The 56,200-nt window shown below is 74.5% G+C and carries 50 protein-coding genes (2 of these 50 only partly in view); 29 read left to right on the top strand and 21 right to left on the bottom strand.

Annotated elements, in window-relative coordinates; all coding sequences use genetic code 11:
* Together ACZ7KX_RS13920 and ACZ7KX_RS13915 are read left to right on the top strand one after the other, a co-directional pair.
* Positions 1-604 carry the 3' portion of a hypothetical protein gene (locus ACZ7KX_RS13920; RefSeq protein ID WP_470326635.1) on the top strand. It extends 11 nt beyond the left edge of the window, so the window shows 604 of its 615 coding nt (coding positions 12-615); its start codon lies beyond the left edge, outside the window; it ends in the stop codon at positions 602-604.
* A gap of 106 nt (positions 605-710) precedes the next feature.
* Entirely contained in the window at positions 711-1,217 is a 507-nt protein-coding gene (locus ACZ7KX_RS13915) for a hypothetical protein (protein ID WP_470326634.1), read from the top strand.
* A gap of 35 nt (positions 1,218-1,252) precedes the next feature.
* On the opposite strand, the gene ACZ7KX_RS13910 is transcribed toward ACZ7KX_RS13915, so the two are convergent.
* The 3 genes from ACZ7KX_RS13910 to ACZ7KX_RS13900 all read right to left on the bottom strand — a co-directional run bounded on the left by ACZ7KX_RS13910 (position 1,253) and on the right by ACZ7KX_RS13900 (position 7,243).
* Positions 1,253-4,501 (bottom strand): error-prone DNA polymerase, encoded by a 3,249-nt coding sequence (locus ACZ7KX_RS13910; protein WP_470326633.1) that lies wholly within the window; start codon positions 4,499-4,501, stop codon positions 1,253-1,255.
* Positions 4,502-4,686: 185 nt separating this feature from the next.
* A complete protein-coding gene (locus ACZ7KX_RS13905; protein ID WP_470326632.1) occupies positions 4,687-6,414 on the bottom strand; it encodes a DNA polymerase Y family protein in 1,728 nt (575 codons plus the stop codon).
* A 1-nt stretch (position 6,415) separates the two neighbouring features.
* On the bottom strand, positions 6,416-7,243 hold the full coding sequence (locus ACZ7KX_RS13900; RefSeq protein ID WP_470326631.1) for a hypothetical protein: 828 nt from the start codon (positions 7,241-7,243) through the stop codon (positions 6,416-6,418).
* Between the two features lie 237 nt (positions 7,244-7,480).
* Here ACZ7KX_RS13900 and ACZ7KX_RS13895 point away from each other — a divergent pair, with 237 nt between their 5' ends.
* The 9 genes from ACZ7KX_RS13895 (at position 7,481) to ACZ7KX_RS13855 (ending at position 15,398) form a co-directional block, all read left to right on the top strand.
* The gene (locus tag ACZ7KX_RS13895; RefSeq protein WP_470326630.1) at positions 7,481-8,137 is read left to right on the top strand and encodes an ArsR/SmtB family transcription factor; all 657 of its coding nucleotides are present in this window, start codon (positions 7,481-7,483) and stop codon (positions 8,135-8,137) included.
* Entirely contained in the window at positions 8,134-8,871 is a 738-nt protein-coding gene (locus tag ACZ7KX_RS13890; RefSeq protein WP_470326629.1) for an SRPBCC family protein, read from the top strand. The genes ACZ7KX_RS13895 and ACZ7KX_RS13890 overlap by 4 nt, the downstream gene beginning before the upstream one ends.
* Before the next feature lie 107 nt (positions 8,872-8,978).
* A complete protein-coding gene (locus ACZ7KX_RS13885; RefSeq protein WP_470326628.1) occupies positions 8,979-9,551 on the top strand; it encodes a dihydrofolate reductase family protein in 573 nt (190 codons plus the stop codon).
* Between the two features lie 217 nt (positions 9,552-9,768).
* Positions 9,769-10,359, top strand: coding sequence for a DinB family protein (locus ACZ7KX_RS13880; RefSeq protein WP_470326627.1), 591 nt, complete (start codon positions 9,769-9,771; stop codon positions 10,357-10,359).
* A 167-nt stretch (positions 10,360-10,526) separates the two neighbouring features.
* Positions 10,527-11,039 (top strand): Imm21 family immunity protein, encoded by a 513-nt coding sequence (locus tag ACZ7KX_RS13875; protein ID WP_470326696.1) that lies wholly within the window; start codon positions 10,527-10,529, stop codon positions 11,037-11,039.
* A gap of 9 nt (positions 11,040-11,048) precedes the next feature.
* A complete protein-coding gene (locus tag ACZ7KX_RS13870) occupies positions 11,049-11,990 on the top strand; it encodes a hypothetical protein (protein WP_470326626.1) in 942 nt (313 codons plus the stop codon).
* Positions 11,991-12,151: 161 nt separating this feature from the next.
* Positions 12,152-13,273 carry an SUKH-4 family immunity protein gene (locus ACZ7KX_RS13865; protein ID WP_470326625.1) on the top strand — a complete coding sequence of 374 codons (1,122 nt, stop codon included), beginning with the start codon at positions 12,152-12,154 and terminating at the stop codon, positions 13,271-13,273.
* Between the two features lie 83 nt (positions 13,274-13,356).
* Positions 13,357-14,364, top strand: coding sequence for a DUF2332 domain-containing protein (locus ACZ7KX_RS13860; protein WP_470326624.1), 1,008 nt, complete (start codon positions 13,357-13,359; stop codon positions 14,362-14,364).
* Between the two features lie 275 nt (positions 14,365-14,639).
* Positions 14,640-15,398 (top strand): MerR family transcriptional regulator, encoded by a 759-nt coding sequence (locus ACZ7KX_RS13855; RefSeq protein WP_470326623.1) that lies wholly within the window; start codon positions 14,640-14,642, stop codon positions 15,396-15,398.
* A gap of 148 nt (positions 15,399-15,546) precedes the next feature.
* On the opposite strand, the gene ACZ7KX_RS13850 is transcribed toward ACZ7KX_RS13855, so the two are convergent.
* A complete protein-coding gene (locus ACZ7KX_RS13850; protein ID WP_470326622.1) occupies positions 15,547-17,949 on the bottom strand; it encodes an FtsX-like permease family protein in 2,403 nt (800 codons plus the stop codon).
* Entirely contained in the window at positions 17,946-18,671 is a 726-nt protein-coding gene (locus ACZ7KX_RS13845) for an ABC transporter ATP-binding protein (protein WP_470326621.1), read from the bottom strand. Before ACZ7KX_RS13845 ends, ACZ7KX_RS13850 begins: the two co-directional genes overlap by 4 nt.
* 287 nt (positions 18,672-18,958) lie before the next feature.
* Between ACZ7KX_RS13845 and ACZ7KX_RS13840 the strand changes: the two genes are divergently transcribed.
* From ACZ7KX_RS13840 to ACZ7KX_RS13825, 4 genes are all read left to right on the top strand, one after another.
* The gene (locus ACZ7KX_RS13840) at positions 18,959-20,410 is read left to right on the top strand and encodes a sensor histidine kinase (RefSeq protein WP_470326620.1); all 1,452 of its coding nucleotides are present in this window, start codon (positions 18,959-18,961) and stop codon (positions 20,408-20,410) included.
* The gene (locus ACZ7KX_RS13835; protein WP_396551289.1) at positions 20,362-21,009 is read left to right on the top strand and encodes a response regulator transcription factor; all 648 of its coding nucleotides are present in this window, start codon (positions 20,362-20,364) and stop codon (positions 21,007-21,009) included. The genes ACZ7KX_RS13840 and ACZ7KX_RS13835 overlap by 49 nt, the downstream gene beginning before the upstream one ends.
* A gap of 394 nt (positions 21,010-21,403) precedes the next feature.
* Entirely contained in the window at positions 21,404-22,447 is a 1,044-nt protein-coding gene (locus ACZ7KX_RS13830; RefSeq protein WP_470326619.1) for an isopenicillin N synthase family dioxygenase, read from the top strand.
* 432 nt (positions 22,448-22,879) lie between these two features.
* A complete protein-coding gene (locus ACZ7KX_RS13825) occupies positions 22,880-23,653 on the top strand; it encodes a MerR family transcriptional regulator (protein ID WP_470326618.1) in 774 nt (257 codons plus the stop codon).
* Positions 23,654-23,721: 68 nt separating this feature from the next.
* On the opposite strand, the gene ACZ7KX_RS13820 is transcribed toward ACZ7KX_RS13825, so the two are convergent.
* The 4 genes from ACZ7KX_RS13820 to ACZ7KX_RS13805 are packed head-to-tail and all read right to left on the bottom strand — an operon-like array spanning position 23,722 to position 29,545.
* Positions 23,722-25,923 carry a 3-hydroxyacyl-CoA dehydrogenase NAD-binding domain-containing protein gene (locus ACZ7KX_RS13820; protein WP_470326617.1) on the bottom strand — a complete coding sequence of 734 codons (2,202 nt, stop codon included), beginning with the start codon at positions 25,921-25,923 and terminating at the stop codon, positions 23,722-23,724.
* 40 nt (positions 25,924-25,963) lie between these two features.
* Complete coding sequence (locus ACZ7KX_RS13815; RefSeq protein ID WP_470326616.1) at positions 25,964-27,178, bottom strand: acetyl-CoA C-acetyltransferase; 1,215 nt, start codon at positions 27,176-27,178, stop codon at positions 25,964-25,966.
* Positions 27,179-27,215: 37 nt separating this feature from the next.
* Positions 27,216-28,358: an acyl-CoA dehydrogenase family protein gene (locus ACZ7KX_RS13810; RefSeq protein WP_470326615.1), complete on the bottom strand. Its 1,143-nt coding sequence runs from the start codon at positions 28,356-28,358 to the stop codon at positions 27,216-27,218.
* 2 nt (positions 28,359-28,360) lie between these two features.
* Positions 28,361-29,545 carry a CaiB/BaiF CoA transferase family protein gene (locus ACZ7KX_RS13805; RefSeq protein ID WP_470326695.1) on the bottom strand — a complete coding sequence of 395 codons (1,185 nt, stop codon included), beginning with the start codon at positions 29,543-29,545 and terminating at the stop codon, positions 28,361-28,363.
* Positions 29,546-29,738: 193 nt separating this feature from the next.
* On the opposite strand from ACZ7KX_RS13805, the gene ACZ7KX_RS13800 reads away from it, so the two are divergent.
* From ACZ7KX_RS13800 to ACZ7KX_RS13780, 5 genes are all read left to right on the top strand, one after another.
* A complete protein-coding gene (locus tag ACZ7KX_RS13800) occupies positions 29,739-30,293 on the top strand; it encodes a GNAT family N-acetyltransferase (protein WP_470326614.1) in 555 nt (184 codons plus the stop codon).
* Between the two features lie 95 nt (positions 30,294-30,388).
* Positions 30,389-31,369 (top strand): hypothetical protein, encoded by a 981-nt coding sequence (locus ACZ7KX_RS13795; protein WP_470326613.1) that lies wholly within the window; start codon positions 30,389-30,391, stop codon positions 31,367-31,369.
* Positions 31,366-32,634 carry a sensor histidine kinase gene (locus tag ACZ7KX_RS13790; RefSeq protein ID WP_470326612.1) on the top strand — a complete coding sequence of 423 codons (1,269 nt, stop codon included), beginning with the start codon at positions 31,366-31,368 and terminating at the stop codon, positions 32,632-32,634. Before ACZ7KX_RS13795 ends, ACZ7KX_RS13790 begins: the two co-directional genes overlap by 4 nt.
* Positions 32,631-33,389, top strand: coding sequence for a response regulator transcription factor (locus tag ACZ7KX_RS13785; RefSeq protein WP_470326611.1), 759 nt, complete (start codon positions 32,631-32,633; stop codon positions 33,387-33,389). The genes ACZ7KX_RS13790 and ACZ7KX_RS13785 overlap by 4 nt, the downstream gene beginning before the upstream one ends.
* 145 nt (positions 33,390-33,534) lie before the next feature.
* Positions 33,535-34,185 carry a Pr6Pr family membrane protein gene (locus ACZ7KX_RS13780; RefSeq protein ID WP_470326610.1) on the top strand — a complete coding sequence of 217 codons (651 nt, stop codon included), beginning with the start codon at positions 33,535-33,537 and terminating at the stop codon, positions 34,183-34,185.
* A 62-nt stretch (positions 34,186-34,247) separates the two neighbouring features.
* On the opposite strand, the gene ACZ7KX_RS13775 is transcribed toward ACZ7KX_RS13780, so the two are convergent.
* Positions 34,248-34,460 carry a hypothetical protein gene (locus ACZ7KX_RS13775; RefSeq protein WP_470326609.1) on the bottom strand — a complete coding sequence of 71 codons (213 nt, stop codon included), beginning with the start codon at positions 34,458-34,460 and terminating at the stop codon, positions 34,248-34,250.
* 227 nt (positions 34,461-34,687) lie between these two features.
* Positions 34,688-36,295, bottom strand: a complete 1,608-nt coding sequence (locus ACZ7KX_RS13770; protein WP_470326608.1) for an ABC-F family ATP-binding cassette domain-containing protein — start codon at positions 36,293-36,295, stop codon at positions 34,688-34,690.
* Between the two features lie 515 nt (positions 36,296-36,810).
* Between ACZ7KX_RS13770 and ACZ7KX_RS13765 the strand changes: the two genes are divergently transcribed.
* The 4 genes from ACZ7KX_RS13765 (at position 36,811) to ACZ7KX_RS13750 (ending at position 41,432) form a co-directional block, all read left to right on the top strand.
* A complete protein-coding gene (locus tag ACZ7KX_RS13765) occupies positions 36,811-38,031 on the top strand; it encodes a hypothetical protein (RefSeq protein WP_396551269.1) in 1,221 nt (406 codons plus the stop codon).
* A 105-nt stretch (positions 38,032-38,136) separates the two neighbouring features.
* Positions 38,137-39,774 carry an ABC-F family ATP-binding cassette domain-containing protein gene (locus ACZ7KX_RS13760; protein ID WP_470326607.1) on the top strand — a complete coding sequence of 546 codons (1,638 nt, stop codon included), beginning with the start codon at positions 38,137-38,139 and terminating at the stop codon, positions 39,772-39,774.
* An 82-nt stretch (positions 39,775-39,856) separates the two neighbouring features.
* A complete protein-coding gene (locus ACZ7KX_RS13755) occupies positions 39,857-40,549 on the top strand; it encodes a nitroreductase family protein (protein WP_470326606.1) in 693 nt (230 codons plus the stop codon).
* 304 nt (positions 40,550-40,853) lie between these two features.
* Positions 40,854-41,432 (top strand): GNAT family N-acetyltransferase, encoded by a 579-nt coding sequence (locus tag ACZ7KX_RS13750; protein ID WP_470326605.1) that lies wholly within the window; start codon positions 40,854-40,856, stop codon positions 41,430-41,432.
* Between the two features lie 69 nt (positions 41,433-41,501).
* Here ACZ7KX_RS13750 and ACZ7KX_RS13745 read toward each other — a convergent pair whose 3' ends face one another.
* Together ACZ7KX_RS13745 and ACZ7KX_RS13740 are read right to left on the bottom strand one after the other, a co-directional pair.
* On the bottom strand, positions 41,502-42,455 hold the full coding sequence (locus ACZ7KX_RS13745) for an aldo/keto reductase (protein ID WP_470326604.1): 954 nt from the start codon (positions 42,453-42,455) through the stop codon (positions 41,502-41,504).
* A gap of 161 nt (positions 42,456-42,616) precedes the next feature.
* A complete protein-coding gene (locus tag ACZ7KX_RS13740) occupies positions 42,617-43,264 on the bottom strand; it encodes a GDSL-type esterase/lipase family protein (protein ID WP_470326603.1) in 648 nt (215 codons plus the stop codon).
* A 295-nt stretch (positions 43,265-43,559) separates the two neighbouring features.
* On the opposite strand from ACZ7KX_RS13740, the gene ACZ7KX_RS13735 reads away from it, so the two are divergent.
* The 3 genes from ACZ7KX_RS13735 to ACZ7KX_RS13725 all read left to right on the top strand — a co-directional run bounded on the left by ACZ7KX_RS13735 (position 43,560) and on the right by ACZ7KX_RS13725 (position 47,606).
* Positions 43,560-44,156 carry a choice-of-anchor C family protein gene (locus tag ACZ7KX_RS13735; RefSeq protein WP_470326602.1) on the top strand — a complete coding sequence of 199 codons (597 nt, stop codon included), beginning with the start codon at positions 43,560-43,562 and terminating at the stop codon, positions 44,154-44,156.
* A gap of 235 nt (positions 44,157-44,391) precedes the next feature.
* Positions 44,392-45,912: a carbohydrate binding domain-containing protein gene (locus tag ACZ7KX_RS13730; RefSeq protein WP_470326601.1), complete on the top strand. Its 1,521-nt coding sequence runs from the start codon at positions 44,392-44,394 to the stop codon at positions 45,910-45,912.
* A gap of 227 nt (positions 45,913-46,139) precedes the next feature.
* Positions 46,140-47,606 (top strand): SDR family oxidoreductase, encoded by a 1,467-nt coding sequence (locus ACZ7KX_RS13725; RefSeq protein ID WP_470326600.1) that lies wholly within the window; start codon positions 46,140-46,142, stop codon positions 47,604-47,606.
* On the opposite strand, the gene ACZ7KX_RS13720 is transcribed toward ACZ7KX_RS13725, so the two are convergent.
* On the bottom strand, positions 47,578-48,114 hold the full coding sequence (locus ACZ7KX_RS13720; protein WP_470326599.1) for a hypothetical protein: 537 nt from the start codon (positions 48,112-48,114) through the stop codon (positions 47,578-47,580). The genes ACZ7KX_RS13725 and ACZ7KX_RS13720 overlap by 29 nt on opposite strands.
* A gap of 131 nt (positions 48,115-48,245) precedes the next feature.
* Entirely contained in the window at positions 48,246-48,989 is a 744-nt protein-coding gene (locus ACZ7KX_RS13715) for an SDR family oxidoreductase (protein WP_470326598.1), read from the bottom strand.
* 112 nt (positions 48,990-49,101) lie between these two features.
* Between ACZ7KX_RS13715 and ACZ7KX_RS13710 the strand changes: the two genes are divergently transcribed.
* Positions 49,102-49,812 (top strand): TetR/AcrR family transcriptional regulator, encoded by a 711-nt coding sequence (locus ACZ7KX_RS13710; RefSeq protein ID WP_470326597.1) that lies wholly within the window; start codon positions 49,102-49,104, stop codon positions 49,810-49,812.
* Positions 49,813-50,440: 628 nt separating this feature from the next.
* Here ACZ7KX_RS13710 and ACZ7KX_RS13705 read toward each other — a convergent pair.
* The 3 genes from ACZ7KX_RS13705 to def all read right to left on the bottom strand — a co-directional run bounded on the left by ACZ7KX_RS13705 (position 50,441) and on the right by def (position 52,466).
* Positions 50,441-50,998 carry a hypothetical protein gene (locus ACZ7KX_RS13705; RefSeq protein WP_470326596.1) on the bottom strand — a complete coding sequence of 186 codons (558 nt, stop codon included), beginning with the start codon at positions 50,996-50,998 and terminating at the stop codon, positions 50,441-50,443.
* A 74-nt stretch (positions 50,999-51,072) separates the two neighbouring features.
* Entirely contained in the window at positions 51,073-51,822 is a 750-nt protein-coding gene (locus ACZ7KX_RS13700; protein ID WP_470326595.1) for a class I SAM-dependent methyltransferase, read from the bottom strand.
* Entirely contained in the window at positions 51,819-52,466 is a 648-nt protein-coding gene (def, locus tag ACZ7KX_RS13695) for a peptide deformylase (RefSeq protein WP_470326594.1), read from the bottom strand. The genes ACZ7KX_RS13700 and def overlap by 4 nt, the downstream gene beginning before the upstream one ends.
* A gap of 71 nt (positions 52,467-52,537) precedes the next feature.
* Between def and ACZ7KX_RS13690 the strand changes: the two genes are divergently transcribed.
* On the top strand, positions 52,538-53,239 hold the full coding sequence (locus ACZ7KX_RS13690; RefSeq protein ID WP_470326593.1) for a winged helix-turn-helix domain-containing protein: 702 nt from the start codon (positions 52,538-52,540) through the stop codon (positions 53,237-53,239).
* A gap of 6 nt (positions 53,240-53,245) precedes the next feature.
* Here the strand turns inward: ACZ7KX_RS13690 and ACZ7KX_RS13685 are convergent, their stop codons facing one another.
* The 3 genes from ACZ7KX_RS13685 to ACZ7KX_RS13675 all read right to left on the bottom strand — a co-directional run.
* Positions 53,246-53,782, bottom strand: a complete 537-nt coding sequence (locus ACZ7KX_RS13685) for a hypothetical protein (RefSeq protein ID WP_350524375.1) — start codon at positions 53,780-53,782, stop codon at positions 53,246-53,248.
* A 188-nt stretch (positions 53,783-53,970) separates the two neighbouring features.
* Complete coding sequence (gene hemC / locus ACZ7KX_RS13680; RefSeq protein ID WP_470326592.1) at positions 53,971-54,906, bottom strand: hydroxymethylbilane synthase; 936 nt, start codon at positions 54,904-54,906, stop codon at positions 53,971-53,973.
* A 48-nt stretch (positions 54,907-54,954) separates the two neighbouring features.
* On the bottom strand, positions 54,955-56,200 hold the 3' portion of the coding sequence (locus ACZ7KX_RS13675) for a hypothetical protein (protein WP_470326591.1). It continues 26 nt past the right edge of the window; only the last 1,246 of its 1,272 coding nucleotides appear in the window; its start codon lies beyond the right edge, outside the window — the gene reads right to left on this strand; the stop codon is at positions 54,955-54,957.

Here is a 56,200-nt window from a genome sequence, read left to right as displayed (position 1 = left end):
GATCGGCCGACTGCCCGCCATCCCCGAGCTGCGCGACCGCTGCCGCGCCCTCGCCGTGCTCGACGCGATCCTCAGCCCGGACGACTGGGGCGGCCGGTACTACTCCTTCGATTCCCGCTGGTCCGCGGACGACGCGCTCGGTTCGATGCGCGACGGCCAGGGCAACGACTGGTTCGTGCTCTTCTCCCCCGTCGGCGTGTACGGGAGGAGCTTCGACCACGAGGTGCCGACGACGCTGAAGCCGCTCGGCGCCGTCCCCGAGGCGTTCCGCGGCTTCGTCGAGGAACTGGGCAGCGGGGACGAGGAGGAGCCGGTAGCCACCGCCTTCTTCTGGCGGACGCACCAGGACGCGGCCTGGCGGGGGGACGCCGTCGACGCGTGCCGGGCCGGCCCGTTCGGACTGCTGCTGGACCCGTCGGCCGAGGCGTACCGGGACTGGGCCGAGGAGTACTTCGAACCCGAGCAGCCGCTGGACCTCGCCGCGATCGAGCACGTCCTGGCGCTGCGCCCGCTCACCCCGGCCGTGGTCGCGGCGCTCAACCCGGACACCGACCTGGAGGAGCTCGCGAAGGACCTCGTGGAGATCGGCTTCCCCGCAGGCTGACAAAAGGCTGACACATCGCCACATTCCCTGACGAAGGCGGCGGTGGCGACAGAACCACTCATTCTGGCGATAGGCCCGCACGTTCGACGGGTGGTGGAATGCCCGCATGATTCGCACCCCCACCGTTCGCGCCGCCCTCGCGGTCGCCACCGCCCTGCTCGCCCTCGCCGGGCCGGCCGCCGCCGCCCGGGCCACTCCCCCGCAGGCCGCCCCGGCGGATGCCGCCACCGCCGTGGCGCCCACCCCCGTGATCGGAGCGCCGGTGCGGGCCGGCACTCCGGCCGCCGACCGGGTGGCCGCCTTCCTGGAGGCGTACCGCGCCGCCGTGCTCGGGCAGAGCGACCGGACCCCGCGACAGGTCCGCGGCCACTACCTCTCCGCGCACCTGAACCACCGGCTGGACGCCCGGGCCCAGCAGTCCGAAGCCGACCCGGTGTTCCGGGCGCAGGACGCCCCGGCGCGCTGGGCGGCCCAGGAGGTCGGGCAGGATAAGGGCTTCGCCTCCGTCCGGCTGACCGAGTCCTGGGGCGACGGGAGCGGCCGGGACGTCTGGTACGCCGTCCGCCTCACCGATCTGCGGATCCTCGACCTGGGCGACGAGCCCGCCTTCTAGGGCCCGTCCCCAAGCCCCCGGCCGGCCCGCCCTGTTCAGAGTCCGATCCTGAGCGGGGTGAGCCGGGTGGCGATCAGGTTGGTGGCGCCCCGGTCCCGCTCGATGTGGCCGTGGACCAGCAGCCCGGCCCGGTCCAGGGCGGTACGGCGCTGGGACTCCCAGACCGGGCGGTTGCAGATCACGTTGATCAGGCCGGTCTCGTCCTCCAGGCTGAGGAAGAGCACCCCGCCGGCCGTCGGCGGCCGCTGCCGGTGGGTGACCAGGCCGCCGACCACCACCGCCGTCCCCGGCGGCACGTCCGGGAGCTGGGCGGCACGGAGCGCGCCGCCGCGGTCCAGGCGGTCGCGCAGGTGCTGGAGCGGATGGCTGGTGGCGGAGGTGCCGGTGGCCCACAGGTCCGCGATGGTCTCCTCGACCGGGCTCATCCCGGGCAGCTCCGGCGCCTCGGTGCCGGGCGTGGTGCCGGGGATCAGCTCGGCCGAGATCCCGGCGAACGCCCCTGCCGCCCACAGCGCCTGACGTCGCGTCAGCCCGAAACAGTCGAAGGCGCCCGCCGTCGCCAGCGACTCCAGGACGGGCGCGGGCAGGCCGGTGCGACGGGCGAAGTCCTCCAGGTCCGCGTACGGCTGTCCGGCCACGACCGCCTCGGCCTGTGGGGTGCCGATGCCGCGGACGGTCTCCAGGCCGAGCCGGATGGCCGGCTGCGGGCGCCCGGCGGTCAGCGGCGGTTTCGGGGTCGGCCCCCGGTACGGCTCCAGGGTGGGCCGCGCCCCGCTGGCGTTGACGTCCACCCCGCGCACCCGCACGCCGTGCCGCCGGACGTCCGCGACCAGGCTGAGCGGCGAGTAGAAGCCCATCGGCTGGTTGGCCAGCAGGGCGCAGGTGAAGGCCGCCGGGAAGTGGTACTTGAGCCAGGCGCTGGCGTACACCAGGTAGGCGAAGCTGATCGCGTGGCTCTCCGGGAAGCCGTAGCTGGAGAAGGCCTCGATCTTGCCGTAGACGTCCTCGGCGACCTCCGGCGGGATGCCGCGCTCGGCCATCCCGCCCAGCAGCCGCTCACGCAGCCGGGCGACCCGCTCGTGCGAGCGCTTGGCGCCCATCGCCTGCCGCAGCTGATCCGCCTCGGCCGGGCTGAACCCGGCGCAGTCGATGGCGAGTTGCATCATCTGCTCCTGGAACAGCGGCACCCCGAGGGTCTTGCCGAGCGCGTTCTCCATCAGCGGGTGCGGGCAGCCGGCCGGTTCGACCCCGGCGCGGCGGCGCAGGTACGGGTGGACGGAGCCACCCTGGATCGGGCCGGGGCGGATCAGTGCGACCTCGACCACCAGGTCGTAGAAGTGGTCCGGCTTGAGCCGGGGCAGGGTCGCCATCTGCGCCCGGGACTCGACCTGGAACACGCCCACGGTGTCGGCCCGGCGCAGCATCGCGTACACGCCCCCGTCGTCGTCCGGGATGGTGGCCAGGTCGTAGCGCAGGCCGTGGTGTTCCGCGACCAGGTCGCAGGCGTCGTGCAGGGCGGCGAGCATGCCGAGGCCGAGCAGGTCGATCTTCACCAGCCCGGCGCCGGCGGTGGACTCCTTGTCCCACTGCAGGACGGAGCGCCCGGGCATCCGGGCCCACTCGGTCGGGCAGATCTCCCCGATCGGCTCCCGGGTGAGCACCATGCCGCCCGAGTGGATGCCCAAGTGTCTCGGCAGACCGTGGAGTTGGGTGGCGAGGGCGAGCACGTCGGCGGGGATGACGGCGTCCGCGCCGGGGGCGGAGCGGAAGTCGGTCTGCCGGCTGAACGCGTCCACCTGCCCCTGCGGGTAGCCGAGCACCCGGGCGGCGTCGCGGATCGCCAGCCGGGGCCGGTAGGTGATCACATTGGCGACCTGTGCGGCGTGCTCGCGCCCGTAGCGGCCGTAGACGTACTGGATGACCTCCTCGCGGCGGCGGTTCTCGATGTCCAGGTCGATGTCGGGCGGCCCGTCCCGGGCGGTGGAGAGGAAGCGCTCGAACAGCAGCCGGTAGTGGATCGGGTCGACGGCGGTGATCCCGAGGGCGTAGCAGACCGCGGAGTTGGCGGCCGACCCGCGCCCCTGGCACCAGATCTCCCGGCTCCGGCAGAAGTCCACGATGTCGTGCACGATCAGGAAGTAGCCGGCCAGGTCGAGGTCCTCGATCACGTCCAGCTCCTTGGCGAGCTGGCGGCGGGCGGCGGCGTTGCCCGGACCGAAGCGGGCCGGGCCGCCGGCCGCGACCAGGGTGCGCAGGTGGCTGATCTCGGTCTCGCCCTCGGGAACGGGGAAGCCCGGCAGCTCCGGGTCCAGTCTGGCGAAGTCGAAGGCGCAGGCCCGGCCCAGCTCGACGGTGGCCCGCTGCACACCCGGGAAGCGGGCCAGCCGACCGGCCATCTCGCGGCCCGAGCGCAGGTGCGCGGTGCCGGCCGCCCTGGTCCAGCCGACCGCGTCCTGCAGGGTGCGGCGCTCGTGCAGCGCGGCGAGGCTCTGCGCGAGGCGGCCCTGGGCGGGGCCGGCGTGGTGGGCGTTGGTGGAGGCGACGACGGGCAGTCCCGCTTCGGCGGCGAGGGCGGCGAGGGCGTCGTTGCGCCGGTCGTCGCCGGGCAGCCACTGGTCGATCAGCTCGACGTACACGTTCTCGCGGCCGAACGCCTCGGTGAGGGTGCGCAGCCGGTCCCCGGCCCCGCCCCGGTCGGGGCCCTGCCTCCCGGCGAGGGCGGCGGGGACCCGGCCGAGGCGGCAGCCGGTGAGCACCGCCCAGTGGCCGCCGTGCGCCCCGGCCAGCGCCGCGAGGTCGTACGCCGGGCGGCCCTTCGCACCACCGGCCAGCTGGGCGGCGGCGATCGCGGCGGACAGCCGGCGGTAACCGACCGGGTCGCGGGCCAGGACCAGCAGGTGCTCGGTCTCCTCCGGGGAGCGGCGGTCCGCCGCGTGGCGGAGGGTCAGCTCCGCGCCGAACACGGTGGCCACGCCGGTGCCCCGGGCCGCCTCGGCGAGCCGGACGGCGCCGTACAGGCCGTCGTGGTCGGTGATCGCGAGGGTCTCCACGCCCAGCCTGGCCGCCTCGGCGACCAGGTCCTCCGGGTCGCTGGCGCCGTCCAGGAAACTGAAGGCGGAGTGGACGTGCAGCTCGGCCCAGGGTTCGGCGGACTCCTCCGGGGCGGGGGGAGGCCCCTCCGGGGCGGGGCGGCGCAGCGGGACGACCGTACGGTCCGGCGCCGCGCCGGTCAGCCGGCGGTGCAGCTCGCTCCAGGGGAGGTTCGGGTGGCTGGTGAAGCCCATCGGGGGTTGCCTTCGTCGTTCTCGTGCCTGCACTCACCCCCCTCGGTCCCTTGCGGGCCCGGGCTCGTTGCGGGTCTGGTCCCTTGCGGGCCCGGCCCCTCGCGGGTCTGGTCCCTCGCGGGTCTGGTCCCTTGCGGGTCTGGTCCCTCGCGGACCCCTCGCGGGTCCCTCCGGTTCCGGGGCCGCTAGTCGTAGCCGGCCTCCAGGTACCACGCACCCCCCTCCACGGTGAGCAGCAGCGCCCGGCCGTCGCCCACCACGACCTGGAACCGCGCCCGGCGGCGGGCGAGCGACTGGTCCCACCAGTACTCGACCGCCGGCCAGGGCCCGGTCCAGCCGCCCACCGGCTCCTCCCGCCCCCGGACCACGACCAGGGCCGGCCGGGCCGACACCCCCGCCCGGCCGTCCACCGTGACCGGCAGCCCGGCCTCGTCCAGCACCCGCACCGGCGTGGGCTCCCGCAGCACCACGGCCGGCCACACCTCCGGCAGCCGCCCCGGCCAGGGCGCATCGGCCGGGACCGCCGCCTCGTACGGCTCGCCCCACGGCACCTTGACCGCCTGCTCCCCCGGACCGCGCCCGCCGGCCGGCTCGATCCGGCGCAGCCCGGCGTGCCCGAGCACCGCCTGCACCCGGGCGACCGCCCGCTCCACCCGGTCGTCCGCAACCGCCTGGCCCCACAGCGCCAGCTGGCGGCCCTGGTCCGGGGAGAGGCCGTCGGGGGCCAGGCGGAGCAGGGTGAAGCCCTCCTGTCCGTCGGTGAAGGTGCCCATGCCCTGCCAGGCCTGGAGCTGCCAGCGGACCCGCTCGGCCAGCGCCGTCGCCGACAGCCGGCCCTCGTGCCGCCACAGCCGGGAGGCCGACCGGCCGTCCGCACAGGCCACCTCGACGGCCACCCGGCGGCAGGTCAGCCCGGCCCCGGCCAGCCGCTGGTGCAACGCCTCGGCCAGCGTGCGGGCGACGAACACCAGCGGCTCGGCCAGCGGCTCCGGCGGGTCGAAGCGCTGCTCGACGGCGAGGTCCGGCTCCTGGTCGCGCGGCACCAGCGGACGCGGCTGCAGCCCGCGGGCCAGCCGGTGCGCGACCGTCCCGGACGGGCCGAAGCGGTCCGCGACCGCCTCCGGCGGCAGCGCGGCGAACGCCCCGACGGTGGGCAGGCCGAGCCGGCCGAGCAGCTCGGCCAGCGCCTCGTCGCCCAGCGCGCTCACCGGGTACGGGGCGAGGAACTCCGCCGTCCGGCCGGCCGGCACCAGCACCCCGGCGCGGGCGGCCAGCACGGCGGCGAACAGGCCGTCGGCGACGCCGACCTGGGCGTGCGGGGCTTCGGGGGGCTGGGGGGCCCCGGGCGTCTCGGAGGTCTTGGGGGTTTCAGGAGCCTCGGGGGTTTCGGGGGTCTCGGGGGTTTCAGGAGCCCCGGGGGCTTCGGGGGTTCCGGGAGCTTCGGGGTTCACCGCGCCCGGGACGGCGTCCGGGACGGGCGGGCGACCGAGGGCGTCCGCCACCGCCGCACGGACCTTGGCGGCCAGCGCCTCCTCGCCGCCGAAGTAGCGGCCCGGGCCCTTCACCGGGATCGCGCACAGGCCGGGGCGGATCACCTCCACCCGGGGCGTGAACGCCTCCACCGCCGCGACCACCGGCTCGAAGCGGCGGGTCTCCGCCTCCGGGTCGCGGTCGCGCAACTCCAGCTCCGGGCAGAGCCGCTGGGCCAGCTTGAGCCGTTGCCCCTGCCGCACCCCGGCCGCCCGGGCACCCGCCGAGCAGGCGAGGATCCGCCCGCCCTCGGTCACCGCCACCGGGTCGTCGCCGGTGACGGCCACCACCGGCCAGTCCGGGCACCAGACCACCAGCACCCGGGGGGTGCGGTCCTCGGCGGTCCCGGACGGCTCGCTGCCGGACCGCTCGTTCCCGGGCATCTCAGACCACCGCCGCGACGCGTGGTGCCGCCGGCTCCGCCACGGGCTGCGGCTGCGGGTGCTCCCGGACCGGACGCTCCTGGAACGGGCCTTCCTGCAGCGGGCGATCCCGGAGCGGGCGTTCCCGGACCGGACACTCCTGCAGCGGGCGCACCGCGCCGTGCTCGTCCGGCAGCCAGAGCCGGGCGGTCCGGCCGCGCACCGCCGAGCCGCGACCCTCGGCCGCCACCTCGACCTGTCGGCCGGCGAGCTGCCCGTAGCCGTCGCCCAGCCCGAACCAGCGCCCGGAGCGCACCCCCAGCCGCAGTGCCGCGCCCGGCCAGGGTCCGGCCACCAGCAGCACGCAGCCGCTGCGCCGCAGCACCGCCGCCAGCCGGGCGGCCAGCTTCGGCGGCACCGGACCGTCCGGGCGCAGCATGACCAGTTCGACCGCACCGGCCAGCACCGACACCACCTCGGCCCAGTGCGGCCCGGGGTCGTCCGCGACCAGCAGTCGGCGCAGGTCCAGCCCGTACCCCTCGGCGGCGGCGAGCCCGAGGTCCGGCAGCCCGACCGCCGCCGCCCAGCCGCCCTCGGTGTCCCGCACCCCGGCGGCGAGCGCCAGCAGCAGCCCGGTGTCCCCGCCCGCCACCGACACCGCGGTGCCGCGTCGCAGGCCGCCGTCCGGCAGCACCTCCCGCAGCGCGGGCGGCACCGGCAGCAGGCCCCGGGCCTCCGTCCGTCCGTCGCCCGGCTCCCCCGGCACGGCAGCCGGGAGCGCCACCGGCCGGAGCGCGGGGCGTGCGGGCTGCTCGGCGGTGGATTCGAAAACAGATTCGAAAACGGGCACAGCCCCAGGATCGAACATTCGTTCGCAAAGATTCAAGTCCGACCCGGTAGCCCCACCCGTCACTCTCCGTGCCAGGTCGCGGCGGGTGCGGGCGGCGGGCGACCGCCGGAGGGGGCGACGGGCCCGCAGTGGACGGGCGGCGGCGCTCGGCCGACCGGGCGGGACCACTCGGCCGACCGGGCTACCGACAAGCGTTTTTTCCTTGACAAATTTTTTTGTCGGATGAACCCTGGAGGGGTGCTGGATGTCGCCGTCATCGAAGAACCCGCCGCGGCCGAGGCGTCCCTGGACCCGATCCGGGCCCGGATCCTCGCCGCCCTGGCCGAACCCGGCTCGGCTGCCATGCTGGCCGGCCGACTGGGCCTGCCCCGGCAGAAGGTCAACTACCACCTGAAGGAACTGGAGCGGCACGGACTCGTCGAACTCGCCGAGGAGCGGCGCAAGGGCAACGTCACCGAACGGGTCTACTGCGCCACCGCGGCCTCCTACGTGATCTCCCCCAGCGTCCTCGCCGCCGTCAGCCCGGACCCCGACCGCTCCCCCGACCAGCTCTCCGCCCACTGGCTGCTGGCCCTCGGCTCCCGGCTCGTCCAGGAGGTCGGGACCCTGCTGACCGGCGCCGCCCGCGCCCGGCGGCGGGTCGCCACCTTCGGCATCGACGCCCGGGTGCGGTTCGCCTCCGCGGCCGACCGGACGGCCTTCGCCGAGGAACTGGCCCAGGCCGTGGCCGCCCTCGTCAGCCGCTACCACGACGAGTCCGCACCCGGAGGCCGCAGCCACCGGGTGGTCGTCGGACTCCACCAGATCCCCTCGGCAGCACGGCCCACGGCGGAGACGGCCGGGACCGACGCGCAACAGCCCGAGGACGAGCCGAACCAGGAGAACCTGCGATGACCCACCCGTTCGAGATCGAGCTGGAGACCTCCCTGCCCGCGAGCCCCGAACAGGTCTGGGAGGCGATCGCCACCGGACCGGGGATCGACTCCTGGTTCATGGGCCGCAACGAGCTGGACCCGCGCGAGGGCGGCACCGCCGCCATGGAGGTCGGGGGCCACCGCGAGGAGGCGGTGATCACCGCCTACGAACCCGGCAAGCGCCTGGCCACCCGCACGACCACCGCCGAGGACGGCCGCTTCATGGCCTTCGAGTACCTGATCGAGGGCCGGGACGGCGCCGCCACCGTGCTCCGCGTCGTCCACAGCGGCCTGCTCGGCGACGACTGGCAGGACGAGTACGACGCGCTGCGCCGCGGCTGGCCCTTCCACCTCCACACGCTCCGCGAGTACCTCGCCCACTTCCCCGGACGCACCGCCACCCCCGTCTTCGCCGCGGCGCCGTCCACCGGGCGGCCGGAGCCGGAGGTCCGCACGGTTCTCGCCGACGCACTGTCACTGTCCCTGCCGGTCACCGTCGGTGCACGGGCCCACGGCGGACCGGCCGACCTGCCGCCACTGGACGGCGAGGTGGTCTGGGCGGACGACGAGCGCCTGGCGGTCCGCACCGCCGACGGGCTCCACACCTTCCACCACGGCTCGGGACTGGTCCTGATGTTCCACCACCTCTTCGGCCCGGCACCGGCGGGGGCCGAGGCCTCCTGGCAGCAGTGGCTGAACGGCCTCCTCGCCTGACCGCTCGCCCGCTGGACCGCTGGACCGCTGGACCGCTGGACCGCTCGCCCATCAGCACGTCTGCACGCCCCCGATCCGCACCCGTACGAAGAACAGAGGAACCACCGATGCGCACCCTGATCAGCACCGCCTTCATCTCGCTCGACGGCGTCGTCGACTCCCCCGGCGGCGAGCCCGGCTACCGGAACGCCGGATGGACCTTCAAGGACATCGAGTTCGTCCCCGAGGCGTTCGAGATCAAGGGGCGGGAGCAGGAGGAGGCCGGCGCGATGCTGCTGGGCCGGGTCAGCTACCAGGCGTTCAGCCCGGTGTGGCCGGACATGGCGGACTTCGCCCGCTACAAGACCCTGCCCAAGTACGTCGTCTCCACCACCCTCACCGAGGACGACCTGGTGTCGAACTGGGGCGAGACCACCATCCTGCGCTCGCTCGACGAGGTCGCCGCCCTGAAGGAGACCGAGGGCGGCCCGATCATCGTCCACGGCAGCGCCGCCCTGAACCGGGCCCTCTCGGACGCCGGCCTGATCGACCGCTACCACCTGCTCGTCTTCCCCGTACTGCTCGGCGCGGGCAAGCGCCTGTTCAGCGCCACGGACAAGGACGCCCAGAAGCTGAAGCTGGTCGAGTACGCGGCCTACGACAACGGCCTGCAGAAGCAGGTCTTCGACGTGGTCCGCTGACGGCCCCGCAGGGGGATCGACGATCGGATCACGGTCGGACGGGCATGGCCCTGACGATTCGTCAACTCTTCGGCACTGCACGAGGAACGGACTGAACGCCGCCCGCCCGCCGCACCGGGAACCCGGGCCTTCCGGGCGTGCGGCAGCGGGCGGCTGGCGATGGCGGCGGGCGGCCGGAACCGGTGGACAGGCCTCCGGCGGTCGACAGACTGGTCGCATGACTGCGACGGACGACAAGACCGACCTCCGGATCTACCTCCAGGACGCCCGCGACGCGCTGCTCTGGAAACTCGACGGCCTCTCCGAGTACGACCTGCGCCGCCCGCTCACCCCCACCGGGACGAACCTGCTCGGCCTGGTCAAGCACCTCACCGGGGCCGAGGCGATGTACTTCGGCGACACCTTCGGGCGCCCCTTCCCCGAGCCGACCCCGCTGTGGTTCATCGGCGACACCGAGCCGAACGGCGACCTGTGGGCGCGGGCGGAGGAGGGCACCGAGGAGATCGTCGGGCGCTACCGGCGGGTCTGGGCGCACTCGGACGCCACCATCGAGGCCCTGCCGCTGGACGCGACCGGCCGACTGCCGTTCGGCGACCGCCCCGAGCAGACCCTGCACCGGGTGCTCGTCCACATGATCGCCGAGAGCCACCGCCACGTCGGCCACGCCGACCTCGTCCGCGAACTCGTGGACGGCGCCGTCGGCCAGCGCCCCGACGGCGTCAACACCGCCGAGGGCGACGCGGACTGGTGGCGGGCACACCGCGACCGCGTGGAGCAGGCCGCCCGGAAGGCCGGCGGGCTCGCCTGACCCGCGGGTCGTCCGCCCCGGTACGGAGCCCGGATGGACCGGGTGGAGTGGATCGATTCCGGGGGCGGGCCGCTGGTGCTCGCCCCCGAGGCGGCGCCGGGCGCGTGGACCGGCAGTGAGGGTGGGACCACGACCGGGCCTGCGGGGTCGACGGTCACGTCGGGCAGCTGGACGTCGACGGGGCACAGGTGCTGGTCCTCGGCGACGAGCCGCTGTCGACGACCCACCTGCCGGAGCGGGGACTGCTGCCGCGGTGGACGGCGGCGGAGTCGGAGGAGGCGATCCTCGCCGCCCTGCCGCGGGCGCTGCAACTCGCCGAGTGGGAGCCCGAGTTGTCCTGGGAGGTCGGGAACGGGCCGGTGTACCTGTTCGACGCCGGCTGGACGGGCGAGGAGTCCGCCACCGAGGGGCGGCTCCGCCTCGACCTGCCCGCCGGGCGCCGGCGCGTCCGCGCCGCCCACGTGGAACCGGACGAGGAGACCCGCCTCGTGCCGGTCCGGCTGGATCGGTCGGCGGCTGACCGGGGGCGGCGGGCTCCGGCCCGGTCACCGTCCCTCGCCGGCTCCGGCTCCCGCCCCGGCTCCGGCTCCCGCTCCGGCTCCGGCTCCGGCTCCGGCCGGCCCGGGTTCCCGCAGGTGGGCGGGTACTGCTCGCGCTCAGCCGCGCCCCGGCCACCGTAGAGTGCGGGCATGACCGAGACGGAACAGGGCGTGCGGATGGCCGTCCGGTGCTGGGGCTGCGGGGGCACCGCGGTCCGCAGCGTCGGACAGTTCCTGATGCACGGGCGGGACCTCTGGTGGGACGCCGAGCACACCTGCCCGCACTGCAACGCCTACATGTGCGAGCACTCGGGACCGGAGGAACTGCCGGAGGACGTCCGCGCGGCGCTGCTGACCACCCACGGACCGGCCCGGCTCCGGCTCACCGGACCGCTCACCGACCCGGTCGCGGCGCTGCGGGCGCTCCACGGGGGCTCGGCGACCTCGCTGCCGCAGGCACGTGAACTCATCGACCGGCTAAGGCACTTCGAGCTCGCCGGGACAACCGTCGAGATGGCGTACTGGCGGGCCCGGCTGGCCGAGCGGGGCATTGCCGCGGAGGTCGCGAACGGCTTCGGCCGGGCGTACCGGTACGTGGGGCCGCCGGAGCTGCGGGAGGCCGGCGGGCCCGGCGGTCGACCGGTCCGGACGGCCGACGAGTTCACCGCCTGGATGGGCGGCCGGACCGCGCAGGAGTCGGCGGAGCCGTTCACCTTCGTGGTCGACCTGGCCGGCGCGCTGCTGCTCGCCCCGCGCCGCAGCGAGCACGTGGCCTGCGCCGGTGGGGAGTTGGTGCTGAGCGCCGGGGAGATCGGGTTCCGGCGCTCGGAGGGAGGCGGCGGATGGGAGGTCGAGACGGTCAGCAACCACTCCACCGGCTACTGCCCCGACACCACCTCCTGGCCCGCCGTGACCGCCGCCCTCACCCGCATCGGCCTGCCGCACCCGGGCGCCTTCACGTACGGGGCGGTCTTCCGCCGCTGCCCCGGGTGCACCACGGTCAACCTCGTCCGCGAGGAGCACTACGTCTGCGCCTGCTGCGACGCGGACCTGCCCGAGGTGTGGAACGTGGACCCGGCAGCAGGGGCGTAGCCGACCGGCCCCGGGCGGCCCGCCGGAATCCGCGGCGACGACCTGCGGCGACGACCCGCGGCAACGGCCCTAGGCGACAACCCGCGCGGCGATGTCGGGCCGGGCCGCTAGGGTCTGGGGGTCAGGGCCGGGGAGGGGTGGGGTACGTGGGGTGTGAGCAGGTGTCGGGTTCGCCGGGCGGAGTGGTGCACGCCGAGAGCCGGGAGTTCCTGGCCCGGGAGGGGCTGCCGGCCGCGGGGGCGTTCCTGGAGTTCGGCGCGGTGCGGCCGTTCCCGGCGGACGCGGAGCGGCTGTTCGTCCTCGGGGAGACGGACTACTGCACGCCCTTCGCCGCCCTCGGCAACCTCGTCCTGCTGGACGGGGCGACCGGTGAGGTGTTCCTGGACAACGGCGGCCCGCGACGGGACCTGCTGGCCTCCGACCTGACGGCACTGGCCGGCCTGGTGCGGGAGGTGGAGGCCGTCGCCGAGGCGGCCCGGCGGCCGGAGGCGCTGGACGGACGGCGCGGCCCGGCCGTGGTCGCCGAGGTCGTGGCACGGGCCGAGCAGCGGATGCGGGAGGTCGATCCGGGCCTGTTCGTGCACGGCTCCACGCCGCCCGCGCACTGGGGCACCGCGCTGCTGGTGCACGCGCTGGGCTGGGGTGCGCTGCCGGGCGGTCCGGGCGGGCCCGCGTACGAAGTCGGCCCGGAGCTGGTGGCGGAACTCGCGGCACTGACGGACGAGGACGACGGCCCCGGCCGGGTGCACCGCTTCCGGCCCGAGCACCTGCCCGCCGCCCTGGTGCACGAGCCGACCCGGCGGCTGCTGACCGACGTCGGGCTGCCGCTGGGCGGGGCGATGTTCGGGGTGTGCGACGAGCCGCTGGTCACCATGGGCGAGGCGTACCCGGAGTACTTCGACGGCGAGGAGGACCGCCCGTACCAGCGGGACTTCATCGCCCTCGGGGACTGGCCGACGGACCTCACGATCGCCCTGGACGGCACCACCGGCCGCCTGGAGCTGCCCGACTGGTACGACGACGGCCAGCCCGAGGCGTACCTGAACCGCGACCTGTCCGCCCTGCTCTACGCCCTCTGGACGTACGAGCGGCTGCGCGTCGAGTGGGAGCGCTGGGAGTACGGCCGGGGCCACGACACCTGGGCGGTGTTCGACCCGCAGTCGCTGCTGAGCACGGTGGTGGACCGGCTGGTGGAAGCCGTCGACCCGGAGGCCTTCGCCTCGCCCGGCTGCTCCTGGCGGCTGCTCGCCGAGGACGGGCACATGGGCGGAATGCTGGGGTGACACCGCTCCCCGCCCGGTCGACCACTGCGCGGCGGCCGGGCCTAACCTGGACCGATTCTGATCATCCGGAAGGACGGACGAGGATGCACAGCGATACGGGGGACCTCTACCGCGGCTTCGCGGAGCGGGAGGCGCGCGGCAACTCGGCGGTCTACCAGGACCTGGCCGAACGCGTCGCCGAGGACGGGCAGGTGCGCGCGCTGCTGGACGGGCTGCCGGCCGCCAAGCGGCAGCCGAACCTGCTGTTCGGCACCGTCCGCCACCTGGGCGGCCCGGTGACGGAGGGCTGGCCGGCCTTCCGCGCCTGGGTGACGGCCCACTGGGACGAGGCGTCGGCCACCATGCTGGAGCGCCGGACGCAGACCAACGAGTCGGGCCGCTGCGCCACCCTGCTGCCGCTGCTGGCGACGCTGCCGCAGCCGCTCGCGCTGATCGAGGTGGGCGCCTCGGCCGGTCTCTGCCTGTACCCGGACCGGTACCGCTACCGGTACCTGCCGGCCGACGGTGTGGGCGGCGCCCCGGTGGCCGAGTTCGGCGCCGCGGCGAGCCCGGTGACGCTGGACTGCGCGGTGAGCGGGCCGGTGCCGCTCCCCGCGACCCTGCGGGAGCGGCTGCCGGAGGTGGTGTGGCGGGCCGGGATCGACCTCCACCCGCTGGACGTCCGGGCCGAGGAGGACGTGCGCTGGCTGGAGTCGCTGGTCTGGCCGGAGCAGACCCACCGGCTGGACCGGCTGCGCGGCGCCGTGGAGGTCGCCCGCGCCGAGCCTCCGCTGCTGGTGCGCGGTGATCTCAACGCGACGGTGCGGGAGTTGGTGGCGCAGGTACCGGCGGGGGCCACCCCGGTGGTGTTCCACAGCGCCGTGCTCGCGTACCTGTCGCCGGAAGCGCGGGAAGAGTTCGCGGCGACCGTGCGCGAGCTGCCCGGGCACTGGGTCTCCAACGAGGCGGTCTCCGTGCTGCCGGCCGTCGCCCGGCGCCTGCCCCGCCCGGCCCCGCCCGGATCCGGACTGTTCGCGCTCGCCTTGGACGAGCGGCCGGTGGCCTTCACCGGGCCGCACGGGCAGTCGCTGGACTGGTTCGGCGACGCGTAGGCGACACGCAGGCGACACGTAGGCGACGCGGGCGGCAGTGGGCGGGGCGGGTGCCGCGGACGGGCAGTGGGCGGGGCGGGTGCCGCGGACGGGCAGTGGGCGGGGCGGGTGCCGCGGACGGGCAGTGGCCGGCCCGGCTCCGACGGGCAACGGCGAGACCGGACTTGAAGCTGCCGCAGCGGCAACTTCTACCGTCGTGACCACGGCCGGAAGAACCGGCCCGGTACGACGAACGTGGAACCCGGGATCGGACCCGGGAGCGAGGGGAGGCGGCCATGGCCTGGCCGATCGCGGAGGTGGCCCGGATGTCCGGGGTGACCGCCCGGACCCTGCGGCACTACGACGAGATCGGCCTGCTGCCGCCGGCCCGGATCGGCTCCAACGGCCACCGCTACTACGAGGAAAGGCAGTTGCTGCAGCTGCAGCAGATCCTCGTGCTGCGGGCGCTGGGCGTGGGGCTGCCCGAGATCGCCCAGATCCTGGGCGACCAGGTGGACGAGCTGGACGCCCTGCGGGGCCACCACCGGCGGCTGGTCACCGAACGCGACCGGCTGGACGCCTTGGCCGCCACCGTCTCCCGCACGATCGCCGACCTGGAACACCTTCGGAAGGACGGCACGCCCATGACCATCAATCGCCCCGAGAACCTGTTCGAGGGCATCCGGCCCGCCGACGTCGACGCCAGCCTGCGGGACTTCCCCGAGCACGTCGAGGCCACCCGGCGCGCGACGGCCGCGATGAGCCCGGAGGAGATCGAGGCCGGCCAGCGCGAGCGGACCGCACGCATGATCCACCTGGCCGAACTGCTGGCGGCCGGCCACCCGGCCGACGCCGAGCCCGTGCAGAGCACGATCGACGAGGAGTACCGGATGCTCGGCACCCTCCGGCCGGTCCCGGTGGAGGAGTACCTGGCGATCGCCCGTTCCTGCACCGAGAACGACCGGTGGAGCGCCGCGTACGAGGCCATCGCCCCGGGCCTGGCCGCGTACCAGCGGGCCGCCATGGAGGCGTACGCGGCGGCGCGACTGACCTGAGTGCGGCCGACCCCGCCGAGTGAGCCGAACCCGCCAGAGTGGGCCGGCCGCTCCGGGTGAGCGGCCCCGCCGGGTGGGCCGTTCCCGCGGGGCGCCCTTCCACCGGTCGGCCGGTGGAAGGGCGCGCCGCCGGGTTCGTCCCCCGTCGTCACTCCGTCCGCAGGGCCGTGACCGTCCGGGTCCGGGCCGCCCAAGTGGCGGGGAGGGCGGCGCCGAGCAGGGCCAGCGCCACGCCGCCGAGGACCAGCGGCCCCACCACCGAGGGGCCGAACACGCCGAGGTCCGTGTCAGGCACGCCGATCCCGGCGGCGCGGGCCATCGCGGGCATCACCCAGTGGTGCACCGCGACCCCGAGCGGCACCCCTATCAGCCCGGCCACCAGCCCGCTGCCGCAGACCGAGGTGAGCACCATGCCGACGGTCTGCCGCGGTGACATCCCGAGCGCCTTGAGCACCCCGAGGTCGTGCACCCGCTCCCGGGTGTCCAGCAGCACCGTGTTGAGCACCCCGAGCCCCGCGACGACGGAGAGCAGCAGGGTGAGCACCCCCGCCAGGGTGTTCATCGCCAGCACCACGATGTTGACGTGCTGCTCGCCGGGCTCGGCGCTCAGCCCCATCGGCCGGACCGCGCCGTCGAGCGCGTCGGCGTACGCCTTCGGGTCGGTGCCGGGGGTGAGGTCGATGTGGAAGGCGATCGCCTCGGCGGCGACGGCGCCGCCGAGCGGGGCCAGCGTGGCGCGGTCCACGTACACGAAGTCCTCGGTGGCCAGGACCTCGCCGGTGACCCTCGCCGGGGTGGTGCGCCCGTGGTCGGTGAGCGTCACGGTGTCACCGACCTTCGCCTGGTTGGCGCGGAGGAAGGCCGATCCGACCACGACCTCGCCGGGGCCGCTGAACCAGCGGCCGGAGACCAGTTGGTAGCCGGCCCGCGAGACGTCACCGCTGAACGCGACCACCTCGGAGCGGCCGGTGTTCCCGGCCACGGCGGCCTGCGCCGGGACGCTGCTGTACCAGGCCCCGGTCCCCCGGCCGGCGCCGATCGCCCGGGCCACGGCCGCCTCGTCCACCTGCTCGGCGGGCTTCGTACCGCCCTCGATCGGGGCCTGGACCACGACCTTGCCGCCGCGCCCGGCCTCCAGGCCCTCCTGCAGCAGGCCGAGCGAGAGCGTCAGGCCGACGCAGAGGGTGACGCCGGCCGTGCCGAGCACCACCGCGGCCCCCGTGGTCGCCGAGCGGCCCGGCCGGTTGAACGGGCTCGCCAGCCCGAGGCTCAGCGAGCGCGGCACCGGCAGCCGACCGATCCCGCTCCGGACCCGCGCCGACAGACCCGGCACTCCGGCGTCGCCGGGTCCGCCCCGGGCGGCCAGGGCGGCGACCCGTTTCGCGCCCGGCGCCGTCCGGCCGACCGCGAGCGCCTCCACCGTGCGCAGCCGTCCGGCCCGCAGCGCCGGCACCAGTGCGGTGCCCGTCACGGCGGCCAGGGCCGCCAGCGGGACGGCGAGGTCCACCCAGAGCGGGATGCCGAGCAGGCCGCCGCGCAGCGCCTTGCGGGCGATGCCGAGGACCGGTACGGAGAGCACGTTGCCGCCGAGCACGCCGAGCGCCGTGCCGGTCCCGGCCGGGATCAGCGCCTGGCCGACGTAGGCGCGCGCCACTTGGGCCGGGGTGAAGCCCAGGGACTTGAGGATGCCGATCCGCCGGGTGGCGGCGGTGACGGCACCGCTGACCACGACGCCGATGATCAGCACCGACATGGCGAGGCCGAGCACCCCGAAGGCCGTGACGAACGGGACGAAGGTCGAGGCCGTCCGGTCGGCCTCCTGCTGGGCGGGACGGTAGGAGGTCGCCCGGACGAGCGCGCCGGCCGGCACCGCGGCGGCGAGCGCGGCGTGGTCGGCCTCCACCTCGGCGTCGGTGCCGGCGCGGGCGAAGCGGTAGAGGTACTGGACGGCGGCCGTGGTGCCCGGCGCGGTCAGCCCGGCGACCTGCTCGGGGGCGATCCAGCCGTCCGCGCTCCAGGAGACGGAGGAGGCGAGGCCGACCACCTTGAGCGTCGGGTGCCCCGGCAGGTCCGGGAACTGCATGCCGTCGCCGACGGCCAGCGGCGAGCGGCCGTCCGGCAGCACCACCTCGCCGGGGCCCGCGACCCACCGGCCCGTGGTGATCCGCAGGCCGTCCAGCGGGCCGTCCTGCGCCCGGCCGACCAGCGTCATCGGCGGGAGCAGGCTGCCGGGCGGCGGCAGCTCGGTGCCCTCCCCCGAGCGCGGCCGGACGGTGACCGCCGGGTACGGGCCGGCCGAGGCCGTGACACCGGGCGCGTCGGCGGCCGCGGCGAGCCGGTCGGGACTCGCCGCGGTCGGGTCGTAGAGCACATTGAGGTGCGCGCCGTGCTGGTCGGTGAAGGACCGCTGGTAGGGGCCCCGGGCGGCGACCAGCAGACCGACCGCGAGGATGCACGCCGTCACGGACATCATCGTGGTGAGCACCATGACCAGGGTCTGCACCCGCTTGCGGCCCACCCCGGCCCGGACCACCTTGCCGAGGGCGCTCATGCGTCCACCCCGCTCCGCTCCCCGGGGGCCGGTGCGGCCGCGCTGTCCCGGACCAGCCGGCCGTCGAGCAGTTCGATCGTCCGGTCCGCGCAGGAGTCGGCGAGCGCGGTGTCATGGGTGACCAGAACGATCGTCTGCCCCTCCGCGTTGAGCCCGCGCAGCAGGTCGCGGACGTCGGCGGCCGAGGTGGTGTCCAGCGCGCCGGTGGGTTCGTCGGCCAGCAGCACCGGCGGACGGTTCATCAACGCCCTGGCCACCGCGACCCGTTGGCGCTCGCCGCCGGAGAGCCGGCCGGGGAACGCCCTGGCGTGCCGGGCCACCCCCAGCCGCTCCAGCAGCTCGTCGGCCCTGGCCCGGGCCGGCTCCCGCCGCATCCCGGCGAGCTGGGCCGGGAGCAGCACGTTGTCCTCGACGTTCAGGTCGTCCAGCAGGTTGAAGAACTGGAACACCATGCCGATCCGCCGCCGCCGGAACTCGGCCAGCGCGGCCTCGCCGAGCCCGTGGACGGCCACCCCGTCCACCTCCACCGTGCCCTCGCTCGGGCGGTCGAGGCCGGCGATGAGGTTCAGCAGGGTGGACTTGCCGCTGCCCGAGCGGCCGAGCACGGCCAGCGCCTCGCCCGCCCGCACCTCCAGGTCGAGCCCGGCCAGGGCGGGGCGGGCGGCGTCGGATCGGTCGTACGTCCTGCTGACGCCGCGGATCCGGATGATCGGCGCGTTCACTGGCCCTCCACGGTTCTCGGTCCGGCACCGGGCGGACCCGGACCGGCTGACGGGACACGACGCTACGAACCGGCCCGGGGGCCCGGCCAACCGTCTGGACGGCGTCTTGGGGGTGTATCCAGATACACCCCGAACTGGGTGTCCAGGCCTAGAGCGCCGGCCGCCGCGGCCCGGCAGACTGAGCCACCGTAAAGATCGGAACCGGGGTCCGCAGGGCCCGCGGGGGCTCCGGGACCGAGGGCTTCGAAGCCCCGGGCGGAGGCTCCGGGACGGCGAGGGGGCGCTTCATGGGTGTGCAGGCGGTGACGGACGTGGCGGCCCGGGTGGGCCGGGCCTGCGTCGACGGCGTACGCGCCTGGTACGTGGTGACGCTGGCCGTGACGGGCCTGGTCTCGCTGCTGGCCGGGCCGCTGCTGCTGGCCTCCGCGCTGTTCGGCCCTGAGGAGTCCGGGCGGTTCGGGCCGGGCGGCCCGTTCATCCTGGTGGTCCCGTTCGGAGTGGTCGCCCTCTGGGCGCTCTGCTGGGCCACCGGGGGCGGCGGCCGGGCCGTCGGCGCCGCCCTGTTCGCCCCGGGCGCGCTCGCGGTGATGGCGACGCACCTCTACGGCGGCGCCGCGCCCGGCGGCCGGTCCGTCTCGCTCTGGCTGTCGCCCGCGCTGCTGATGCTCGCGCTGTTCGGCGCGCGCTGGATCGCGGGAGAGAGCAGGCGGGTGGTCGGGAAGTGGAGCGGGCGGCCGGTCCCGGTGCCGTACCACCGCCCGCCCGGCCTCACCGGCCCCTGGCAGCGGCTGCGGGCCGGCGGCTGGCTGGCCGACCCGGCGACCTGGCGTGACCTGCTCTGGGCGCTGCTCACCGGCTTCGCGGTGCTGCTCACCGCTGCGGTCGTCGTGCTGACCCCGGTCGCCCTGGAGGTCTTCGGCCGGAACGGGCCGTTCTTCCCGCTCGGCGTGTTCTACGGGATGGGCCTGTACGCCGCGCCGGCCGCCGCCCTGTGGGCCGCCCCGTCGGTCCTGCGGATCCACGAGCAGGCCGCCCGGGCCCTGCTCGGGCCCTCCCGGCGGGCCCAACTCGCCAGCCAGGTCAGCCACCTGGCGCGGACGAGGGCGGACACCATCGACGCCGGGGCCGCCGAACTGCGCCGGATCGAGCGGGACCTGCACGACGGGGCGCAGGCCCGGCTGGTGGCCCTCGGCATGCTGCTGACCGTGGCCGAGCAGTTGAAGGACGACCCGGACGCCCTGGCCCCGCTGCTGGCCGAGGCCCGGACGTCCTCGGTGAAGGCGCTGGGCGAGCTGAGGGACCTGGTCCGCGGCATCCACCCCCCGGTGCTCGCCGACCGCGGACTGGCCGACGCGGTGCAGGCGACGGCGCTGGACCTGCCGCTGCCGGTCACCTTCACCGGCACCCTGACCGGCCGGGCACCGGCACCGGTGGAGTCGGCCGCCTACTTCGCGGTCACCGAGCTCCTGGCCAACGTGGTGAAGCACGCGGGCGCCTCGCGCGTCTGGATCGAGATAGGGCACAGTGACGGGCTGTTGCGGATATCGGTCACCGACGACGGGCGCGGCGGCGCCGACCCGTCCCGGGGCACCGGTCTCAGCGGAACCGAACGCCGACTGGCCGCCTTCGACGGAGTGCTCGCGATCAGCAGCCCGTCCGGCGGGCCCACCATCGTGAACCTGGAGATCCCGTGCGCGTTGTCATCGCCGAAGACCTCTTCCTCCTCCGGGACGGCCTGACCCGGCTGCTGGAGGCCAACGGGATGAAGGTCACCGCGGCGGTCGAGAACGGCGACCAGCTGCTCGCCGCGGTGGCCGCCGACCGGCCCGACATCGCCGTGGTCGACGTCCGGCTGCCGCCCGGCTTCACCGACGAGGGGCTGCGGGCCGCGCTGGCCGCCCGTCAGGCCCACCCCGGCCTGCCCGTCCTGGTGCTGTCGCAGTTCGTGGAGCAGCTGTACGCGCGCGAGCTGCTGGCCGGCAGCACCGGCGGGATCGGCTACCTGCTCAAGGACCGGGTGATGGACGGCGCCCAGTTCATCGACGCCGTCCGACGGGTCTCCCAGGGCGGCACCGCGATGGACCCGGAGGTGATCACCCGGCTGCTCACCCACAACTCCTCGGCCGGCCCGGTCGCCACCCTCTCCCCGCGCGAGCGGCAGGTGCTGGCGCTGATGGCGGAGGGCCGCTCCAACGCCGCCATCGCCCAGCAGCTGGTGATCACCGAGCGGGCGGTCGCCAAGCACACCGCGTCGATCTTCGTCCGGCTCGACCTCCAGCCGTCCGACGACGACAACCGCCGGGTGCTGGCCGTCCTGGCCTACCTCAACAACGCCTGACGGGGGCCGCCGACCACGCCTGAGGGAAGCCGTCCACCGCGTCTGGCGGGACCGCCGGCGACACCGTGGCCTCGACCGAGAAACCGGCACTTGATCGTTCACCAACAAGTGGTGAGCAGCCCTCCGCTGCAGGGGGGTCGCCCGCCGCCGAAGCAGTCATTTAAGCTGGTGAAGTGCTCATCCTTGTTCGCCGTCGCCACGTGGACCTGCTCCGCGTGACCAGCATGTCCTGTCGACGCTCCGGCTGAACCTCGCTCCACCCACCCTCAGGCGGCCCCACCACCCGGCCGCCCCCGCCTCCCGGCTCCCGGAGCACCCGCCGCACCAGGCGTGGCTCCGGCGCCCCCGGTCGACCACCGGACCAGGCCGGGACGAGACCCAGCGGATGTCACACATGACGCAGCAGTACACGCCCGTACCCGAAAACGGCTCCGACTCCGACCTCGCGGACGCCCTCCCGGTGATCGACCTCTCGCTCGCCGACGGCAGCCCGGAGGAACGCCGCCGCCTGCACGACGAACTCCGCGCCGCGGCCACCGGCGTCGGCTTCTTCCAGCTCGTCGGCCACGGCGTCACCCCCGAGGAGACGGCCGCGCTCACCCAGGCCATGCGCGCCTTCTTCGCCCTCCCCGAGGCCGACCGGCTCGCCGTGAGCAACCTCAACTCCCCGCACTACCGGGGCTACACCCGCACCGGCGACGAGCGCACCGGCGGCAGTCAGGACTGGCGCGACCAGCTGGACATCGGCGCCGAGCTACCCCCGCACGTCCCCGGCGCCGGCGAGCCCCCGTACTGGTGGCTGGAGGGCCCCAACCAGTGGCCCGAGGCGCTCCCCGCGCTGCGCACCGCCGCGCTCGGCTGGATCGACCACCTCGGCGGGGTCGCCCGGCGACTGCTGCACGAACTCCTCACCGCGATCGGCGCCCGCCCCGACTTCTACGACGAGGCCTTCGCGGGCCACCCCCACCTGCGCCTCAAGCTGGTCCGCTACCCCGGCACCGCCCCGGACGGCGCCGGCCAGGGCGTCGGCGCCCACAAGGACTACGGCTTCATCACCCTGCTGCTCCAGGACACCGTGGGCGGCCTCCAGGTCGAACGCCAGGACGGCACCTTCCTGGACGTCCCGCCGCTCGCCGGCGCCTTCGTCGTCAACCTCGGCGAGCTGCTGGAGGTGGCCACCGACGGCTACCTGAAGGCCACCAGCCACCGCGTGGTCAGCCCGCCCGGAGCCCGCGAGCGCTTCTCCGTCCCGTTCTTCTACAACCCGCGCCTCGACGCCCACATCGAGCCGCTGGACTTCCCGCTCGCCCACCACGCCCCCGGCGCCACCGAGGACCCGGACAACCCCCTCTTCGCCGACTTCGGCCTCAACGAGTGGAAGGGCTACACCCGGGCCCACCCCGAAGTCACCCGCCGCCACCACGCCGCCCTCGCCTGACCGACCGGGGCCACCGGGGAAGCCCCGGTGGCCCCGGGATCGGCCCCGACGAGCCGAAGGGCCACACCCGGGCGCACGCACCCGCCACCGCCCCGGCGGGCCACCGGGACCCGCACGCAACGCCCCTGCCCCGAGCTGCCCCCGGCAGAGGGGCAGGGGCATCGCCGTGCCCACCCGCCGCCGGACCCTCGCTCCTCCGCCCGGCCCCGACACCGGCGACGAGCACCCCCACCGAACCGACCGCGCTCACCCAGTGGACCCGCGCGGACATCGCCGTGCCCACCCGCCGCTGCCCCCGCCCGACCGGGCCCCGACAGCCGACGACGAGCACCACCCCGGACCCGACCGCGCGCCACCCCGGTGGACCCGCTCCGGCCGCACTGTCACACTGCTGCTGTCACAGCAGGAGTGTGCCAGCGCGGGAGGCAGCAGATGGGGGAGCACGGTGCCGGGGCGGGCGAGGTGCGGCTGACGGTGGACCAGTTGGCGGCGCGGGCCGGGGTGACCGTGCGGACCGTGCGGTTCTACGGGACGAAGGGGCTGCTGCCGCCGCCGGAGCTGGGGCCGCGGCGGGTCGGCCTGTACGGCGCGGCGCACCTGGACCGGCTGGGGCTGATCGAGGAGTTGCAGCGGCAGGGGCTGACACTGGCGGCGATCGAGCGGTACCTGGCGCGACTGCCCGAGGACAGCACGCCGCTGGACCTGGCGATCCACCGGGCGCTGGTGGCGTCCTGGACGCCGGAGGCCGCCGAGGAGCTGGGCCGGGCGGAGCTGGAGCGGCGGGCCGGGCAGGGGTTGTCGCCGGCGCAGGTCGAGCGGCTGGCGGCGATGGGCGTGCTGGAGCGGACCGACGACCCGGAGGTGTTCCGGGTGGATCCGGGCCTGCTGCCGCTGGGCGTGCGGATCCTGGACGTGCCGATCCCGCTGGAGACGCTGCTGGCGGCCCGCGAGGTGGTGCTGGAGCACAGCCGGGCGACGGCGCGGGAGTTGCAGCGGCTGTTCCGGGAGACGGTGTGGAAGCCGTACCGGGAGAGCGAGCCGGAGCCGGCGGAGCTGGTCCGGATGAAGGCGCTGACGGACCACATCCAGCCGATGGTGGCGCAGGCCCTGGTCACGGCGTTCCAGCGCTCGCTCCGGGAGGAGCTCGGCGAGGAACTGAACGAGGAACTGACCCAGGACCCGAGCGAGGAACTCGGCGAGGCCTAGGAGCCCGGGTGGGGCCGCGACGCGCGCGGCCCCACCCGGCCCCACCCGGCCCCGGGCGGGCTCCCTGGTCAGTCGGTGAACGTCCGGCCCTCCGCCGCGATCCGCTCCAGCAGCGCCGGGGGCGCGAACCGCTCGCCGTACGCGGCGGCGAGTTCGCGGGCGCGGGCCGCGAAGCCGGCCGGGCCGCCCTCGTACCCGTTGATGTACTGGAACACGCCGCCGGTCCAGGCCGGGAAGCCGATGCCGAGGATCGAGCCCACGTTGGCGTCGGCGACCGAGGTCAGCACACCCTCCTCCAGGCAGCGCACCGAGTCCAGGGCCTCGCTGAACAGCATCCGTTCCTTGAGGTCCTCGAAGGGCACCTCGGCCGGGTCGGTTCCGGAACCGGAGCCGGAAGCAGCACCGCCGCCGAAGTGCTCCAGCAGCCCGGGCCAGAGCCGCCCGCGCCGGCCGTCCTCGCCGTACTCGTAGAAGCCGGCGCCGCCGCTGCGTCCCGGGCGGCCGAACTCGTCGACCATCCGGTCGACCACCGCGTCCGCCGGGTGCGGGGTCCAGGTGCCGCCGCCGGCCTCGGCCGCGCGCCGGTACTCGTCGCGGATCTTGCGCGGCAGGGTGAGGGTGAGCTCGTCCATCAGGGAGAGCACCTTGGCGGGGTAACCGGCCTGGGCGGCGGCCTGCTCGACGGAGGCGGGGTGGATGCCCTCGCCGACCATGGCGACGCCCTCGTTGATGAACTGGCCGATCACCCGGGACGTGAAGAAGCCGCGCGAGTCGTTGACCACGATCGGGGTCTTGTCGATCTGGCGGACCAGGTCGAAGGCCCGGGCGAGGGCCTCGTCGCCGGTCTGGGGGCCACGGATGATCTCCACCAGCCGCATCTTGTCGACCGGCGAGAAGAAGTGCAGGCCGATGAAGTCGTCGGTGCGCCGCACGCCCTCGGCGAGCAGGCCGATCGGCAGGGTGGAGGTGTTGGAGCAGAGCAGCGCGTCGGGGGCGACGACGCCCTCGATCTCCTGGAACACCTTGTGCTTGAGCTCGGTGTTCTCGAAGACGGCCTCGATCACCGCGTCGCAGCCGGCCAGGTCGGCGGCGTCGCCGGTGGGGGTGATCCGGGCGAGCAGTTCGTCGCGCTTGGCCTCGGTGGAGCGGCCGCGGGCGACGGCCTTGTTCAGCAGGCCTTCGGAGTAGGCCTTCCCACGCTCGGCGGCCTCGGTGCTGACGTCCTTGAGCACGACCTCGATGCCGGCCTTGGCGCAGGCGTGGGCGATGCCCGCGCCCATCATGCCGGCGCCGAGCACGGCGACCTTGCGGACCAGCCGCTTCTCGACGTCCTTGGGTCGCCCGGCACCGGAGTTGACGGCCTGCATGTCGAAGAACAGCGCCTGGATCATGTTCTTGCTGGTCTGGCCGCAGGCGAGTTCGGTGAAGTAGCGGGCCTCGATCACCATCGCGGTGTCGACGTCCACCTGGGCGCTCTCCACCGCGGCGGCCAGGACGTTGCGCGGGGCCGGGTAGGGCGCGCCGTTCAGCTGCTTGCGCAGGTTGGCCGGGAAGGCGGGCAGGTTGGCGGCGAAGGCCGGGGTCGCGGGGGTGCCGCCGGGGATCTTGTACCCCTTGACGTCCCAGGGCTGGACGGCGGTCGGGTTGGCGTCGATCCAGGCGCGCGCCCGGGTGGTCAACTCCTCCCGGGTGTCGACCAGTTCGTGCACCAGTCCGTGCTCCATCGCCTGCGCGGGGCGGTACTGGCGGCCCTGCAGCAGGAACTTCAGCAGAGCGTCGGTGATGCCGAACAGCCGCACGGTGCGGACGACTCCGCCGCCGCCGGGCAGCAGGCCGAGGGTGACCTCGGGCAGGCCGATCCGGGCGGCCGGGGTGTTCAGCGCGATCCGGTGGTGGCAGGCGAGGGCGATCTCCAGGCCGCCGCCGAGCGCGCTGCCGTTGACGGCGGCGACGACCGGCTTGCCGAGGGTCTCCAGCGTGCGCAGCGAGCGCTTGATCCGCATGGACTTCTCGAAGACGGCCTCGGCGTCCTCGGCGCGGGCGGCGGAGAGCATCCGCAGGTCTCCCCCGGCGAAGAAGGTCTTCTTGCCGGAGGTGATCACCACGCCGCGCAGCGCGTCGCCGAGGCCGGCCAGGCGCGCGACGACGGCTTCGAAGTCGGCCGTGAAGGCCTCGTTCATGGTGTTGACGGACTGGGTGGGGTCGTCGAGGACGAGGGTGACCACGCCGTCCTGGTCCTGCTCCCAGCGGATGGTGGTGGTGTCGCTCATGAGTTCAGGGTCTCCGAGGGGATCCGAGGGACGGGGGGGGTCAGATGCGCTCGACGATGGTGGCGATGCCCATGCCGCCGCCCACGCAGAGGGTGACCAGGCCGTAGCGCAGGTCGCGCCGCTCCAGCTCGTCGATCACGGTGCCGAGCAGCATCGCGCCGGTGGCGCCGAGCGGGTGGCCGAGGGCGATCGCGCCGCCGTTGACGTTCACCTGGTCGTGGCGGAAGCCGAGTTCGCGGACGAAGCGGAGCGCGACGGCGGCGAAGGCCTCGTTGATCTCGACCAGGTCGATGTCGGCGGCGGTGAGCCCGGCCTTGGCGAGCGCCTTGTGGGTGGCCGGGGCGGGGCCGGTGAGCATGATGGTCGGCTCGGAGCCGGAGACGGCGGCGGAGACGATCCGGGCGCGCGGGCGCAGCCCGTACCGCTCGCCGACCTCGCGGTTGCCGATGGCGACGAGGGCGGCGCCGTCCACGATGCCGGAGGAGTTGCCCGCGTGGTGGACGTGGTCGATGGCCTCCACCCAGTGGTACTTCTGCAGGGCGACGGCGTCGAAGCCGCCGGCTTCGCCGATCTGGGCGAAGGAGGGCTTGAGGCCGGCCAGGGTCTCGACGGTGGTGCCGGGGCGGATGAACTCGTCGCGCTCCAGCACGACCAGGCCGTTGCGGTCGCGCACCGGGACGACCGAGCGGTCGAACAGGCCGTCCGCCTGGGCCTTGGCGGCGCGGGCCTGGGACTCGGCGGCGAAGGCGTCCACGTCGGTGCGGGAGAGGCCCTCGATGGTGGCGATCAGGTCGGCGCCGATGCCCTGCGGGACGAAGTTGGTCTCGTAGGCGGTCATCGGGTCGGCGAACCAGGCGCCGCCGTCGGAGGCCATCCTGACCCGGGACATCGACTCCACGCCGCCGGCGAGGATGAGGTCCTCCCAGCCCGAACGGACCTTGGCGGCGGCCAGGTTGACGGCTTCCAGGCCGGAGGCGCAGAAGCGGTTCTCCTGGACGCCGGCGACGGTGTCGGGCAGGCCGGCCGCGACGGCGGCGATCCGGGCGATGTCGGAGCCCTGGTCGCCGATCGGGCTGACCACGCCGAGCACGATGTCGTCGATCGCGGCCGGGTCCAACCCGGGGAAACGGCGGCGCAGTTCGTGGATCAGGCCGACGACGAGGTCGATCGGCTTGGTGCCGTGCAGCGAGCCGTTGGCCTTGCCCCGGCCGCGCGGGGTGCGGATCGCGTCGTAGACGTACGCTTCGGTGGTCACGATGGGATTTGCCTTTCGGGGCGGGGGGCTTGGCAGGTCAGCCGAGGACGGAGCGGCCCACGATCTCCTTCATGATCTCGGTGGTGCCGCCGTAGATGGTCTGGATGCGGCCGTCGGTGAACGCCCGGGCGACCGGGAACTCGCTCATGTACCCGTAGCCGCCGTGCAGTTGGAGGCACCGGTCGGCGGTGCGCTTCTGCAGTTCGGTGGCCCACCACTTGGCCATCGAGGCGTCGGCCGGGGTGAGCGCGTAGCGGTTGTGCTCGGTGATGCAGCGGTCGACGAAGGTCCGGGTGACGGCACACTCGGTGGCCAGTTCGGCGATCTCGAACCGGACGTGCTGCAGCTTGGCGAGCGGCCGGCCGAAGGCCTCGCGCTGCTTGACGTAGTCCGTGGTGATCTCGACCAGGTACTCGGCGCCGGCGATCGCCGAGGCCGCGATGGTGAGCCGTTCCTGGGCGAGGTTCTGCATCAGGTGGACGAAGCCGCCGTTGAGCTCGCCGAGCAGGTTCTCCTTCGGCACCCGGACGTCCTCGAAGAACAACTCGGCGGTGTCCTGGGCCTTCTGGCCGATCTTGTCGAGGTTGCGGCCGCGCTCGAAGCCGGGCGTGCCGCGTTCGACGACCAGCAGGCTCAGGCCGCGCGAGCCGCCCTCGGGGGTGGTGCGGGCCACCACGACGACCAGGTCCGCGAGGATCCCGTTGGAGATGAAGGTCTTGGCGCCGTTGAGCAGGAAGTGGTCGCCCCGGTCGACCGCCTGGGTGCGGATGCCCTGCAGGTCGGAGCCGGCGCCGGGCTCGGTCATCGCGATCGCGGTGACCAGCTCGCCGGAGCAGAAGCCGGGCAGCCAGCGGCGCTTCTGCTCCTCGGTGGCGAGCGAGGTCAGGTAGGGGCCGATGATGTCGTTGTGCAGCCCGATCGCCAGCCCGGAGGCGCCGGCCCGGGCGAACTCCTCGGCCAGCACGGCGGCGTAGCGGAAGTCCGGGGTGCCACCGCCGCCGAACTCCTCGGGGACGGCGATGCCGAGCAGGCCCTGCCGGCCGGCCGCGAGCCAGGCGGACCGGTCGACGATGCCCGCCTTCTCCCAGCGGTCGTAGTGCGGCAGCACCTCCTTGGCGAGGAACGCCTTGACGGTGGCCCGGAAGTCGTCGTGCTGCTCGGTGAAGATCTCGCGCTGCAACGCTACTCTCCTTGCTCTGCTACGGAGTCGGGGGCCGACGGGCCGAGTGACGGCACGCCCCAGTCGCGGGCCACCTCGGCGGTGTCCGCGCCGGGTCGGGCCGGCGGGCGGCGCAGCGCGCCGGGGGTGGCGGAGAAGCGGGGGGCGGGGGCCGGCTGGGTGACGCCGCCCGCCTCGACGTACGTCCCGCGGGCCGACAGGTGTGCGTCCGCCGCTGCCTGACGCATCGTCAGCACGGGTTCCACGCAGGCGTCGGAGCCGGCGAAGACGGCCTCCCACTCGGCCCTGGTCCGGGTGGCGAAGCGGGTGGCGATCAGGGCGCGCAGCTCGGGCCAGCGGGCGAGGTCGTGCTGGCCGGGCGCGTCCGGGCCAAGCTCCAGCAGCCGGGCGAACTCGGCGTAGAAGCGCGGCTCCAGCGCGCCGACGGCCAGGTGTCCGCCGTCCGCCGCCCGGTAGACCGCGTAGAACGGGGCGCCGCCGTCGAGCAGGTTGACACCCCGGCGGTCCTGCCAGTGCCCGGCCGCGAGCAGGCCCCACAGCATGCTGCCGAGGTGCGCCGCGCCGTCCACGATCGCCGCGTCCACCACCTGGCCGGCGCCGGTGGCCCGGGCGTGGTGCAGCGCGGCGAGCAGGCCGACGACCAGGTAGAGCGAGCCGCCCGCGTAGTCGCCGAGCAGGTTGGCCGGGATGCCCGGCGCCTCCTCGGCACCGCCCGGCGCGGCCACCATCCCCAGCACCCCGGCGACCGCCGCGTACCCGAGGTCGTGCCCGGCGGTCGCGGCCCGGGGGCCGTGCTGGCCCCAGCCGGTCATCCGCCCGTACACCAGCGCCGGATTGCGCGCGAGGCAGTCCCGGGGCCCGACCCCGAGCCGCTCCGCGACGCCCGGCCGGTAGCCCTCGATCAGCAGGTCGGCCCGCTCCACCAGGTCCAGCACCAGCCCGGGGCCCCCGGGCGACTTCAGGTCGACCAGCACCGAGCGCTTGTTGCGGTTGCTGAGGTCGTGGGCCGGGTCCGTCCCCAGCGGCGACGGTTCCGGCCGGTCCACCCGCACCACGTCCGCGCCGAGGTCCCCCAGCAGCATCGCCGCGAACGGCCCCGGTCCGATCCCGGCGAGCTCCACCACCCGCACGCCCGCCAACGGGCCGCCCGAGCCCGGTGCACCGCTTGAGTCACGCACTGGCCGCAGAACCCTTCGGGGTTTGACAGTAAAGCTGTAACACTCGCGATGATAGGCAAGCGACCCGCCGGTAACAAGACCTCCGCGCCGGTCCGCACCGCCCCGGGGCCCACCCGGAAATTGGCCCGGCGCCCGTAGGTGTAATGGCCTAGTCTGCGTTGCATCGATTACGAAGGACGCGAAGAACCACGGGGGAAGCGCCATGACCGTCACCGATCGGACCTCCACCGACCGGCCCGCCGACGCCCGCACGGTCGTCGCCGTCTCCGAGCGGCTGGTGCTCACCCGCCCGCAGGAGGGCGACGCCGAGGCCATGTTCGCCGTGCACGGGGACCCGGAGACCAACCGGTACAACCCGCACGGGCCGCAGCGGGACCTCGCGCAGGCCCGGGAGGAGTTGGACGGCTTCGTGGCGGACTGGGTGCGGGACGGCGTCGGGTACTGCGCCGTGTCGACGCGGGACGAGCCGGAGGTGATCATCGGCTTCGCCGGGCTGTACCTGCACACGTTGGACGGGGAGCGGGTGTTCAACCTCTACTACCGGTTCCGGCCGTCCGCCTGGGGCAAGGGCTACGCGGCGGAGGCCGCACGGGCGGCGATGGCGCAGGGGCGCCCGCGGTTCCCCGGGATCCCGGTCGTCGCGCTGATCCGGGCCGACAACCTGCCCTCCCGCCGGCTCGCCGAACGGCTCGGACTGGTGGCCGACCCGGACGGCCGGGTCGACGCCGAGGACCGGCTGATCCACCGGATGGACTGAGCCGGATGAACTGAGCCGGACATCCCCCGCCGGGGGGAGCGGGATCACGCCCCGGGCGGAGGACGGGGAGCCGGTCCCGGCGCGATCGTGGGGGCATGAGGATCAACGAGACCGTCGTACGGGCCGGGGCCGCGTGGACGGCGGTGGCGGCGACGGGGCCGTACCTGACGCTCAAGCTGCTCTGGCTGACCGGCCATCCGGTGGGGTCGGACGACCCCGCCGGGATGGACCGGCTCTGGCTGCTGAACCTGCTCACCTTCGGGATGGACGCGATCGCCGTCGCCCTGGCGCTGGCCTTCGTCCGGCCGTGGGGGCGGCGGGCCCCGGCCGGGCTGGTGGCGTTCCCAATGTGGGTGGCGACCGGGCTGCTCGGCACCCTCCTCGTGGCGCTTCCGCTGTCCCTGCTGAGCACCCTGGTGCTGGGCCCGGAGCACGGCACCGCGCCGGACGACGAGGGCCTCGGCAGCTGGGTCTTCGTCGTCGTGTACGGCGGGTTCGCGGTGCAGGGCCTCGCGCTGATCACCGCCTTCGCCCTGTACGCCCGGCGGCGGTGGGCCGGGCTGCTCGCGGACCGGATCGGCGACCTGCCGCGCTCCCCCACGCTGGCCGTGCAACGCACCCTCGCCTGCGTCGCCGCGCTGCTCGCCGCCGGTGTCGCGGCGGCCCGGACGTACTGGTCGCTCGGCGGCACCGCCGGGGTGCCGGCCGCGATGGCGCAGGAGCGGAACCGGGGCGTGGCGGTGATGGACGGGGTGACCGCCGTGATGGCGGTCGCCGCCGCGGCGGCCCTGCTGGTGGTGGTCTTCCGGGTCCGGCCGCGGCGGCGGCTGCTCGGTCCGCTGCTGGTGGCCTGGACGGCGGCCGGCTCGCTGTTCGGCTGGGGCAGCTGGCAGCTGGTGGCCTTCGGGGCGACGACGACCCGGGTGACCGAGCTGCGGATGGCGGTGCCCGGGCTGATGCCGCTGGTGCAGGCCGGCCAGGTGGTGACCGCGGTGCTGATGCTGGCCGTCGGGGCGGTCGCGCTGACCGAACGGGGAGCCCGGGCGGGCGCCCCTGACGTAGAGTCACCCAGGTGATCACGGGGGCGGGCACGCGGTTGCGGCGTGCGGCGGGGGCGGTGGTCGGGCGGCGGGCCCGGCTGCGCTGGGTGCACCTGGTACTGGGCGGCGCGCTGCTGATGCCGTACTGGCTGCTGTCGGTGGTGCTGCTCGGGGCGCTCAACCCCGAACAGGGCAACGCCCGGCAGGCGCTGCTGCAGTTCCTCTCGCTGTTCACCTCGCTGCCGATGGCCGCCGTCACCGCGCTGGTTCCCACGGTCCGGGGGCTGGAGGGCGCGGCCGCCCGGGCGCTGTGCACGGCCGAACGGTCCGAGGAACTGGCCACCGGCCCGGCCCGCACCTGGCCGGCCCGGTGGCGCACCGCGCTCTGGTACGTGCTGCACGTGTTCTTCGGCGGGGTGGTCGCAGGGATGACGCTGGCCGGGGTGCCGTTCGCCGTGGTGCTGATGTTCTCCTTCGGCGGGGCCGAGGACATCGCCCGCTTCTGGGAGGACCGCTTCCCCGGCTGGATGTTCACCGGCCCCACCCTCGGCCTCGCCGTCCTGCTGCTGGTCCTGCTCACCAACGCCGGCTGCGGAGCCCTGCTCGCCCGCTGGGCGCCCGCCCTGCTCGGCCCGACCCCGGAGGAGCGGCTCGCCGCCGTCGAGCGCCGGGCCACCGTGCTCGCCCAACGAAACCGGCTGGCGCGCGAGTTGCACGACTCGGTCGGGCACGCGCTGAGCGCCGTCGGCATCCAGGCCTCGGCGGCCGCCCGGGTGCTGCGGACCAACCCCGACTTCGCCGCCGAGGCGCTGCAGGCGATCGAGGAGACCGCGCGGGCGGCCGTCAGCGAACTCGACACCGTGCTCGGCCTGCTGCGCGAGGAGGACCCCGAGGCCGCCGGACCGGCCGGGCCCACCCTCGCCGGGCTGGACGACCTGCTGCGCCAACTCGCCCGCACCGGGGTGACGGTGGACGCCGACCTGGCCCCCGGCCTGGCCGCCCTGCCGGCCCCGGTCTCCCGCGAGGCCTACCGGATCGTGCAGGAGGGCCTGACCAACGTGCTGCGGCACGCCGGACCGGCCCCGGCCGGGCTGCGGGTCGGGCTGGCCGCCGGCCGGCTGGAGATCGAACTGACCAACCCGCTGGGCCCCGCCCGTCCGAGCCGACCCGGCGGCGGGCGCGGGCTGCGCGGGATCGGGGAGCGCGCGGCCGCCCTGCGGGGCGGCAGCACGGTGGGGCCGAGCACGGACGGCACGACGTGGCGGCTGGCCGTGTGGCTGCCGGTGGGAGGGACCGCATGACGAACGACGGGAACGGCATGGGCAGCGGCACGGACGGCCTGACGGACGGCGGCACGGAAAGCGTGACGGGCGGCGGCGTGGGCGGCAGCACCGACGGCATCCGGGTGGTGATCGCCGACGACGAACGGCTGGTCCGGATGGGTCTGCGGGTGGTGATCGACGCCGAGCCGGACCTCACCGTGGTCGGCGAGGCAGCCGACGGCGCGGAGGTCGTCCCGCTGGTGCGCGAGCTGCGGCCGGACGTCGTGCTGATGGACGTCCGGATGCCCGGCATCAACGGGATCCGGGCCACCGAGCAGCTGGTCGGCGGGATGGCCGAGCCGCCGAGGATCCTGGTGGTCACCACCTTCGAGCACGACGACCACGTGTACGACGCGCTGCGCGCGGGCGCGGCCGGGTTCCTGCTGAAGCGGGCCCGGGCCGAGGAGATGGTGCAGGCGGTACGGCTGGTCGCACGCGGGGACTCGCTGCTCTTCCCGGCGGCCGTCCGTGAACTCGCGGTGCGGCACGGCAACGACCGCCGGCGGGAGGCCGGCGCCGACCGGGGGCCGATCGGGCGGCTGACCGAACGGGAGGGGCAGGTGCTGCGGCTGATGGCCACCGGGCTCAACAACGGCGAGATCGCCGCCCGGCTGGTCGTGAGCCAGGAGACGGTGAAGACGCACGTCGGCAGCGTGCTCGCCAAGCTCGGCGCGCGGGACCGCACCCAGGCGGTCATCGCGGCGTACGAGTCGGGGTTCGTGCTGCCGGGCTGAACACCCGCAGGCGGGCGCGGGAGCCCACCGGAGGTCCGCGGGGATCGCACACGGGTTCCACCCCGCCGGTACCGGCGAGTAGAGTGCGACCTTCCCCTCAGCCGTCCGATACCTCCCGTATCGCCTGAAACGAACTGGTGGCCGCATGACAGTCCGGACCCGACCCGCGCTGTGGTGGCGCATGGGAATCGTGCTCTCGGCAGGCCTCGGCCTGACCCTCGGAACGGCACCGCTGGTGTACTTCACCGTGCAGAGCAACGTGATCGTGCTCGGCTACTTCATCGGCGCGGTGTACTGGATGGACCGGCGCGGCACCGTGGACGCGCCCGCGCCCCGGCTGCGCGGCGCAGCCACGCTGTACATCCTGATCACCGGGCTGGTCTCGCACGTCCTGCTGCAGCACGGCGCCAACCCGCTGCCCGGCCTGGTCGGCGGGCCGGACCGGCTGGCGAACTGGTCGTCCTTCTTCCTGCACTACGTGACGCCGGTGATGGTGATCGTCGACTGGCTGGTCCTGAAGCCGCGCAACGCGGCGGCCTGGAAGGACATACCGCTCTGGCTGGCCTTCCCGCTCGGCTACGCGGCGATCGTGCTCACCCGCAACGCGCTGTTCGACGACTACCCGCTGCCCTACCCGTACTTCTTCTTCGACCCGACCACCAAGGGCTACGGCTACGTCTGGGGGCAGATCGCCCAGCTGACCGTCGAGTTCGTCGTGCTCGCCGCCCTCGTCGTCGGGCTGGACCGGCTCGGGACACTGGTCGCGGGCAGACTGCGCCCCGCGCCTCAGCCGTAGCGCCGGGACGCGGCACCGGGGGCCGAACCAGGGTCGGCACCCGGAGCGACCGCCCGCGCGTCTCACGCCGCGGGCGCGTCCTCCGGGAGCGGGGCGTCGGACTCCGCCCGGTCCGCCCTCCAGAACGCCACCGCGTGGTCCACGAAGGCCCGCCGCTGCTGCTCCCGCACGCTGAGGTCGTGGATGTACGCCTTCACGCTCTTGCCGTCCGCGGCGGCGGCCTCGCGGATCGCGGCGAGCTCGTGCTCCGTGTACTCGATGGTGAGCGCAGGCATGCCGCCGATCGTACTGCAGCGCACGGCAGTTGGGGCTGTGCCAGACGGTTTTCCACCCGCCGTCAAAACGCCTCGGAACCGGCTCCGCACCCCGGTGGTCACTCCCGACGCGCCGGCCGTGCTCGGGGACTCCGCCCTGAGCACGGCCCGCCCGCCGGGTGCTCGCCGGGGACGCCCGAGCCGACCAGGACGCCCAGCAGCAGCGTTGGCGGCCGCAGCGGTCCCCGCTACATCGGATCCACCGCCCGCAGGTCACCGTCCAGCTCCAGCCACCTGGTCACGCCCAGGCCGCGCAGGAACGGCAGGTCGTGGCTGGCCACGATCAGCGCGCCCCGGTAGGCGGCCAGCGCCTGGGTGAGCTGGCGGACGCTGGCGAGGTCCAGGTTGTTGGTCGGCTCGTCGAGCAGCAGCAGCTGCGGCGGCGGGTCGGCCAGCAGCAGGGCGGCCAGGGTCGCGCGGAACCGCTCGCCGCCGGAGAGGGTGGCGGCCGGCTGGTCTGCCCTGGCGCCGCGGAACAGGAACCGGGCGAGCCGGGCGCGGATCGCGTTGTCCCCCGCGGCGGGGGCGAACAGCTTGACGTTCTCCACCACGCTGAGCTTCTCGTCCAGCAGGTCGAGCCGCTGCGGGAGGTGCCGCAGCGACACCGGAGCGGTGATCTGCCCCTCCAGCGGGGCGAGTTCGCCCGCGATGGTGCGCAGCAGGGTGGACTTGCCGGCCCCGTTGCGGCCGACCAGGGCGATCCGCTCCGGCCCGCGCAGGTCGAGCTCGGCGGTGATGCCGTGCGGCAGCCGGACCTTCTGCAGGGTGAGCACCGTGCGCCCGGCCGGGACTTCGGTGCGCGGCAGGTCGATCCGGATCTCGGCGTCGTCCCGGACGGCCTCCTCGGCCTCGGTGAGCCGCGCCCTGGCCTCCTCCAGCCGCTCGGTGTGCATGCCCTGGAGCCGGCCCGCCGTCTCCTGGCCCTTGCGCTTGAGCATGCCCCGGAAGATGTGCGGGTCGTTGCGGGTGACCGAGCGCTTCTTGCCGTACGCGGCGCTGCGGTCCAGCCGGGACCGGGCGTCGACCAGGTCCCGCTTCTGGCGCTGGACGTCGGCCTCGGCGCTGCGCAGCAGCCGCTCGGCCGTCTCCTGCTGGGCGGCGAGGGTGCGCTCGTAGGCGTCGAAGTTGCCGCCGTACCAGGTGACTTCGCCGCCCCGGAGGTCGGCGATCTGGTCGACGTGCTGCAGCAGCTCGCGGTCGTGGCTGACGATCAGCATCACGCCGTGCCAGCCGGCCACCGTCTCGTAGAGCCGCTCGCGGGCGGCCCGGTCGAGGTTGTTGGTGGGCTCGTCCAGCAGCAGGACGTCGGGCCGGGCCATCAGCAGGGCGGCCAGTCGCAGCAGCACCGCCTCGCCGCCGGAGAGTTCGCCGGTGGTGCGGTCGAGGCCGAGGCGGCGCAGGCCGAGCCGGTCGAGCGTGGCGCGGGCGCGCTCCTCGACGTCCCAGTCGTCGCCGACGGCGTCGAAGTGCCGCTGGTCGGTGTCGCCGGACTCGATGGCGTGCAGGGCCTCGCGGGCGGCCCGGATGCCGAGCGCCTCGTCCACCCGCAGGGAGGTGTCGAGCGTCAGGCCCTGGGGCAGGTAGCCGAGTTCGCCGTCGACCCGGACGGTGCCGCCGGTCGGAGTGAGGTCGCCGGCGATCAGCCGCAGCAGGGTGGACTTGCCGGCGCCGTTGAGCCCGATCAGACCGGTGCGGCCGGGGCCGACGGCGAGGTGGAAGCCGCTCAGGACGGGCTTGCCGTCGGGCCAGTCGAACGCGAGGTCGGTGCAGAGGACGGCGGTGGTGGGTTGTGCCATGGAGGCCTCCCGAAGGTGGTTGCCGAAGGGGTGATGAGCAACACGGGGAGACACCGCGGGTGCGGGGACCGGTACGGCCGGCGGGGACGAGAAGGGGTGGCGTCACACCGACGATCGCCGCGGATCACAGAGGATCACGGAGCATCGATCGTGGGGGATCGCGGATCGCCACCGGGCCGTGACTGAGGTCGTACACTCGCGCACCACGCGGCAACAGTGCCTGCGCGGCGGGGCGGTGTCCCGGAGCCTCAGTAGATCAACGGCCTACTCCTTGTCTGGTTGGCGACCCGGACCACGCTAGGCACGCCACGGGACGCGTGCAACCGGTTTTCCGGGCCCGACGGAGGCTCCGTGCCGATCCCGTAGCGATCCGGTGACAGCTTCGTCCCGGTCGGGGGTGGGTGCAAGGAGATCCTCATCCGCATGGCAGACTCCTCACCTGCCATACACGCGGCCCCGGGCCGCGCCCGAGGAGAAGGGCCGTATGGCGGAAGTCAACAGGGGGATTTGAACTCATGTCACCGATATCCCGGCCGAGCCGTGCCGTCCTGGGTGCCTCCGTCGCCGCGCTGACCATGGTGGTCGCGACCGCGTGCGGACCGGACAACAGCGACCCGGTGACCGGAGCCCAGACCACGGCTCCCTCGGTCGCGGCCAGCGCCTCCGGCAAGCCGGGCGCGGCGCCGATCAAGCTTCCGACGCTCGACGAGCTGAAGACCTGGAAGCTTGAGGACTGGGACAAGTGGGCCCAGGCGAACGTCATCACCCCGGCGGTCAAGGGCTACTGGACCCTGCAGAAGCTGCTGAACGCCAAGCCGAAGCCGCTGCCGCAGGCCCCGGCCCAGGACCCGACGCAGGCGCCCGCCCAGCCGACCGCGCAGCCCACCAGCGCCGCCCCGGCCCAGCCCACCGCCGCGCAGCCGCCGACCGGCCCGGACCAGATGCCCGCCGTGGTCCCGGCGAAGCCCGTCGCGCACCCGTTCCCGAAGAACATGCACGTCAACGGCAAGATCTTCTTCAAGGACGGCGACGAGGACTACGTGTGCTCCGGCACCGTCGTCTCCGACCCGGCCAACCCGGGCAAGAGCAACCTGGTGTGGACCGCGAGCCACTGCCTGCACGGCGGCAAGGGCAACAAGTACTACACCGACATCACCTTCGCCCCGGCCTTCAACAGCAACGGCGTGCTGAGCAACGGCAACAAGCAGAAGTCCAAGCTGGACGACGCCGAGCCGTACGGCGAGTGGGGCGCGACCGCCGGCATGGTCTCCCCGCAGTGGACCGGCGAGGCCGACCCGGAGCACGGCGGCCCGTGGAGCCAGTACGACTTCGGCATCATCAAGGTCGCCAACCCCGACCCGAACGGCAAGTCGCTGGAGGAGACCGTCGGCGGCTCGGTGCCGCTGTGGTTCAACGCCCCGCGCGACCAGATCGCCTCCGTCGCCAACTACGGCTTCCCGGAGGGCAAGCCCTTCGACGGCGTCGAGCTGGAGCACTGCGACGGCGGCAAGCCGTCCAAGAAGACCGGCGACCCGAGCCGCCCGGCGATGCTGCTGATCGGCTGCAACATGACCGGCGGCAGCAGCGGCGGCGGCTGGTTCGCGACCAAGGACGGCAAGCCGGCCCTGGTCAGCGACACCTCCATCGGCAACGGCGCGAACACCTACGAGGCCGGTCCGTACCTGGAGGACGTGGCCCAGCACATGTTCGAGTACTTCTCGAAGAAGGCCAAGTGATCCACGGGGGATGATCCCCACCGGTCCCGGGGGCCGCGGCTGCCACAGCCGCGGCCCCCGGGCTTTTTCCGTGTCGGCCCCGCTCCTCCTACAATCGGCCCCATCATGAGCGCGACACTCGTAGTCAAGGACCTCAGCGCCGGCCACGGCGAACGCACCCTCTTCTCCGGCCTGGACCTGGTCATCGCCCCCGGCGACGTGATCGGCCTGGTCGGCGTGAACGGCGCCGGAAAGTCGACCCTGCTGCGGCTGCTGGCGGGCCTGGACACCCCCGAGGGCGGCTCGCTGCGGCTGAGCCCGGCCAGTGCCAACGTCGGCCACCTCCCGCAGGAGCCGGAGCGGCGCGAGGGCGAGTCGGTGCGAGCGTTCCTGGCCCGCCGCACCGGCGTGGCGGCCGCCCAGGCCGCGCTGGACGAGGCCACCGAGGGCCTGGTCGAGGGCCGGGCAGGCGCCGACGACGCGTACGCGGTGAGCCTGGACCGCTGGCTGGACCTCGGCGGCGCCGACCTGGAGGAGCGGGCCGAGGAGGTCGCCGACTCGCTCGGGCTGAAGGTCTCGCTCGACCTGCCGATGACCGCGCTCTCCGGCGGCCAGGCCGCCCGGGCCGGCCTCGCCTCGCTGCTGCTCTCCCGCTACGACGTCTTCCTGCTCGACGAGCCCACCAACGACCTCGACCTGGACGGCCTGGAGCGGCTGGAGTCCTTCGTCAAGGGCCTGCGCGCCGGCACCGTGGTGATCAGCCACGACCGCGAGTTCCTGGCCCGCACCGTGACCAAGGTGCTGGAGCTGGACCTGCACCAGCAGCAGGTCAACCTGTACGGCGGCGGCTACGAGGCGTACCTGGAGGAGCGGGCGGTGGCCCGTCGGCACGCCCGCGAGGAGTACGAGGAGTACGCCGACACCAAGGCCGGGCTGGAGGCCCGCGCCCGGATGCAGCGCGGCTGGATGGAGCACGGCGTGCGCAACGCCCGCCGCAAGTCCTCCGACAACGACAAGATGGGGCGCGCGATGCGCGCCGAGTCCACCGAGAAGCAGGCCTCCAAGGCACGCCAGACCCAGCGGATGATCGAGCGCCTGGACGTGGTCGAGGAGCCGCGCAAGGAGTGGGAGCTGCGGATGGAGATCGCCACCGCGCCGCGCTCCGGCTCGGTGGTCGCCACCCTCAACGGGGCCACGGTGCGCCGCGGCGACTTCGCCTTCGGCCCGGTGGACCTGCAGATCGACTGGGCCGACCGGGTCGCCATCACCGGCGCCAACGGCGCGGGCAAGTCCACGCTGCTGGCCGCCCTGCTCGGCCGGCTCGAACTCGACGGCGGCGGCGCCTCGTTGGGCTCCGGCGTGGTGGTCGGCGAGGTCGACCAGGCCCGCGGACTGTTCCTCGGCGGGGAGCCGCTGGTGGAGGCCTTCTCCACCGCCGTGCCGGAGCTCTCGCCGGAGGACGTGCGCACCCTGCTGGCCAAGTTCGGCCTCAAGGCCGTGCACGTGCTGCGCCCGGCCGACACCCTCTCCCCCGGCGAGCGCACCCGGGCCGCGCTGGCCCTGCTGCAGGCCCGCGGGGTCAACCTGCTGGTCCTGGACGAGCCCACCAACCACCTGGACCTGGCCGCGATCGAGCAGCTGGAGTCCGCGCTCGGCTCGTACACCGGCACCCTGCTGCTGGTGACGCACGACCGGCGGATGCTGGACACCGTCGCGGTGAACCGGCGGATCGAGGTCCGGGACGGTCGGGTGCACGAGCTGTAACCCGCGCCCGGCCGATGGCGACCCCTCCGGAATTGGTCTCTACCTCTTCCCGGAGGGGTCGTCATGTGCTGTGCTGTCGGCCATGGTTGACAGTGCAGACCGCGCGGAGAGCGCCGTGGCGGGGACGCCCCACCCGACCGTCCCCCTCACCCCCATGACGGTCCCGGCCCACGAGGCCGAGGCCCGCAGCAGGTCCTTCCACGAGGTGATGGCCCGGCGCCGCACCGTCCGCGACTACGCCACCCGCCCGATCCCGGACGGCGTCCTGGAGTGGGCCGTCCGAACCGCGAGCACCGCGCCCAGCGGCGCACACGTCCAGCCCTGGCGGTTCGTGGTGGTCACCGACCCGGAACGCAAGCGGCGGCTGCGCGAGGCGGCCGAGGCCGAGGAGCGCGAGTTCTACGCCCGCCGGGCGTCGGCGGAGTGGCTGGCCGCGCTGGCGCCGATCGGCACCGACTGGCGCAAGCCGTTCCTGGAGGACGCGCCGGCCGTGATCGTGGTGTTCGAGGTGCACAAGGGGCCCGACTCGCCGCGCCCGTACTACACCAAGGAGTCGGTGGGCATCGCGGTCGGACTGCTGCTGGCCTCGCTGCACCAGGCCGGGCTGGCGACACTGACCCACACGCCGAGCCCGATGAGGTTCCTCAACGAGGTGTGCGGCCGTCCGGCCGAGGAGCGGGCGGCGTACGTGATCCCGGTCGGCTACCCGGCCGAGGGGGCCCGGGTGCCGGACCTGCGGCGCAAGGAGCTCGACGAGGTGATGGTCCGGCTCTGACGCGCCGGGGGCGGCGACCGGGCGCCGAGGACGCGCCCGCACGCCGGGGCGCGGCCCGGCACCGGGCTCCGCGACCGTGCGCGCCCGCCCTCCGGGGGGCCGGGCGGGGGTCGAATGGTGACAGGTCCGGGCCAAGGACATAATCGCCGCCATGAGCCAAGCACAGCCACGGTCCTGCGGCCCGGCACCGACCGGGCAGGCACCGAGCGGGCAGGCACCGGCCGCCGGACGGGCCCGGACTACCGGACCGGGGCGAGCGGCCGGACCGGGGCAGGGGCCCGGACCGGCACCGATCGCGGCGGAGGTGACCGCCGGGCGGCCGCCCGAGCTGCTGCGGCTGCCCGGCGGCCTCTGGCTGCGCCGCCGTCGCAGTACCCACGCGGTGGCGCTGAACCGGGCCGTCCGCGCCAACCTGGACCACCTGCGCCCCTGGCTGGAGTGGGCGGCCGAGGCCCCGACCCGGGCACGGACCGCCGAGCTCACCCGGGCCGGCTCCGCCGCCTGGGAGGCCGGCACCGACTTCATGTACCTGGCCGGCCTGGACGCCGAGCCCGGCGACGTGATCGGCGCCTTCGGCCTGCACGCACGGATCGGCCCCGGCGCGCTGGAGCTCGGGTACTGGGTCGCCGCCGGGCACGTCGGCCGCGGCATCGCCACCGCCGCCACCGGGGCGCTGACCGACGCCGCGCTCGCCCTGCCCGGGATCACCCGGGTGGAGATCCACTGCGACCGGGCGAACGCCGCCAGCGCGGCCGTCCCGCGCAAGCTCGGCTACCGGCTGGAGCGGGTCGCCGCAGCCGCCGTCCGGGCACCCGGCGAGACCGGCCGGCAGCTGGTGTGGGTCAAGGAACGGCCCCGGGCCGACCGGGACACCGACGGGTAGCGCCCGGGCCGGCGGTGCCGCACCCGACCGGCCGGTGCCGCACCGGCCGGTCGGCAGCGCGCGGAGCGGTCAGTAGCGCCCGCCGGTCGGTGCCGGCAGACCGTCCAGCTCGGCGAGGTCGGCCGGCGAGAGCACGACGTCGGCCGCGCCCACGTTGTCCGCCAGGTAGCGCGGCGTCCGGGTGCCCGGGATCGGGAAGACGTACCGGCCCTGCGCCAGCACCCAGGCCAGCGCCACCTGCGCGGGCGTGGTGCCGAGCCGCTCGGCGACCTCCCGGACCTTCGCGACCAGGGCCAGGTTCGCCTTGAGCGCGTCCTGCTGGAAGCGCGGCAGCCGGCGGCGGAAGTCGTCGGCGGGCAGCTCGTCGAAGGAGGAGATGCTGCCGGTCAGGAAGCCGCGGCCGAGCGGGGAGAACGGCAGGAGGGCGATGCCCTGCTCCTCGGTGTACGGCAGGACCTCGGCCAGCGCCTCCCGGGTCCACAGCGACAGTTCGTTCTGCACGGAGGCCACCGGGTGCACCGACTGGGCCCGCCGGATCTCCTCGACGGTCACCTCGGACAGGCCGATGTGCCGGGCCTTGCCCGCCGCCACGATCTCGGCGAACGCGCCCCAGGTCTCCTCGATCGGGACCTCCGGGTCGACCCGGTGGAGCTGGTAGAGGTCGACGTGGTCGGTGCCCAGGCGGCGCAGGCTCTCGTCGATGGAGCGGCGCACGTGCTCGGGCCGGCCGTTGCGCTCCATCTGGCCCTCGCCGCCCGGGACGATGCCCACCTTGGTGGCCAGGAAGGCGCGTTCCCGGTACGGGCCGGCCAGCGCCGCACCGATGACCTCCTCGTTGGTGTACGGGCCGTACATGTCGGCGGTGTCGATCAGGCCGACGCCGAGGTCCAGCGCCTGCCGGATCACCCGGACGGAGTTCTCGTCGTCCCGGTTCTGCACGTCGTAGGCCCAGGTCATGCCCATGCAGCCGAGACCGATGACGCCGATCTCCGGGCCGTTGGTACCGAACGTGGCGTTGCGCATGACGGTGCTCCCATCGTGGTTCGTGTGCTGGTTCGCGCGGTTCGCACGGCGGTTCGCGCGCTCCGCCCGGTTGCGTGGGGCGGTTCGCGCGCCCCGGCCGGTTCGCGCGGCGGTTCGCGGGTTCGCGTGCTGGTCGGCGCGGTGATGCGTGATCAACGCCTTCAGCATTCACCTTGGAGTGCACTCAAGGTCAAGTCCGTTCCGATCCACTCACGGAACCCGCCCGCCAGGACCAGCTCCGCCAGCCGCCCGTACCCGCCCGCGCCCGGGTGAGCGCCGTCCGCCGCCCCGGCCTCGGACACCCACACCGGATCGGCCGCCAGCGTCTCGGTGACGTCGACGAACGGGACCCCGAACGCGGCGCAGGTCGCGGCCAGTTGCGGAACGAGGCCGCGCAGCCGGTCCAGGTGCGCCGCTCCGTCGCAGACCACGGGCGGCGGGCCGACCACCAGCGTGCCGAGGCCGAGTGCGCGGGCGCCGCCGAGCAGGGCGGCGAGGTTGTCGAGCGTCCCGAGCGGCGGCACGCGTGGCGCGCCGTCCTCCTCCGTCGCGTCGTTGGCGCCGACCGAGACCACCAGCCGGTTGTCCGCGCCGGGAGCGGTCCTCGCCTCGACCTCGGCCTGCCAGCGGCGCCGCACCTGTGCCGAAGTGTCGCGCCTGACCCCGAGGTTGAACGCGGTGGCGCCCGGCGCGGCCGCCTGCAGCACCCGGCCGACCCAGCCGCGGAACTCCGGGTCGCCGAGGCCCTGGACGAAGGAGTCGCCGAGGAAGCAGATCCGCGGACCGTCGAAGCCTGTTCGTATGGTCATCGGCCCACCGTAGGGGTGCGAGCGGGGCGCACGCTTCCGGTTTCACCACCGGGCGGAGCGAGCCGGCCGTCGACGGCGCGAGCTTCGTCCCCGGACTTTCCACCGGGCCACCACGGGTGACGCTGCGCCAAACCGGCGCGCAGGCGCCCGCCCACGGATCTCCCGCACCACCGGGCGCCGCCCGTCCGGCCTTGGCAGGACTCACCGCGACGGTCGACGCTCTGTGCACAGCCGATCATCGGTTCGTCGGTCCATCACCAGGCTCGTCAGTTCACAACCGATTGGGGACCAACCCATGCAGCTCTCGCGCACCCGTGCCGCCACCGTCGCCCTGCTCGCGGCCACCGCCACCGCACTCGCCGTCCCGGCCCAGGCCGCCGGCGGGACCCGCGCGCTCAGCCGCTTCGACGACGGCAGCTTCGAGTCGCCCAAGGCCCCGGCGGGCTCCTTCACGAACCTGGCCACCGGTCAGACCATCGGTCCGTGGCGGATCATCGCCGGGAACATCGACCTGATCGGCGCCGGCTTCTGGCAGGCCGCCGAGGGCGACCAGTCGGTCGACCTCAACGGCGGCACCGGCGGCACCATCGCCCAGACCTTCACCACCACCCCCGGCACCACCTACTCGGTGACGTACGCGCTGGCCGCCAACCCCGCGGGCGGACCGGCCGTGAAGACCGGCAGGGCGCTGATCGACGGCCAGGACTTCCAGGACTTCTCCTTCGACTCCACCGGCAAGACCATGGCCGCGATGGGCTACGTGGGGCGGCAGTTCAGCTTCGTCGCACAGAACTCCTCCACCACCCTGACCTTCACCAGCACCGTGGCGGGGGCGTACGGGCCGGTGCTCGACGACGTGCAGGTGAAGGAGTGCAAGCCGTGCTGCAGCTGACCGGCCGTGGCCCGGAGCGCCACCCGACCGGCCTCCGCGAGTCGCCTCCTTAACCCTCCCTAAAACCTGCCCTCGGCGAGGCGTCCGGTGCGGGGAAGTGCTTGACGTGCACAGCTGGTCTAGTCCAGTTTGATGCTCAGCACCGCGCTCCCCCACCGGACCACCCCAGGCCGCCGCCCGCCCGTGTCTCCCCCCTCGCGGCGCGGGCGGCCACCACGTCCCGAGAGGCACCCCCATGCCCAGCGCGCCCCAGCACGCCCCCACGCACCGCCGCCCCGCCCGCCGGACCACCCTGCTGAGCCTCGTCACCGCCACCGCACTGGCCGCCGGCGGCCTGGCCGTCCTCGCCGGCAACGCCGGCGCCGCCGACGGCAACCTGCTCGCCAACGGCGGCCTGGAGAGCGGCGCGCTCAGCCCCTGGACCTGTTCCGCCGGAACCGGGAGCATCGCCGGCAGCGGTGCGCACGGCGGGACGTACGCACTGAAGGGGGCCGCGAGCGCGAGCGACACCGCGCAGTGCAGCCAGACCGTCAGCGTCCTGCCGAACACCCGGTACAGCCTGAGCGCCTGGGTGCAGGGCCGGTACGTCTACCTCGGCGCCACCGGCAGCGGCGTCACCGACCCGGCCACCTGGACCCCGGGCGGCGCCGACTGGCAGCAGCTGTCCACCGGCTTCACCACCGGGCCGGCCACCACCAGCGTCACCGTCTACCTGCACGGCTGGTACGGGCAGGGCGGCTACCTCGCCGACGACATCGCGCTGACCGGCCCCGGCGGCACCCCGACCACCCCGCCGCCCGGTTCGGGCACGCCGACCCCGACCGGTACGGCCACCGGCACCCCGACCGGCGGCCCGAGCACCCCGCCGCCGAACGTCGCGCTGCCGGTCGCCCCCTACATCGACATGGGCGCCTGGCCCACCCCCTCCATGCCCGCCCTCGCCAAGGCCGGCAACCTCAAGGGCTACACGATGGGCTTCGTCACCGGCGTCGGCTGCAAGGCCAGCTGGTTCAACGCCTACGACCCGCGCACCGGCTGGGCCGAGGACCAGGTCGACGCCCTGCGCGCGGCGGGCGGCGACGTCAAGGTCTCCTTCGGCGGCGCCAGCGGCACCGAACTCGCCGCCGCCTGCACCTCGGTGGACTCGCTGTTCGCCGAGTACGACGCCGTGGTGAAGGCCTACGGCCTGCGCTACGTCGACTTCGACATCGAGGGCGCCGCGATCGCCGACACCGCCGCCAACGACCGCCGCTCCGCCGCGCTCGCCAAGCTGCAGCAGGCCCACCCCGGCCTCAAGGTCTCCTTCACCCTGCCGGTGCTGCCCGAGGGCCTGACCGCCGAGGGCGTCGCCATCGTCAAGTCGGCCCGCGACGCCGGGGTCGACACCGACCTGGTCAACATCATGGCGATGGACTACTACCGGAGCGGGACGGACTACGGCAACGCCGCCGTCCAGGCCGCCCAGTCGCTGTTCGGCCAGCTCAAGGCGCTCTACCCGGCGAAGACCGACGCCCGGCTGTGGGCCATGGTCGGCGTGACCCCGATGATCGGCGAGAACGACGACCACCAGGTCTACAACCAGGCGGACGCCCAGCAGTTGGTGACCTTCGCCCAGCAGAACCACCTCGGCCTGCTCGCCTTCTGGGACGCCACCCGGGACGCCAACGCCTGCACCGGCGGCTCGCTCTCCAAGTGCACCAACATCCCGCAGCAGCCGTACGAGTTCGCGAAGCTCTTCGCCCAGTACACCGGCTGACGGCGGACCGGCCCGCGGACCGCACCCCCTGAGCCCCGGCCCCGGCCGCCACCGCGACCGGGGCCCGGCCCGGGCAGGGTCCGGGCAGGGTCCGGGCAGGGTCCGGGCAGGGTCCGGGCAGGGTCCGGGCAGGGTCCGGGCAGGGTCTGGCCGGAGGAAATTGGCATCTCATCGTCCCGGACCGTCGGCTACTGTCCCTCCCACCTGTACGGCACGAGGGGGCGGACATGACGGTCCGGGACGACCACAACCAGCTCAGCACGAACCATCCGACCAGCGACGCAGCCTTCGCCGCGGGCCTCACCCCCGAGGAACTCGCCGCGTTCAGCCACACCCTCGGCCGGCTGCGGGAACTCCCCGCCCACGACCACACCCGGCTGCACGCCGAACGACAGCTCACCTCCTTCGTCATGGAGAGCCGCAAGCGCCGCCGCCAGGAGGCCCGGGAGGCGCTCCGCCAGGCCGACACCGAGCTGCTCGCCGCCACCGCGACCGGCGGCCGGCACCGCCGCGAGGACGCGCCGCTCGCCCCGGCGCGCGGGCCGGTCGGCGAGCTGTCGATCCCGCGCAAGTGCTACGTCTGCAAACAGGCCTACCGCCAGGTCGACGGCTTCTACCACATGCTCTGCCCGGACTGCTCGGCAGACAACACCGCGCGCCGGGGCCTCAGCACCGACCTGCGCGGGCGTCGCGCCCTGCTCACCGGCGGACGGGTGAAGATCGGCTTCCAGCTCGCGCTGATGATGCTGCGCGACGGCGCCGAGCTGATCGTCACCAGCCGCTTCCCGCAGGACACCGTCCGACGCTTCCGCGCCGCCGAGGGCAGTGAGCACTGGTGGGAGCGCCTCACCGTGGTCGGCATCGACCTCCGCGACCCGCGCCAAGTCATCGGACTGACCGAGCAGTTGCGCGCCGACGGGCGCCCGCTCGACATCCTCGTCAACAACGCCGCCCAGACGCTGCGCCGCCCGCCCGAGTCGTACGCCCTGCTGACCGCCGGCGAGCAGGACGCCCTGCCCACCGCCGACCGCCGGGCGATCAGCCACGCACCCGGCTTCCGGCCCGCCGACGGGTACGCCCGACTCCCCTCCGGCACCGGGTCGTTGATCGGACTCGGCGGCCTGGGGGAACCGGGCGGGCCCGGCCGGCCGGACAACCCGGTCGAGCTGCGCAACCACACCGACGAGGCCGGGCTGCTACCCGACCTAGCCGCCGACAACTCCTGGTCCGCCAGGCTCGGTTCGCTCGATCCGGCGGAGGTCCTGGAAACCCAGCTGGTCAACGCCCTGGCCCCGACCCTGCTCTGCGACCGGCTGCTGCCCCTACTGATGGCCTCGCAGCACCCCGCCCGCTACATCGTCAACGTCACGGCGGTGGAGGGCCGGTTCGCCGTGCGCAACAAGACCGCCCGGCACCCGCACACCAACATGGCCAAGGCCGCGCTCAACATGCTCACCCGCACCAGCGCCGCCGAACTCGCCCCGCAGGGCGTGCACATGTGCGCCGTCGACACCGGCTGGATCACCGACGAGAACCCGGCCCCCAAGAAGGCCCGCCTGGCCGAACGGGGCTTCCGCACGCCGCTCGACATCGTGGACGGCGCGGCCCGCGTCTACGACCCGATCGTGCGGGGCGAGGCGGGACACCCGGTGTCGGGGGTGTTCCTCAAGGACTACCGGGTCGCGGAGTGGTGACGGGCCGGGCCCACCGGCGGCCCGGTGCGGCTGCTCGGGTGTCGTAGCACCCGCACCAGGGGGCGTGGAAGCCCAGGCCGTCCGGGTGGAGCTCGACGGTGAAGCGGTCGGCCTCGTCGGCGTCCTCGGCGTCCTCGGCGTGCTCGTCGTGCTCGTCGTGCTCGTCGTGCTCGTCGTGCTCGTCGTCTTCCTCGATGACGAGGCCGAACAGCACGCCGTCGAACCGGACTTCGAACGGGGCGATCGCGATGCTCCCGTACTCCCGGCCGCGCAGGGCGCCGAGCCACTCCTCCAGCAGCCGCCGGGCCTCGGGCCCGGTGCCCGCGGCCCGGACGGCCGAGTCGAGGTGCCGCCCGGCGGAGTCGAAGCGGTGCAGCACCGCGTACCACTCCGGCCGGTCGGCCGGCCCCGTGACGGAGGCGAAGAACGCGCCGCCCCGCCAGCGGCCGATGGTACGGGTGCGCCCTTCCGGCTCGTACCGGATCGGGATCAGTTCGGGAACGCTCACGGCCGAACCGTACGGAGGACCTGTGACGACGGCCCGGCCGGGGAGCTCCCCGGCCGGGCCGTCCGGCGTTCTGAGCACTGCCGGCCCTCGGCGCTGTCAGCCCTCAGCGCCATCCACGCTTGTCCGCGCCGTCAGCGCCCGGTGGGCAGGTTGGCGCCGCCGGTGCAGTCGAACACCACGCCCGTCACGAAGGTGTTGGCGGCCAGCATGTGGATCGCCCGGGCGACGTCCTCGGCGCGGCCGACCCGGCCGACCGGGGTGGTGGCGGCCAGGCCCTCGAAGAGCGCGGTGCGCTGCTCGACCGGGACGCGGTCCCACCAGGGGGTGTCGATGACGCCGGGCGAGACGGCGTTGACCCGCAGCGGGGCGAGCTCGACGGCCAGCGGCGGAACCATCGCCTCCAGCGCACCGTTGATGGCGGCCAGCCCGGCCGTGCCGGGGATGGCGGCGCGGGCGGAGGCCGCGGTGATCAGGGTGACCGAGCCGTCCTTGCGCAGGTGCGGCAGCGCGGTCTGCAGGACGCGGACCTGCGGCCAGAACTTGGCGTCGAAGCCGGTCGCGAGGTCGGCCAGGTCGAGCTGGGCGAACGGGCCGCTGCCGGCCGCGCCGCTGACCGCGACGACCAGGTGGTCCACGGTGCCCTCGTCGGCGAAGAACTCGGCGAGTGCGGCCGGGTCGGTCGCGTCCAGCCGGCGACCGGTGGTCTTGCCGCCGATCCGGGCCACGGCGGCATCGAGCCGCTCGCGGTCACGGCCGGTGACCACGACCTCGGCACCGTCCGCCGCGAAGGCGGTCGCGGCCGCCTCGCCGATGCCCGAGCTGCCGCCCATCACGACGACGCGCTGTCCGGCGAAGAGGTTTGACGCAGTGCTCATGGCGGTAGGGCCTTTCGACTTGTCGAGACTGTCGGTTCTGGCATTGATATTTGTCTAGACTGCTAGTCTTGTCAAGCGGGGGCAAGGAAACGGGGCCGACGAGAGGAAGACCATGAGCGAGACCGAACCCCGGGCGGAACGGGCGGAGCGAGAGGAACGGGCGGGACAGGCGGCACAGGAAGTCCGGGCAGTCCGGGCACAGCAGCCGGAGCAGACGGACCGGGCGCCCGAGCAGGCCGCGTCGAGCCGCCCGCACACCGGGCGCCGCCGCAACGAAGCCGCCCACCGGGCGATCCTCGACGCCGCCCTCCACCTGCTCGCCGACTCGGACGGCACCCCGGTCACCATCGACGCCATCGCCCGCACGGCCGGCGTCGGCAAGCAGACCGTCTACCGGTGGTGGCCCTCCAAGGGCGCCGTCCTGCTCGACGCCCTCACCGACCGCGCCGACCAGGACGTCCTCGGCCCCGACACCGGCACGCTGCGCACCGACCTGCACGCCTTCGTCGCCACCACCTTCGACGCCGCCCAGCGCAGCACCACGGCCTCCGCCCTGCGCACCCTCGTCCGCGAAGCCGCCCGCGACCCGCACCTCGCCGAACTCATGCAGACCTTCACCGCCACCCGCCGCACCGCCCTGCGCGAGCTCCTCTTCCGCGGACGCGAACGCGGCGAACTGGCCGACGATGCCGACCTGGAGCTGATCGTGGACCAGGTCTACGGGGTGTTCTGGTACCGCTTCCTCCTCGGGCACTCCCCACTGGACCCGATGACGGCCGAGCGCCTCGCCGACTCCCTGCTCACCGGAAACGCTGCCGACTGACCCCCATCCCTGCCACTGCCCGCCCCCTCCCAGCCCCGGCCCCAGCCCCCGGTTGCGCAGGAAGTCGGCCCGCCCGACTTCCTGCGCAGCACCGCACCCCGCAGCACGCGCCCGGCGCGGAGGCCACGCCGGCACCACGGGATCAGCCCACACAGAATATGAAGACCGGTCTACATGCGAGCCTTACCCGCGGCGGCAAACCGCACGAAAAGTCGATCGGCCCGACTTCCCGCGCCACCCCCTCGCCACCCTCGCCGTGCAACGCCGAGAGGAATATGGCGACCGGTCTACATAACCCGCCCGCAAAGGTGCCGCACGCACAGGAAGCCGGCCCGTTCGACTTCCCACGCAACTCCTGCGGCGCGCCCAGCAGAATATGACGGTCGGTCCACATATTTGCCCAGGCCAGGCGATGTGCGCACGCAAACGCACAGGAAGTCGGCCTGGTCGACTTCCTGCGCGATGCTCCACGGCAGAGGCAGGCGGCAAAGCAGAAGTATGTAGACCGAGCGTCATATTCTCCCCTCTTCCGCTGCAACGGCACCCGCATGAGAAGTCGGGCGGGCCGACTTCCTGTGCAGGCACCTCTCGGGCTCTCGGGGCGGGCGACAGGAATATGTCGGTCGGTCTACATAGCGGCCCCGGCGGGGCGGGGGTCGGGAGTGGGGCGGCGGCGGTGGTGGTAGGCGCAGGCGAGGGCCAGGACGATCGGGCCCCAGAGCATGCTGGGAGAGGTGCAGACCCGGGCCAGGGCCTGCCACCAGCCGTTGGAGTACGCGACCTCCTCGAAGCCGAGGACGCCGAGCCAGGCGAGGGGCATGGGATCGAAGAGGGCGACGAGCGCCAGCCCGCCGAGGACCGCCGGAGCGACGGCGGCGAGCCGCGGCACCCGTCGGCCCCGGAGGAACGGCACCCAGGACGGGAAGACCTCGCCCCATCCGCTGACCAGCCCCAGGGTGAGCAGCGCCAGCGCCTCGGTGAGCACGCTCAGGCCGATCACGTACGGCGTGGCCCACCAGGTGAAGGCCGGGGCGGCCGGGTCGATCGTCCCCATCCGGAAGTCCACCGCGAACGGCAGCCGCCACAAGCAGTGCGGCAGCACCACGAACGGGAGCGCCCTGGCCAGGCGGAGGGCCCAACGGGGGACGGGGCGTTCGGTGTCGCCCAGCGGAATGTTCGTCAGCATGCGTCCACCGTCGCCGACAGCACCGGTGCCCCGCCTCGTCCGCTCGAATCAACCCCCTCCCCCGGCGGAGCCGTCTACCTGTGCGCCAGCAGGCTGACGTACCCGCGGCCCGGGTGCTCCGGGCGCAGGTGTTCCAGTCGCGTGGTGACGGTGAAGCCGGCCCCGGCCAGCAGGTCGACCAGGCGGTCGGCCGGGACGAGGTAGGAGGAGTACGACACCGGGTGGCCGTAGCCCGAGACCGGACGCAGGTGTTCGTCACCGACGTGGCCTCCGAGGAGGAGGTGGCCGCCGGGCGCGAGGACGCGGTGGAACCCGGCGAACAGCGCGGGCAGCAGCTCGGGCGGGGTGTGGTGGACGGAGTACCAGGCGAGAATGCCGCCGAGGGCGCCGTCGGGCAGGTCGAGGTCGGTCATCGTGCCTTGCAGGAACCGGAGTTCGGGGTACGCGCGACGGGCGAGCGCGATCATCTCGCCGGAGATGTCCACCCCGAAGGCCGGCACGCCCAGCGCCGCCAGGTGGGCGGTGACCCTGCCCGGCCCGCAACCGAGGTCGGCGACCGGACCCACCGGCGCACCCGCCCCCGGCCCCGCGCTCGCACCGACGCCCGTACCCACGCCCACGCTTGCACCCGCACTCGCACCCGTACCCGTACCCGTACCCGCACGCCCGCCCACGCCCGCACCCCGCACCAGCTCCGCGAAGGCGGCCAGCATCGCCTGCGAGAGGGAGTCCATCCCGGTCGGCGGGACGACCCTCCGGACGTAGTCGGCGGCGACGGTGTCGTAGGAGGTCCGGATCGCGGCGAGGAAGTCGGGCTCGCTCACGCCCGCGCCTCCAGGCGCCGGCAGCGGCACGACGCGTCGCACTCCTGCACCGTCCCGCCCCAGTCCGGCCGCTCGCCGGCCGTTGCCCGCCGCGCGAACACCTCCTCCCGGCGGTCCGCGGTCTGCCGGAGCACGTCCTTGCGGTCGCGCCGCGAGAGCCGGTCCACGTACAGCCGGCCGTCGAGGTGGTCGGTCTCGTGCTGCAGGCAGCGGGCGAAGTAGCCGGTGGCCTCGACGGTGCGCGGGCTGCCGTGCCGGTCGAAGCCGCGCACCACCGCGCGGGCCGGACGGGCGAGCGCGGGGGTGCCCGCGCCGGGGACGGAGAGGCAGCCCTCGGCGTCCTCGATCAGCCGACGTCCGGCGGCTTGCGGCTCGACGACCGGGTTGAGCAGGTGGCCGGTGTGCCGGACGCCGTCGTCGTCGGGGCAGTCGTAGACGAAGAGGCGCAGGTCCACGTCGACCTGGTTGGCGGCGAGCCCGCAGCCGGCGGCCACGTACATGGTCAGGAACATGGAGTCGATCAGCTGCGCCAACTCCTCACTGCCGTAGTCCTGTTCGCCGGCCGGGCGGCAGGGGCCGTGCAGGATCGGCTCCCCGATCTCGGTGATTCGCAGGACGGGGGGACGTTCGCGCAGGTCGGACATGGGCGTGCTCCTCGACGCAGTCCAGGCATGACAACTTGTCACCGACTTTGCAAAGTAGCAGACTTTGCAAAGTGACCGAAGAAGATCTCGCCACCGCCGGCGCCCTGCCCGAGCACGCCGTCCGCACCACCCTGCTGGACCTGCTCGCCGAGCACGGCACCATCACCTCCACCGAGGCCTCCGCCCGGCTCGGCGTCAGCTCCGGCCTCTGCTCGTTCCACCTGCGACAGCTCGGCCGGCACGGCCTGATCGAGGAGGCCCCGCCGGTCGACGGCCGCGCCCGCCCCTGGCGCCTGCCCCGGGCGCAGGCGCCCCGGAACCCGCAGGAGCCCGACGGCCGGCACGGCGAGCCCGACAGCGAGCCCGGCAACGGGGACGGCCCTGGAGCCGGCGAGGAGTTCGGCGACGGGTTCGGCGCGCTGGCCCGCGGCCTGGAGGACGAGAGCTACCGACGCTGGCTCGCCCACCGCGCCGAAGCCCCCGCCGACTGGCAGCACGACGAAGCCTTCAGCACCGTCGTCTACCTCACCCCCGACGAGCTCCCGGCCGTCGGCGAGGCCGTCCGTCAGGTCCTCGCCCGCTACCGGAGCCGCGAAGCCGACCCGGCCACCCGCCCCGCCGGGGCCCGCCCGGTCGCCGCCGTCACGCGCCTCTTCCCTCTCCTCGACGCGCTTCCCGCCGCGCTCCCCACCCCGAACCCGGCCGCGAGCCCCGACCCGAACCCGGCCGCGAGCCCCGACCCGCACCCCGGGGAGCTGCCCGAGGAACGGTGACCACGCTCAGGCCCGGCGCCAGGACTGCCGGGCCACCGCCCGTCCCAGCGGACCGACCAGGAGCCCCACCGCCGCGCCCAGCACGACTCCCTGCACCCCGTCCCAGACGTCCTGCACATCGCAGGACCGCCCGATCACCGGCAGCGCGTAGTGCATCGCCGACACCGCGAACGGCAGCACCGCCGCGCCGAGCAGCGCCACCACCGCCCGCCGCCTGGTCCCCGCCAAGGCGGCCGCGAAGCCGACCGGGGCGTAGGTCGCCAGCTTGAGCTCGATGTACCGGACGTGCAGCAGCTCGTACGGCGACCGAGGCCGCCCGCCCTCGACGGTGCAGTGCCGCACGGCGTCCTCGGAGAGCCGGAACGCCTCCGGCAGCAGCGTCGCCACGACCACCCCACCGAGCCCGAGCAGCAGGACGAAGCCCACCGCCCAGTGGGCCCGCAGCAACCGCCCCACCGGCCGGTTCAACAGGGCCGCGGGCGCCAGCGAGAGCAGCAGCCCGGGCCAGAACATCGGCATCCCGCCGAGCACCGCACTGATCACTCCTCAACGGACGCCGCGCACCCGCGGCCGGTTCTCGCCCCGAGGGGGGAATCTCCGCGCGTCACCCCGGGACGGGACACCGCACGCCCGGACGAGCCGGACGTACGCGCGTCGGAGACGGCGGACCGTGCACCCGGACCGGCTCTCCGCCGTCCGGGCCCCGGGGGCGCCCGCCCCGGACGGGACGGTCAGTGCGGGATGGAGGAGATCAGCTCCTGCGCCCCCTGCCGCTTGAGCGCAAGGGCGACCGAGGTCCCCAGGTCCTCCGGGCTGAGCGCGCCCGCCCACTCGTGGGCGTCCAGCACCTGCTTGCCGTCCGGGGTGAAGACCCGGCCGCGCAGCGAGAGGCGGCCGTCCGCCTCGGCCTTGGCGTAGCCGGCGATCGGGCTGTTGCAGTGGCCCTGCAGCACGTGCAGGAACATCCGTTCGGCCGCCGCCTCCCGCCAGGTGTCGTGGTGGCCGAGCGTGGTGACGGCGTCGATGGTCGCGGTGTCGTCCTCGCGGCACTGCAGGACGAGGATCCCGGCGCCGATGGGCGGGCACATCGCGTCGACGCCGAGGATCTCGGTGATCCGCGCCTGCTCGCCGATCCGTTCCAGGCCGGAGACGGCGAGCAGCAGGGCGTCCACCGTCCCGGCGTCGAGCTTGGCGAGCCGGCTGTTGGCGTTGCCGCGGATCGGCACGCACTCCAGGTGCGGGTGGGAGGCGGCGAGTTGGGCGGTGCGGCGGACGGAGGAGGTGCCGATCCGGGTGCCGGGCGGGAGTTCGGCGAGGGTCAGGCCACCGGGGTGGACGAGGGCGTCGCGGATGTCGTCCCGGCGCAGGTAGGCGGCGAAGACGGTGCCGGCGGGCAGCGGACGGTCGGCGGGAACGTCCTTGAGGCAGTGCACGGCGACGTCGGCCTCCCCGGCGAGCAGCGCGGCGTCGACCTCCTTGGTGAAGGCGCCCTTGCCGCCCAGGTGGGCGAGGTCGCCGGTCCAGCGGTCGCCCGAGGTGGTGACCGGCACCACCTCGGTGCGAAGGTCCGGGTGCAGGACGGCGAGTTCGGCGCGGACCCGCTCGACCTGGGCGAGCGCCATGGGCGAGGAGCGGGAGACGATACGGATCAGCTCAGCGGTGGACATGGCGCGATGATAGGCCTTCGAACAGCCGTCATTGACGGCACGTCAGGCTTATGGCGCATGGTGCCGCCTCATCCGCCTCCGCTGCACGTCCTGCAACAGCGGCCCCGCCGCGTCGATCGAGGCCCCGGCGACCACCAGCACGCTCGCCCCGCCGAACGCGTAGCCCCCGGCACCCCCGGCCCCGCCGAACACCCCGAACACCCCGAACCCGCCGAGTCCGCCGACCGCGCCCGCCGCCGACAGCACGAGCGCCGGCAGGACGGCGACCACTCCGGTACCCAGCATCTCGGCGACGGCGAGCCGGCCGCGTACGGCGGCGAGGTGGTCGACGGTCGCCCTGCCGGGCTCGACGCCGGGGACGTACGCGCGGGTGCGCAGCAGTTTGTCGGCGTCGGTCAGCACGGACCGGCCGTCCAGCACGGCCAGCCAGGACCCGGCCGCGGCGAGCAGGAACAGCAGCACCAGGTAGGGGAACCACGGCAGCCGCAGCGGAGCGAGCAGCAGGGCGGCGGCCACCGCCGGGACGAATCCCCGGTGGCTGAGCACCAGCGGCAGGTAGCGGCGTTCGGCGCCCGCACGCCGCCCGCCGAGCGGGGAGTAGAACAGCTCGACCCGCCGCTCCCCCTTGCGTCCGGCTGTCACCAGGGCGGTCGCCGCGGCCAGCCCCACCAGCACGGCCACCAGCACCAGCACGTACGCGCCGGACCCGGCCCGTTCCCGGACGGCCCACAGCCGTCCGGGCAGCACGGCCGCGACCTGGGCGAACAGCAGTACCGCGATCGCGTCGCCGAGCCCGTTCCGGTCCATCCACCGGGTGAGCGGCACCAGCGCCGCCGTGCCCGCGGCGGCCCCGGCGGTCAGGACGGCGACGGCGAGCGCGCCGTGCAGCCGCAGTACGCCGTCCCCGGCCGCCGCGCCGGGCAGCAGGTGTCCGGTCGCCGTGACCAGTGCGAGGGCGAGGCCGCCGAGCAGTCCGAGCGCGAGGGCGGTCCGGCGCTGCAGCAGGAGCAGCCCGGGGCGCACTGCGCGCAGTGCGCCGAGCCGGGGGTGCAGCCGGGCGAGGGCGGGGACGGTCAGGCGGGCCAGGAGGAACGGCAGCACCCCGAACGGGAGCAGCGCCAGTCGGTACAGCCCGCCGCCGGTGACGAGGTCGACCAGTCCGCGCACCCGGTCGCCGGGCAGTGCCCCGTCCGCGACCCGCCCGAGCACGGCCGGGTCCACGCCCGGCAGCGGCAGGTTCTGCCCGAGCCTGAGCAGGACGATCCCGCCGAGTGTGACCGCGGCCCGGCGGCCC

This window comes from Kitasatospora sp. NPDC038210 (assembly GCF_055600605.1).
This window is presented reverse-complemented; position numbering and strand designations above follow the sequence as displayed.

Coding starts and splice junctions, on each gene's coding strand:
- ACZ7KX_RS13715 (WP_470326598.1), bottom strand. CDS start 48,989: ATGAGCACTGCGTCAAACCTCTTCGCCGGACAGCGCGTCGTCGTGATG.
- ACZ7KX_RS13830 (WP_470326619.1), top strand. CDS start 21,404: ATGACGCAGCAGTACACGCCCGTACCCGAAAACGGCTCCGACTCCGAC.
- ACZ7KX_RS13755 (WP_470326606.1), top strand. CDS start 39,857: ATGGTTGACAGTGCAGACCGCGCGGAGAGCGCCGTGGCGGGGACGCCC.
- ACZ7KX_RS13840 (WP_470326620.1), top strand. CDS start 18,959: ATGGGTGTGCAGGCGGTGACGGACGTGGCGGCCCGGGTGGGCCGGGCC.
- ACZ7KX_RS13880 (WP_470326627.1), top strand. CDS start 9,769: ATGACTGCGACGGACGACAAGACCGACCTCCGGATCTACCTCCAGGAC.
- def (WP_470326594.1), bottom strand. CDS start 52,466: ATGTCCGACCTGCGCGAACGTCCCCCCGTCCTGCGAATCACCGAGATC.
- ACZ7KX_RS13915 (WP_470326634.1), top strand. CDS start 711: ATGATTCGCACCCCCACCGTTCGCGCCGCCCTCGCGGTCGCCACCGCC.
- ACZ7KX_RS13710 (WP_470326597.1), top strand. CDS start 49,102: ATGAGCGAGACCGAACCCCGGGCGGAACGGGCGGAGCGAGAGGAACGG.
- ACZ7KX_RS13795 (WP_470326613.1), top strand. CDS start 30,389: ATGAGGATCAACGAGACCGTCGTACGGGCCGGGGCCGCGTGGACGGCG.
- ACZ7KX_RS13825 (WP_470326618.1), top strand. CDS start 22,880: ATGGGGGAGCACGGTGCCGGGGCGGGCGAGGTGCGGCTGACGGTGGAC.
- ACZ7KX_RS13780 (WP_470326610.1), top strand. CDS start 33,535: ATGACAGTCCGGACCCGACCCGCGCTGTGGTGGCGCATGGGAATCGTG.
- ACZ7KX_RS13740 (WP_470326603.1), bottom strand. CDS start 43,264: ATGACCATACGAACAGGCTTCGACGGTCCGCGGATCTGCTTCCTCGGC.
- ACZ7KX_RS13870 (WP_470326626.1), top strand. CDS start 11,049: ATGACCGAGACGGAACAGGGCGTGCGGATGGCCGTCCGGTGCTGGGGC.
- ACZ7KX_RS13905 (WP_470326632.1), bottom strand. CDS start 6,414: ATGCCCGGGAACGAGCGGTCCGGCAGCGAGCCGTCCGGGACCGCCGAG.
- ACZ7KX_RS13725 (WP_470326600.1), top strand. CDS start 46,140: ATGACGGTCCGGGACGACCACAACCAGCTCAGCACGAACCATCCGACC.
- ACZ7KX_RS13765 (WP_396551269.1), top strand. CDS start 36,811: ATGTCACCGATATCCCGGCCGAGCCGTGCCGTCCTGGGTGCCTCCGTC.
- ACZ7KX_RS13735 (WP_470326602.1), top strand. CDS start 43,560: ATGCAGCTCTCGCGCACCCGTGCCGCCACCGTCGCCCTGCTCGCGGCC.
- ACZ7KX_RS13860 (WP_470326624.1), top strand. CDS start 13,357: ATGCACAGCGATACGGGGGACCTCTACCGCGGCTTCGCGGAGCGGGAG.
- ACZ7KX_RS13760 (WP_470326607.1), top strand. CDS start 38,137: ATGAGCGCGACACTCGTAGTCAAGGACCTCAGCGCCGGCCACGGCGAA.
- ACZ7KX_RS13775 (WP_470326609.1), bottom strand. CDS start 34,460: ATGCCTGCGCTCACCATCGAGTACACGGAGCACGAGCTCGCCGCGATC.
- ACZ7KX_RS13745 (WP_470326604.1), bottom strand. CDS start 42,455: ATGCGCAACGCCACGTTCGGTACCAACGGCCCGGAGATCGGCGTCATC.
- ACZ7KX_RS13885 (WP_470326628.1), top strand. CDS start 8,979: ATGCGCACCCTGATCAGCACCGCCTTCATCTCGCTCGACGGCGTCGTC.
- ACZ7KX_RS13820 (WP_470326617.1), bottom strand. CDS start 25,923: ATGAGCGACACCACCACCATCCGCTGGGAGCAGGACCAGGACGGCGTG.
- ACZ7KX_RS13705 (WP_470326596.1), bottom strand. CDS start 50,998: ATGCTGACGAACATTCCGCTGGGCGACACCGAACGCCCCGTCCCCCGT.
- ACZ7KX_RS13770 (WP_470326608.1), bottom strand. CDS start 36,295: ATGGCACAACCCACCACCGCCGTCCTCTGCACCGACCTCGCGTTCGAC.
- ACZ7KX_RS13730 (WP_470326601.1), top strand. CDS start 44,392: ATGCCCAGCGCGCCCCAGCACGCCCCCACGCACCGCCGCCCCGCCCGC.
- ACZ7KX_RS13785 (WP_470326611.1), top strand. CDS start 32,631: ATGACGAACGACGGGAACGGCATGGGCAGCGGCACGGACGGCCTGACG.
- hemC (WP_470326592.1), bottom strand. CDS start 54,906: ATGTCCACCGCTGAGCTGATCCGTATCGTCTCCCGCTCCTCGCCCATG.
- ACZ7KX_RS13850 (WP_470326622.1), bottom strand. CDS start 17,949: ATGAGCGCCCTCGGCAAGGTGGTCCGGGCCGGGGTGGGCCGCAAGCGG.
- ACZ7KX_RS13910 (WP_470326633.1), bottom strand. CDS start 4,501: ATGGGCTTCACCAGCCACCCGAACCTCCCCTGGAGCGAGCTGCACCGC.
- ACZ7KX_RS13855 (WP_470326623.1), top strand. CDS start 14,640: ATGGCCTGGCCGATCGCGGAGGTGGCCCGGATGTCCGGGGTGACCGCC.
- ACZ7KX_RS13890 (WP_470326629.1), top strand. CDS start 8,134: ATGACCCACCCGTTCGAGATCGAGCTGGAGACCTCCCTGCCCGCGAGC.
- ACZ7KX_RS13800 (WP_470326614.1), top strand. CDS start 29,739: ATGACCGTCACCGATCGGACCTCCACCGACCGGCCCGCCGACGCCCGC.